Here is a 57,671-nt window from a genome sequence, read left to right as displayed (position 1 = left end):
GCTCCTGTTCCTGATCGGGCTCGAGCTGCGCCCGAAGCGGCTCTGGGCGATGCGCAACGCCATCTTCAGGCTCGGCGGCGCGCAAGTCCTCCTGACCGGGCTCGTCCTGGCGGCCGCGGCGGCGGTCGCGGGCCTTGGCGCGAAAACGGCGCTGTTCGTCGGCCTGGTCCTTGCTCTCTCGTCCACGGCATTCGCGCTGCAACTCATGGAGGAGCAGGGCGACCTCGCTACGCGGCACGGACGGCTGGGCTTCGCGGTCCTCCTGTTTCAGGATCTGGCCGCCATCCCGCTGATCGCCTTCGTGCCCCTGTTCGCGACGACCGTCGCCGAGGCGTCCCGGGGCATGGATCTGGCGGCGACCGCGCGGGGCGTCGGGGCCATCGTATCGGTGGTCCTGATCGGGCATTTCGCGCTCGACAAGATGCTGCGGCTCGTCGCGCGCACTCAGGTCAAGGAAGCCATGACGGCGGCGGGGCTGCTGACCGTCGTCGGCGTGGCCATGCTGATGCAGATGGCGGGGCTCTCGGCGGCGCTTGGGGCTTTCATCGCGGGCGCTCTTCTCGCCGAAAGCTCCTATCGCCATCAGCTCGAAGCGGACCTGCAACCTTTCCAGGGGCTCCTGCTCGGTCTTTTCTTCACGGCCGTCGGCATGTCGATGGATCTGACGATCCTGCTCGCCAACCCCGGCAAGGTGCTCCTTCTGGCGGCGGCGCTCGTCGTCACGAAGACGCTGATCCTCTATGGGCTGGGCCGCCTCTCCGGCCTCGAGCCACGCGCCGCGCGCCGCCTCGGGCTGCTCCTCAGCCAGGGCGGCGAGTTCGCGTTCGTCCTGCTCACGGCCTCCGTGGCGGCCAATGTCCTGTCTGACCCGGTGAGCGATCTCCTGATCCTCGTCGTCACGATCTCGATGGCGGCCACGCCGCTTCTCCTGCAGCTCGAGAAAATCGTGACCGAGCGGCGGCGTCCCGACGGGCTCCCCGCCTACGACGACATGCTTCCGGCCAAGGACGAGCATGTCGTCATCGCCGGCTTCGGCCGCTACGGGCAGATCGTGGCGCGTATTCTGCGCGGCAAGAAAATCCCATTCATCGCGCTCGAGATCTCGTCCGAGCAGGTGCACCTCGTGCAGAAGTTCGGCTCGCGGGCGTTCTACGGCGACGCGAGCCGCCCCGAGATCCTGGAGGCGGCGCAAATCGGCAAGGCGCGCGCGTTCGTCATCGCCATCGACGATATCGAAGCGTCCCTCCGCGCCGCCGAGTATGTCCGCACGCGCCATCCCGAGGTGCCGATCTTCGCCCGTGCCCGCAACCGCAACCATGCCCACCAGTTGCTCGATGTCGGGGTCACGAGCATCCAGCGCGAGACGTTCCTGTCGGCCCTCGAGACGACGCGCGAGATCCTGGTCGGCCTCGGCTACGCCGAGCGCGAGAGCGACCGCGTGATCGAGACCTTCCGCGCGCACGACGAGCGCCGCCTGATGGAGGACTACGCCCATTACAGCGACGTGGAGAAGCTGCAGGCCAAGGCGAGAAGCGATGTGGCGACGCTCGAGCAGTTGTTCGCTGAGGACGCCGAGGAGCAGGCGCGCGAGGCGGCGGATGCCAGGGCCGCCGCACGGCCCGTGAAACCTCTGCCGTCGGCACAAAAGGCGGCCCCGCCCGCGGAGGTGCCCGCGAACGAGCGATCGTCCTGAGAGTGCGGCGATTTTGCGTTGCGCCGCGCCTGTCTCTGCGGGGTGCTCGCCGGGCCAGTGCGAGGTAGACGCCGCCCCGTACCCCCGCTAAATGTGCCCACGGCACAGCGGGAAGGACGAGAATGGGCGAGGCAGCAGATACCAATCCGGCAACCGTGGGCATGCGGGACATGGCGAATGCCATCCGCGCGCTCGCCATGGACGGCGTGCAGAAGGCCAACTCCGGCCATCCCGGCATGCCGATGGGCATGGCCGACGTGGCGACCGTGCTGTTTACCGAAGCGCTGCGCTTCGATCCCAAGGACCCCGCATGGCCGAACAGGGACCGTTTTGTGCTCTCCGCCGGCCACGGCTCGATGCTGCTCTATGCGCTGCTCTACCTCACCGGGTATCCGGAGATGGACATCGGTGACCTCGAGTCCTTCCGCCAGCTCGGAGCGAAGACGGCCGGCCATCCCGAGCACGGCCATGCGCCCGGCATCGAGACCACCACCGGTCCCCTGGGGCAGGGTATCGGCAACGCGGTCGGCATGGCGCTCGCGGAGCGGCTGCTCAACGCGCGCCTCGGCGACGATCTCGTCGATCACCGCACCTATTGCCTCGCTGGCGACGGCTGCCTCATGGAGGGCATCAGCCAGGAGGCGATTTCGCTCGCCGGGCATCTGAAGCTCGGCAAGCTCATCGTGCTGTGGGACGATAACTCGATCTCGATCGACGGGCCGACCAGCCTGTCGGTCTCCGACGACCAGGTCGCGCGCTTCAAGGCTTCGGGGTGGAACACGATCCGCGTCGACGGCCACGACGCCAAGGCCATCGCGGCCGCCATCGCCAAGGCGCGCGGAGATGCGTCCGCGCCCTGGCTCATCGCTTGCAAGACCGTGATCGGTTACGGCGCGCCGACCAAGGCCGGAAAATCCTCCACGCATGGCGAGCCGCTCGGGCCTGAGGAGATCAAGGGCGCGCGCGAAAAGCTCGGCTGGAGCGCGGCGCCGTTCGAGATCCCGCAGCCGATCCTCGCGGCCTGGCGCGCGCTGGGCGCCAGGGGCGCGGCCGAGAATGCCGCCTGGAAGCAGCGCCTCGCCAAGGCGCCCGCCGGGACGAAAGCCGCCTTCGAGACGCCCGTCGCTTGCTCGCGCGAGACGGCCATCGCCGACGCGATCGCCGCCGCCAAAGCGCAGTTCGCCGCCGATACGGCGAAGCGCGCCACCCGCGTCTGGTCGCAGCTCACCCTCGAGCACCTGGTTCCGGCCGTGCCGGAACTGCTCGGCGGCTCGGCGGACTTGACGCCGTCCAACGGTACGCGCACCAAGCATCACACGGCGGTCGGGCCTGGCAGCTTTGCGGGCGACTACATCCATTACGGCGTGCGCGAGCACGGCATGGCAGCGGCCATGAACGGCATCGCGCTGCACGGCGGATTCATCCCTTACGGCGCCACGTTCCTGGTCTTCACGGACTACTGCCGCCCGGCGATCCGCCTCGCGGCGCTGATGCGCCAGCGCGTGATCTACGTCATGACGCACGACAGCATCGGTCTCGGAGAGGACGGCCCGACGCACCAGCCGATCGAGCACCTGGCGGCGTTGCGCGCGATCCCGAACCTGCTCGTCATCCGCCCCGCGGACGCGCTCGAGACGGCGGAAGCCTGGGAGATCGCGCTCGCGCATCCGACGCGGCCGACACTCCTCGCGCTCTCGCGCCAGGCCGTGCCGACCGTGCTGCGCGCGGGCCCGGCGGCAGAGAACGCAACGGCCAAGGGCGGCTACGTCGTGAGCGGCGGCGAGGGGAGGCGCGACGTCACGCTGATCGCCACCGGCTCCGAGGTCGGGCTCGCGGCGGAGGCCGCTGCTCTGCTCGCGAAAGAGGGCCTCCACGCTGCCGTCGTCTCGCTGCCGTCGTTCGAGTTGTTCCGGGAGGAGACGCAGGCCTATCGCGACGCGGTGCTGGGCGAGGCCCCGCGCATCGCCATTGAGGCGGCTGTCGCCCAGGGCTGGCACGAATGGCTGCGTCCCGGCGACCGTTTCATCGGGCTCTCGGACTTCGGCGTCTCGGCGCCGGGCCCGAAGGCGTTCGAGCACTTCGGCCTCACCGTCGGCAAGGTCGCCGAGGCCGCCCGCGCCGTTGTAAAGGGTTAGAGTGCGTTTTGGCCGTGGGACCGTCATGCAGCACTGAAGCGTGTCTGGATCCCGACCTGCGCCGGGATGACGTCATAGTCGCTTTGGCCGTCTACCCTCATTCCCCGTCACTCCGGCGAAGGCCGGAGTCCAGACACGTGTGAACATAACTGCGCGCTCAACTCCACGCGGACACCATGAACCTGGACAAGCTCAAAACCACCGACGGCCTGGACCTCAAAGGCAAGCGCGTGCTGGTGCGCGCAGACCTCAACGTGCCGGCCAAGAACGGCGTGGTGACGGATGCGACGCGGCTCGAGCGTGTCGTGCCGGGGCTCAAGGATCTCGCCAGCCGCGGTGCGCGCGTGATCGTGCTCTCGCACTTCGGTCGCCCCAAGGCCGGCCCGGACAAGGAGAACTCCCTGGCGCCCGTCGCCGCCGCGCTCGGCAAGCTCGCGGGCGAGCCCGTCGCGTTCGCGCCCGATTGCGCGGGCGATGCCGCGGCCGGCGCCATCTCCCGATTGCCCGACGGCGGCATCATCGTGCTCGAGAACACGCGTTTCCATGCCGGTGAGGAGAAGAACGATCCCGCATTCGCGAAGGCGGTCGCCGCGCTCGGCGACATCTTCGTCAACGACGCTTTCTCGGCCGCGCACCGCGCCCACGCCACGACCGAGGGCCTCGCGCACCTGCTGCCCGCTTACGCCGGCCCGCTGATGATGGAGGAGATCAACGCGCTCCGCACCGCGCTCGAGAAACCGAAGCGCCCGGTGGCGGCCGTCGTCGGCGGCGCCAAGGTCTCGACCAAGATCCCCGTCCTCGCCAATCTCTCGGCCAAGGTCGACAAGCTCATCATTGGCGGCGGCATGGCCAATACGTTCCTGCTTGCCGGCGGGATCGAAATCGGCAAGTCGCTTGCCGAGTCCGATCTCGTAGGGACCGCCCACGAGATCATGCAGGCGGCGAAGGCCAGAGGCTGCGAGATCGTGCTGCCGCAGGATCTCGTGGTGGCCGAGCGCTTCGAGGCCGGTGCGCCGTCGCTGACGGTCATCACCATCGACGTGCCGAAGGACGGCATGATCCTGGACGTCGGCCCGAAAACGGTCGGGCACTATGTGGACGTGCTGTCGCGCTGCGAGACGCTGCTCTGGAACGGACCGCTCGGTGCGTTCGAGATCGCGCCGTTCGGGGAGGGCACGTTCGCGCTCGCGCGCGCCGCGGCGGAGCGCACCAAGGCCGGCACGCTGGTCTCCGTCGCCGGCGGCGGCGATACGGTTGCCGCGCTCAACGCGGCCGGCGTGACGGAGGATTTCACCTACGTCTCGGGCGCGGGCGGCGCGTTCCTCGAATGGCTTGAGGGCAGGGAACTGCCCGGCGTCGCGGCGCTGGCGCGGTGAGGCATGAGGTTCGAGACGAACATGGCGCTGAGGCCGCCCTCCCTTCCCCCCCCCCCTTGCGGGGGTGGTGGGGAGGGGGGGAATCCCAGGCGCCAGCGTTCTGGAGTCCCCCCACCCCTAACCCCTCCCCACAAGGGGGAGGGGAATGGGTCGGCGCGTCCGGCGCGGTCTGAGGGGGATTTTGACGCGAGGGGGCACCTCTGAATGTTCGCTGAAGCCCATCTCTATCTCGGCGTGGCGCTGGCCGGTCTCGTGAGCTTCCTCTCGCCTTGCGTGCTGCCGCTCGTGCCGCCCTATCTCGGCTACCTCGGCGGCACGACGTTCGAGGAGATGTCGAACGAGAAGGGGCTCGAGCGCGCGGTCTGGCGCCGCATCGTGCTGGCGTCGATCTTCTTCGTGCTGGGATTCACGACCGTCTTCATCGCGCTCGGCGCCAGCGCGTCGCTCATCGGCCAGTTCATCCAGACCTGGCGCGCCGAGCTCTCCATCGCCGCCGGCATCGTCATCATTCTCTTCGGACTGCACTTTCTCGGCGTGCTTCACATCCCGATCCTGGTGCGCGATACGCGCTATCACCACGCCAACGAAGGCGCGAGCTTCGCCGGCGCCTATGTCATGGGGCTCGCGTTCGCGTTCGGCTGGACACCGTGCATCGGCCCCATTCTCTCCGCGGTGCTGGCGCTCGCCGCCAACGAGGCGAGTCTCGGCGCGGGCGTGCGGCTGCTCGCCGTCTACTCGCTGGGCCTCGGCATCCCGTTCGTGCTGGCAGCCGTCGCCATCCGCCCGTTCCTCTCGTTCATGCAGCGCTTCCGCCGCTACCTGGGCCTCATGGAGAAGATCATGGGCGTGCTGCTGGTGCTGACCGGGATCGCGTTCCTCAACGTGTTTGACTGGTTCTCGATCCAAGCGATCGGCCAGTGGCTGATCGAGACCTTCCCGGGCCTCGCCCGCCTCGAGGAGATGATGACACCCGAGAGGCTGCAGGAGGACCTGCGCAACCTGACGCCCGGAGGGTGAGATGAGCGGCGGACACGGAACGCCCATTGCGCTCACCATCGCCGGATCGGACAGCTCGGGCGGCGCCGGCATCCAGGCCGACCTCAAGACCTTCACCGCTCTCGGCGTCTACGGCGCCTCCGCGATCACCGCGATCACCGCCCAGAACACGATGGGCGTGCAGGGTGTGCTGACGCTGCCGGCGGACATCATCGCGGCGCAGATGGCTTCCGTCGCCGCCGATCTTGCGGTCGGGGCCATCAAGACCGGCATGCTCGCTGACCGTACGACCGTGGAGACCGTCGCCGGCGGCCTTGCGGCCTTTGCCGGCCTTCCGCTCGTCGTTGATCCGGTGATGGTTGCGACCAGCGGCGACGTGCTGCTTGCGCCCGATGCGGTCGACGCCGTGCGCACGCAACTTTTTCCGCGCGCGACCGTCGTGACGCCCAATCTCGGCGAGGCCGCGCGCCTGCTCGAATGTCCCCTTGCATCCTCGCTCGACGAGATGGAGGCGCAAGGGCGCCGCCTGCTGGCGCTCGGCCCGGGCGCGGTGCTGATGAAGGGCGGGCATGACGTGGGGACGGATGCAACCGACATTCTCGTGCTGCCGTCGGGGTCGCTTCGCTTCGCCAGGCCGCGCATCGCGACGCGCAACACCCACGGCACGGGCTGCACGCTCGCTGCCGCCATCGCGGCCCGGCTCGCATGCGGCGACACGCTCGCGAGCGCGGTCGGTGCCGCCAAGGATTTCGTCTGGAACGCGATCCAGGCCGGGCAGGCGCTCGGCGTCGGCAAAGGCAACGGCCCGGTCGATCATCTGCACGCCCTCCGTCGCCCGTAGCGCCGCGCCTTCGCGGTGCCCGCAAAAATCGTATCGCGACTGCATTTTCAACCCCAGCGAGGTCTGTTGCTGCGATGCATCGCCGGGCAGCGAATGCGCTCCACCCGTCTTGTCACCACGGCGCGCTTCTGCAACTCTCCCCCTTGCGCAGCGCCGACGCCGGGGGGCGATCGAGCAGCGCGCAACGTAACTACGGAGCTTTGGCTACGAATGTTACGACGACTCTTGGGGGGAGCCGACCGGCGATCAGGGACGCCGATCAGCTCAGTAAAACCGGTCCGGATCATCCGGACCGGTTTTTTCTTTGCCGGCATCCGGTCCGCTCGCCGTTGCGCCGAACCTCTGTCGGACGCTCCCGTAACCGGACGCCCGTTCGGGATCGGAAACGGACAGGATTGCCATGGGGAGCGGGTCGAAGGACGGTGAGGGGAGCGCCCGTTTCGCGCTGACCGCCCGTCGCTCCTACAGCCTGAGGCTCGCCGCTTTCTACGGCGCCCTGTTCACCGTTTACGGCGTTCATCTGCCCTATCTGCCGGTCTGGCTCGACGTTCGCGGGCTTTCGGCCGAAGAGATCGCCGTCATCGCCGCCGCGCCCTACTTCCTGCGCGTCTTCATCACGCCGACGGCGGCCATGTGGGCAGACGCCACTGGGCAGCATCGGGCGTTGATCAACGGGCTCGCGTGGCTTGCGCTCGCGCTCGCCGTTCTGTTCGCGCAGATGAGCAGCTTCTGGCCGATCCTCTTCCTGGCGGTGCCGTTTGCGATCGCGGTGTCGACCACCGTTCCCCTGGTCGAGACCATCGCGGTTGCGGGCGTGCGCGCGCACGGGCTCGACTACGGCCGCATGCGGCTCTGGGGATCGATCACGTTCGTTGCGGCGGGATTCACCGGCGGCTGGCTGATCGATCATGTGGGCGCCGGCGCCGTCATCGGCTGCATCCTGGCCGGCGTGGTCGCGACCGTCGGCTGCGCCTGGCTCCTGCCGGAGCACGTCGGGACGGCGCGCACCGCAGAGCCTGCGCCCCGCATACGAGCACCGGCGCATGCCTTTCGCGAGGCGAGGAAGCTCGTCGCCTCTCCGCTGTTCCTCGCGTTCCTCCTGGCGTCCGGCGCCGCCCAGGGCGCGCACGGCATGTTCTACACCTTCGGCGCGCTCGCCTGGCACGCGCAGGGGATCTCGACCGCGTGGGTGGGGACGCTGTGGGCCATCGCGATCGCGGGCGAGGTGGCGCTCTTCGCTTATTCGGGCAACGTGATCCGGCGATGGGGGCCCGCGACGCTGCTGCTCGCGGGCACGGCCGCGTCCGTGCTCCGCTGGACGCTGATGAGCTTCTCCCTGCCGCTTGCCGCGCTGATCCCGCTGCAGACGCTGCACACGCTGACCTACGGCGCCTCGCACCTCGCGGCCATGCATTTCATCTCGCGTGCGGTTCCGGAAAGCGCGCAAGGCACGGCACAGGCCCTCTATGCAACGGTCGCCTCGGGGCTCCTGATGGGCGGCGCCACGCTGATGTCGGGATGGCTCTACGCGTCGGCCGGCGAGCGCGCCTACCTGTCGATGGCCGCGCTCGCGGGGCTGGGGCTCGCGGGTGCCCTCGTGATCCGCGCCCGCTGGAACGGCGGCCTCCTGTGGCAGCCTTCGCAACCGCCGTCGTCGTCCTGAGGCGGGAGGGGCAGGGTTGGGCGACGGGGCCTCTACGGTCCCTGCTTCTCCAGCGCCTTGGCCTCGTCCCAGAGCGCGTCCATTTCGGCCAGGGTCGAGTCCGCCGGAGCGCGGTTGCCTTCGGCGAGGCGCCGCTCGATGTGATGGAAGCGGCGCACGAACTTCTGGTTGGCGGCGCGGAGCGCGGCCTCGGGATCGAGCTTCAGGTGGCGGGCAACGTTCGCCATCACGAACAGAAGATCGCCGAACTCCTCCTCGAGTTCCGGCGTGGGGCCCGGGCGGTCCGCCGCCGCGCCGCGCGGGTCGGCCGGGAGGGCCACCTGCTCGAGCTCTGCCAATTCCTCGCGCATCTTGTCGAACACGGGCGCGAGCGAGGGCCAGTCGAAGCCAACCTTCGCCGCTTTGTCCTGCAACTTGATGGCGCGCGTCAGGGCCGGGAGCGCAAGGGAGACGTCCGCGAGCAGCCCGTCGCCCCGGCGTCCGGCGGGCAGGGGGCCGGCTGCCGCCGTTGGCTGCGCCTCATCGCGCGCGGCCGCCTTTGCCGCGCGCTCCTCGGCCTTGATCTTCGCCCAGAAGCCCGGGGCGGCGCCGGCGGCGCGCTCCTCGTTGCTGCCGAACACGTGCGGGTGGCGGCGGATCATCTTGGCGGTGATGGCCTCGACCACGTCGCCGAACGCGAAGGCGTGCTGCTCCTCCGCCATGCGCGCATGATAGACGACCTGCAGCAGGAGATCGCCGAGCTCGTCCTTGAGATCGACGAGATCGCGGCGGGCGATGGCGTCGGCCACCTCGTAGGCTTCCTCAATGGTGTAGGGGGCGATGGTCTCGAAGCTCTGCTCGAGGTCCCACGGGCATCCGGTGCCGGGTGCGCGGAGCGCGGCCATGATCTCGATGAGGCGCGCGATGTCTTGCGAGGGTGTCATGTCTTGCGATGGCGTTAAGGGAATTGGTGCGTTTCTCCGGAGCGGCAAAGTCTCGCTCCGGTCAGGCGCGACCCTAGCGGAGCGTGCACCGGCTGGCGAGGGGAGGTGCGGCTCTTCGCAAGCAAGCGGGTGGCGCTCGGAAAATCGGTTTGCAGCCGGTGGGAAGCGCTTTAGCTTGGGCGGCATCGTCCGCCTGAAGACCGCAAGCGCCCGCCCGCCATGATCGTCCTTCGCATTCTGCTCAACGGCGTGATCATGGCGGCGGAGATGGCTGCCGTCGCCGCCGTCGCCTGGTTCGGCTTCACCTATCCGTTCCTGTTCGCCGCCGTCACGGCCGCGCTGAGCTTTGTGCTCGGGCTCAGGCTCGAGACGCGGCGGCTTTCGTTCGAGCTTCCGTTCTATTTCGAGGGCGCACGCGCCCCGCGCCTGCTGCTCGTGGGCGTGGTCGGTACGGTCGAGGCGCTCATGAAAGGCGTGCTTGCGGGGCTTGCGGCCCTGTTCACGTTCGCCGGCACGGACAGCACGCGGCTCTTGTGGGTCGCCGTCGTATTCGGCCTCACGGTCTACGCCGGGGCGAGCGCGCTTCGCAGTCTCTCGGTCTCGTTCCGCGCCCAGCCCTGGCGCTGGGGCTACTTCCGGCTCGCGCCACCGCTCGGGCTCGCATTCTCGGCCGGCATCGCGGCGCTTGCGGCTGTCGGCATGCTTGGTGCGGCGAGTGTCGGCGAGATCGGTTGGAAGCTCGTCTGGGAGCTGCCGCAGAAGCCGTCCGTGAGCCAGGTGAGCGAGCTCTTCTTCCAGCTCAAGCAGGCGTTCGACGAGTTCATCGTCACGGTGCTGTCCCAGGTTCTGAGCCCGGAGTGGGCGCGGCTCGCCGGCATCGTGGTCAGCGTCAACGTGCTGACGGGCTTCGTGGCGTCGGTCTATGCGACTGTGATCGCCGCCGTGGTGCGGGCGGCCGAAGAGGGACTGCCGTAGGCTGGTGCGGGTTGGATCCTGGAGCTCGGATCGGCATTCGGGATCGCCGCCATATTCTCCACATCTATCATTCGCATAATATATATTATGGAAAATAACATACTATACATATGTAATAACAGAATGTTAAATCTGAGTTTGTTCTGGCGATCCGGCGTCAGCCGAATCGCCATCCGCGGCTCGGCGGCTACTTCTCGGCCTTCTCAAAATTCTCGGCAACGAAGCGGTCCAGGAGCTGGACGCCCCAGCCAGAGCCCCAGCTCGTGTTGATCTCGCTCTTCGGCGCGTCCATGGCGGTGCCCGCAATGTCGAGGTGCGCCCAGGCGACGTCCTCCTTGATGAAGCGCTTCAGGAACGCGGCGGCCGTGCAGGCTCCGCCCCAGCGCCCGCCCATGTTCTTCACGTCGGCGTTCTTGCTGTCCATCATCCGGTCGTAGGACTTGTCGAGCGGCATGCGCCAGACCTTCTCGCCCGTGGCCTTGGATGCGGCGATGAGCTGGTCGGCGAGCTTGTCGTCGTTGGCGAAGAGGCCGGCGAAGTTCTTGCCGAGCGCCACCATGATGGCGCCCGTGAGGGTTGCGAGGTCGATGACGAAGCGCGGCTTGAAGCGGTCCTGCACGTACCAGAGCACGTCGGCGAGCACGAGGCGGCCCTCGGCGTCGGTGTTGAGGTTCTCGACGGTCTGGCCCGAGAGCGAGACGACGATGTCGCCGGGGCGCGTGGCGGTCCCCGACGGCATGTTCTCGACGAGGCCGATGATGCCGATGGCGTTGACGGGCGCCTTGCGCGCGGCCAGCGCGACCATGACGCCGACGACGGCCGCCGCGCCGCCCATGTCGCCCTTCATGTCCTCCATGCCGGCGGCCGGCTTGATCGAGATGCCGCCGGTGTCGAAGACGACGCCCTTGCCGACGAACGCGAGGGGTTTCGCCCGCTTCGACTTGGCGCCGTGCCACTGCATGATGGCGACGCGGGCCGGGCGCGCGCTGCCCTGGGCGACCGAGAGCAGCGTGTTCATGCCGATCTCCTTCAGCGCCGCATCGTCGAGGATCTCGACCTCGAGGCCGGTGTGCTCGAGCGCCTTCACGCGCTCGGCGAACTCGACGGGCCCGAGGATGTTGGCCGGCTCGTTGACGAGGTCGCGGGCGACGTAGATGCCGTCGGCGACGGCGCGCCTCGCCTCGAAGGCGGCTTTCGCCTTCTCCGGATCGGCGCAGTGCACGACGAGCTTCGTCAGGCGGTCGGCGGGGGGCTTCTGCTCGCCGTTGCCGGCGCTGCCGTCATCGCCGTTCTTCTTCGTCAGGTATTTGCGGAATGCGTAGTGGCGCAGGAGCGCGCCGAACGCCAGGTTCGCGGCGATGACCTCGGGTTTGATGCCACCCGCGTTCGCGACCTCGGCGACCAGGCTCGCTTCCGACACCTTGCGGGCCGTGATCTGCCCCAGCGCATAGCCGCCGGTCGTCGCCCAGTCGCTTTCCTCCTGATCGGCCGCCTTGCCGGTGCCCACCAGAACGAGGCGCTGCACGTCGAGCTTCTGCGGCGCGAGGATCTCGATCGAGGTCTTCTGCTTGCCCTTGAACTCGGCGGCCTCGGCCGCCTTGATAAGCTGGCCGCCGCTGCGGCCGTTGAGCGACTGGACAGCCGGCGACAACGCGAGATCGTGTCCGACGAGGACAGCGCAGGCGGGTTCGTGCGCGGCGTCGAGCCGGGCGAAAACGATTTCGAGCGGGGTGGTCATGTCTTGCTGGTGCTCCTCGGGGAACGTGGGACTGGCAGGGTGCCCGTCGTCGGGCCGGGCCGCGGACGCGACGCTGCCGCACGGCGTCTCGGCGCAGGCCGGGCCGTGCTCCAACATGGGCGGGGGTGCTTTTCGATCTTCGTTGTGGAAATTAGCCTCTCGGCGGCGAAGTGCAAGCCATGGCAGTCTAAATCTCGGGGCCGGATCAAAGGGCCGCGGATCTTGTGGCGCGTTGCGCCCCGGGCGCCTTCCGAAGCCGCCCCGGAAATCCGCTAGCGGCTTGGAGAACAGTCGAAATTCCGCCATCGTGACATGGAACGAGACGGCAACTGAACAGGGGGAGTCTGGATTGCGCCGCCGCACAGCCGCACCGTGGCCGCCGCTCGCGCCCCTGCGTCGGGTCCCCGCCCCCGCGGCCCGATCCCTGGTGGTGCGCGGGACCGGTGTCCCATGACGATCTTCTCGCGATACGTCTTCCGGCAGACGGCGGGCGCGCTGATGCTGGTGCTGCTGTCGCTCACCGGCATCGTCTGGATCTCGCTCGCGCTGCGCGAGCTCAACGTCGTCACCAGCGACGGGCAGAGCGCGCTGACGCTGATCAAGATGACCACGCTCGGCATCCCGAGCTTCGTGGCCGTCATCGCGCCGTTCGCGTTGCTGATCACCTCCATCCACACGCTGAACCGCCTCAACAGCGACAGCGAGATCATCGTGCTCACGGCGTCGGGCGCGACGGCGTGGACGATCACCAAGCCGGTCGTGGCGCTGGCGCTGGCGCTGATGGCGTTCGTCTCGTTCGTCAACCACTTCGCCGCGCCGTGGAGCTATCGCCAGCTGCGCGAGATCGTGGTGCAGGTGCGCACCGACCTGCTGACGCAGGTGATCCAGCCGGGCCGCTTCTCCAGCCCCGAGAAGGGGCTCACCTTCCACATCCGCGAGCGCTCGCTCGACGGCACGCTGCACGGCCTCGTCATGCACGACACCCGCAAGGACAACGAGGTCCAGTCCTACCTCGCGGACAAGGGCATCCTGGTCGAGGACAAGGGCGGCACGTACCTGTTCATGATGCAGGGGCACATCCTGCGCCGCAACGGCGGCATGACGGAGCCGACGCAGATCATCGCCTTCGACAAGTACGCGGTCGATCTCGACAGCTTCGAGAAGCGGACGGACGGGGGCGCACCGGAGCTCAGGGCGCGCGAGCGCTATTTCAGCGAGCTCATCGAAGACCCCGGCACGCCGGATGCGGCGGCGGCGGATCCGGGAACGGCGGCGGGCGACGCCGCAAAGCCCGGCAAGAAATCCAAGAGCAAGGACAGCGACGAAGGCCGGCTGCGCTCCGAGTTGCATGAGCGCTTCTCGAGCGCGCTCTATCCCCTCGCCTTCGTGCTGATGGCCGTCGCGATGGTCGGCCAGGCGCAAAGCACGCGCCAGAACCGCCATGCCCGCATGGGCCTCTGCTTCCTGATCGGGGTGGGGCTGCGGCTGGCGGGGCTGGCTGTCAACAACGTCGTGACGCTTTCCGCGGGCGCGGTGCCTTTTCTCTACGCGATCCCCCTCGCCGCCATCGGCGTCTCCCTCGCCCTGATCGCCCGCGGCGCCCGGCCGTCACGAGGGGCAGCCCTCGACGCTGTGCTCGAGGCGATTTCAGGCATGGCGGAGCGGCTCAGGCAGCGGTTCGGCCGGCGCGCCTGGGCGAATGCCGGCGGACCCGGGGGAGCGCCATGATGGGCTTCCGGCCTGGGATCTCGACGCTCTCGATCTACATCGGCACGCGTTTCCTGGTCGCGATCTTTGCCGTGTTCGGCCTCTGCACCGTATTGATTTTCATGATCGATTTCGTGGAGATGCTGCGCCAGGCCGGCAAGTACGGCAGCGTGTCCGGATGGGTGCTCGCCTGGATCACGATGCTGCGGTTGCCGGCCTATACGGAGATGCTGCTGCCGTTCGCCGTGCTGGTCGGGTCGATCGGCGCGCTGCTGATGCTGGCCCGCAAGAGCGAGCTCGCGGTGATGCGCGCGGGCGGCATGTCGGTCTGGCAGTTCCTGCGCCCTGGGATCGCGGTTGCCGTCCTCCTCGGCCTCGCGAGCTCCATGGGGTTCAACCCGCTCGCGGCCTCGGCGCGCGACCGCGCCGAGCGCCTCTATGCCGAGGTGTTCGGCCGGGAGCCGAGCGGCGCTCTCGGCAAGAGCTCGAGCAGCGGGCCCTGGCTCCGCCAGGACGGGCTCGACGGCCAGTCCGTGATCAACGCCGCCTCGGCGCGCCGCCGGGGCACCGAGCTCACCTCCGTGACGGCCTTCGTCTACGACAAGACCGGGACCTTTAGCGAGCGGGTGGACGCCAAGGCGGCAAAGCTCGAGGAAGGCTACTGGGTGCTCCAGGATGCCCTGGTCTCGGGTATCGGCCGCCAGCCCGAATCGTTCGACAGATACCTGCTGTCAACGTACCTCACGCCGGAGCGCGCCGCCGATGCTTTCGGGAGCGTCATCTCGGTCTCCTTCTGGGAGTTGCCGGACCTTATCTACATTGCGGAAAAAGCGGGACTTTCCACAGCTTCCTTGCGCACCCAATACGCGTTGCTGCTGACCCGTCCTCTGCTGTGCATAGCGATGGTCTTTTTGGCGGCAACTGTGTCGTTGCGGTCATTCCGCTCGGGGGGGATCCAGACTATGGTCGTCACCGGAATGGTTGGGGGCTTTGGATTTTTCCTTTTCGCGGAGATTTCCAGGCAAGCCGGGACGGCTGGCCTCGCTCCGGTGTGGGCGGCGGTTTGGGTTCCGGTTCTTCTCGCCATTCTTTGTTCGGTCACGGTGCTATTGCACCAGGAGGACGGCTGAGTGATGCGTGTTGCGCGCACATTGCTGGCGACATGCACCGAAATTTACACCTCGCTTCCCCGTCTCAAGACGGCGGACCGAGGGCGTTTGCGCTTGATTTATCCCAACATTCCGCACCTTGCGCGAACCCCCTTGCGGGCCTGGCTCGCCCTCCTCCTCGTCCCCGCTCTCCTGGCCCTTCCGCTGGCCGCGGGGTCGGCTGAGGCGCAGGGCTCGAAGGAGCCGTCCGCCTTCCCAGAGCAGCCCGGCGGCATGTTCGGCAAGCCGCAGAAGTTCGACAAGACGCTGCCGCTCTACCTGCAGGGCGACGAGCTCATCTACGACAACGCCGGCAATCGCGTGATCGCGCGCGGAAATGTCGAAATCTACTACAACAAGAACGTGTTGACGGCTGATCAGGTCATCTACGACCGCAGCGCCAACACGCTCACCGCATCGGGCAACGTCGAGCTCAAGGAGGCCAACGGCAACATCATCCGTGCCGACAACTACACGCTGACGGACGACTTCCGCGACGGCTTCGTGCAGTCGCTGTCGGTCGTCACGCGCGACAATTCCCGCATCACCGCCTCGCGCGGCGAGCGGCGCGAGGGGAACATCACGGAGTTCTCCGACGCGACGTTCACGGCCTGCAAGAGCGACGGGAACACGCCGCCGCTCTGGTGCGTCGGCGCGCGGCGGATCATCCACGATCAGCAGGCGGGCACGATCTCGTACCAGGACGCGGAGTTCAGGCTGTTCGGCACCACGGTTGCCTACTTGCCGTACTTCGAGCACCCCGACCCGTCGGTGAAGCGCAAGACGGGCTTCCTGGCGCCGGGCTTCGGTAATTCGAACGACCTCGGTTTCTTCACCGAGATCCCCTACTACTTCGCGCTGTCGCCGCAGTTCGATTTCCTGTTCAACCCCCGCTACATGACCGATCAGGGCGTCATGTGGCAGGGCGAGTGGCGCCACAAGCTCGCCAGCGGCGAGTACACGGTGAGCTTCGCCGCCATCGATCAGGACGCCGACAAGCTGCCGAGCGGCAACCAGAACCTGGACGGCTGGCGCGGCAGCCTCGAGACGCACGGCCGGTTCTCGCTCGCGAGCTGGTGGAGCTACGGCTGGAACGCGATCATCGAGAGCGACGATACGTTCCGCCGCTTCTACAAGCTCGACAGCGTGCTGCTCACGGATCGCATCAACGACATCTGGCTGGTCGGCCAGGGCGACCGCAGCTACTTTAGCGCCAAGCTCTATCAGTTCGGCGGGCTCCTGGTGGAGGACAACGACGAGACGGAATCGCTCGTCCATCCCATCATCGATCACAACTACGTCTTCAAGGATCCGATCGTCGGCGGCGAATTGCGCTGGAGGTCGAACGCGCTGAGCTTCTCGCGCTCCGACACCGCGAACCAGAGCAAGGACTTCATCTCGCAGGACATGAACCGGTTCATCACCGAGATCAAATGGCGCCGCCGCTTCACCGACGCGATCGGCATCACCTACACGCCGTTCGGCGAGGTCCGCGGCGACGTCTACCAGATCAACTATGAGGATTTCTCGGCTCCCGGCGTCGATCTCGACGACACGTTCCTGCGCGGTCTGGCGACGGGCGGCGCGACGGTCTCCTATCCGTGGGTCGCCAACGCGGGGGCGACCTCGCACGTCATCGAGCCGATCGGCCAGATCGTTGCCCACAACTCGCACGTCGATCAGGCGCTCTATCCGAACGAGGATGCGCAGAGCCTGATCTTCGACGACACTAACCTGTTCGATACGACCAAGTTCTCGGGCTACGACCGGCTCGAGACGGGCGTGCGGGCCAACGTCGGCGTGCAATACACGTTCCAGGGGCCTGTCGGCTACGCGCGCGTCCTCGCGGGGCAGAGCTACCATCTGTCGGGCGACAACGCCTATAACGAGAACAGCTTGACGTTCAACCCGCAGAGCGGCCTGGAAACGGACACCTCCGACTATGTGCTCGGCGCCTACCTGGCGCCGACGGATGTGTTCCGCGTGATCTCGCAGTCGCGCTTCGACGAGGACGATCTCACGCTCCGGCGCCAGGATCTGTCGGCGGTCTTCAGCTACGGGCCGCTGCTCGCCGGTACGACGTACACCTACGGAAGCGTGTTCCTCAACGACGCGGGCACGCCGACCTATGACGAGCAGGAAGAAATTCTCGGCTACGCGACGCTGCGCCTGACGGACCGCTGGACCCTCTCCGGCTCGCTCCGCTACGATCTCGACAACGACAAGGTGCTGACGGATTCGATCCGGCTCGCCTACCTCGACGAGTGCTTCATGCTGAGCGCGACCTACAGCGAGACGTTCATCACGGACGAGGAGCGCGACATTCGGCCTGACCAGGTCGTCATGCTGCGCTTCGAATTCAAGCATCTCGGCGGCTTCAACTACGAGACGAACGTCGTCAATACGCTGGGCGGAGAGGACGCGACCGGGATCAAGGTCCCATAGCGGCGGGCACCGGCCGATCGCCCAAGGTCATGACCTGGGCCCGGCCTGGGTGGGCCTCGATGCCTTGGCGATGCCACGGTTGATGTGGATAAGGCGCGAGGTCTTTGCGCCCGCGCCGGCCCGGGGTTATGCTCGCGTCCGCTTGCCTGTTGCAGGCTCGGCCGGTCCCCGAAGTCAATCCGATGTCGCGATCGCGGCCTGCTGACGAGACAGCCTTGATGCCCCTTTTGACCCGAACCATAGCCCTCCTCTCCGGCGCTTCCCTGCTCGCCGCCGGATTTTGCGCGCCCGCCGCTTCCGCCGCCGAAACGGGCCGGTCCGCCAATATCGATGCGTCCGATCCCAGGGATGGGGGACTCGCTCCGCGCAAGAAGGGCGGCCAGTCCATCGCCGTGCTCGTCAACGACGAGCCGATCACCGCTTACGAGATCGAGCAGCGGGCGGCGTTCATCGCGCTCCAGGGTGGCGGGGGCGGGGAGGATTTCAAGGCCAAGGCCGAAGCCCGCTGGAAGTCCATCGTTCAGAACCCGAAGACCAACGATCGCTTCAAGGAGATTCTGCAAAAGAACAACGTGCAGACGCAGGAGGAGGCGCGCGCGCTGCAGACGAAGTTCATCAAGCAGTTGCAGGCCGACATGGTGGCCGATCTCAAGCGGGAGGCGCGCTCGAGCGCGCTCGCGGGCTCCAAGGGCAAGGCGAAGGAAGAGCTGATCGAGGAGAAGATCAAGCTGCAGGAGGCGAAGCGCCTCAACGTCACGGCCGACGAGGCCGACGTCACGCGCATCATCTCGGGCATCGCCGAGCGCAACAAGATGACGATCGAGCAGTTCGGACAGCACATGAAGAGCATGGGCGTCGACATCAATACGATGAAGGCGCGCTTCCGCGCCGAGATGTCGTGGCGCGAGGTCGTGCGCCGGCGGTTTGGTCATATGGTCGCCATCTCGGACCGTGAGGTGGACCAGTTCGTCGCCAACGCCCCGGTGGCCGTGCAGAGCGACGTCGAGTTGCAGGTCCAGCGCGTGACGCTGCCGCTGCCGGCGGCGGTCGACCAGTCCATCATCGCGCGGCGCATTGCGGAAGCCGATGCGCTGGCGCGGCAGTACAAGGGGTGCGCATCCCTGCCGGAGCTCGCCCAGTCGGTGGGCGGCAAGTTCGAGGACCTGGGCCCGCGCAAGCCTTCGACGCTTGCGGAGCCGACGCGGAGCCTCCTGCTCAACGCGAGCGAGGGCGACCTCCTGCCGGCGAGCGTCGGCCAGACCGGCGTCGAGCTTTGGGCGCTCTGCGGGCGCAAGTCGAGCGCGGAGAGCTCGGCGCGCGAGTCGGCGCAGAATGAGCTTCGCCAGCGGGAGTTCGAGGTTCTCGCCCAGAAGCACCTCAAGGACCTCAGGCAGGACGCGGCCATCGAGATCCGCTGATGGGTGCGCGCGAGCCAACGGAGGCGGCCTCCGCACCCCTCGCCCTGACGATGGGAGATCCCGCCGGCATCGGCCTCGACATCACGCTTGCGGCGTGGCGCGCGCGGAAAACCGCGGCGCTGGCGCCGTTCGTCGTGCTCGGCGACGCAGCGGCCCTTTCGGCGCGCGCCGAGGCGCTGGGCATCGAGGTTCCGGTTGCCACGGTCGCGGGCCCCGCCGAGGCGCTTCGCGCGTTCGAGACGCATCTCCCGGTCGAGCCAGTCCCCTGCCCTCAGCCCGTGGTGCCAGGCCGGCCCGACGCGCGCAATGCGCCGGCCGTCGTCGATGCCATCACGCGCGCCGTGGACGCCGTGCGATCGGGCGCGGCGCGCGCGGTGGTGACGAACCCGATCGCCAAAAACGTGCTCATGGATCACGGCTTCCCCCATCCCGGCCATACGGAGTTTCTGGGAGCGCTCGCGGAGGATCGCTTCGGGGTCAAGCGCGCGCGCCCCGTGATGCTGCTGGCCTCGGCCGAGCTCAAGGTCGTCCCCCTCACCGTCCACATCCCGCTCAAGGATGTGCCGCAGGCGATCACGACGCAGGCCATCGTGGCGACAGGCAAGATCCTCGGCCGCTCGCTCACGGACGACTTCGGGATCGCGACGCCGCGGATCGCGGTGACGGGGCTCAACCCGCACGCCGGCGAGGAGGGTAAGCTCGGCTCGGAGGATGCTGCCGTCATCTCGCCCGCCATCGCCGCGCTCAGGGACGTGGGGCTCGACGCCACGGGCCCCCATCCCGCCGACACGCTCTTCCATGCTGCCGCGCGCACGACCTACGACGCGGTGCTCGCCATGTATCACGACCAGGCGCTGATCCCGATCAAGACGCTGGCCTTCGATACCGGGGTCAATGTCACCATCGGTCTGCCGTTCGTGCGCACGTCGCCCGATCACGGCACCGCGTTCGCGATCGCCGGCACGGGGCGGGCGCGCGCCGAGAGTCTCATTGAGGCGCTCAAGCTCGCCGACCGGATGGCCCGGCGGCGCGCTGCGGCGGGCTCCGGACCTGCGCGATGAGCCTGCCCGGCGACGAGAACAGCGAACCGGCACCGATCGGAACGCAAGGCGGCGCGAGTCCCGACGGGCTCGATCCGCTGCGCGATGTCATCCGCCGTCACGACCTCGCCGCCAAGAAGAGCCTCGGGCAGAATTTCATCCTCGACCTCAACCTCACGCGCCGCATCGCGCGCGCGGGCGGGCCCGTGGACGGCCGTACCGTGGTCGAGGTGGGGCCCGGCCCGGGCGGACTGACACGCGGGTTGCTGATGGAAGGCGCGGAGCGGGTCGTCGCGGTCGAGCGCGATCACCGCTGCCTGCCGGCGCTTGCCGAGATCAGGGGGCGCTATCCGGGGCGCCTCGAGGTTCATTCCGGTGATGCGCTCGAAACGGACTGGCGCACGCTTCTCGGCACGGGTACGGGTACCGGAAAGGCCGCGGGCAAAGCGGTGATCGCGGCCAACCTGCCCTACAATGCGGCCACGACGCTGCTCGTCGGCTGGCTCGAGACCGAGCCCTGGCCGCCCTGGTGGGACCGCATGGTGCTGATGTTCCAGAAGGAGGTCGCCGAGCGCATCGTCGCGCCGCCGGGCTCCAAGGACTACGGGCGCCTGTCGGTCATCTCACAATGGCGGTGCGAGGCACATATCGCGCTGACGCTCAAGCCCGAGGCCTTCACGCCACCGCCCAAGGTCTCGTCGGCCGTCGTCGTCTTCACGCCCCGGGACGCGCCGCAACCAGCCTGCTCGGTCAAGGCGCTGGGACGGGTGACGGCGGCGGCGTTCGGCCAGCGGCGCAAGATGCTGCGCGCCTCGCTCAAGACGCTGGTGCCCAATCCCGAGGAGCTGTTGGATGCAGCCGGGATCGCGCCGGAGCTGCGGGCGGAGCGGGTGAGCGTGCGCGATTTCGCGAAGCTCGCCCTCGTCTACGAGCGCTCCATCGCGGGGCGGTGATCCTATTTCAGGCGTGTCTGGACCCCGGCCTGCGCCGGGGTGACGTTTGCATGTGTTTGATGCGGGCTGTCCCAACCACTCGGTCATCCGGCGTCACGGCGGAACCATGGTGCGCATGGACGGCCGGGATCCAGGTACGTCAAAGCGGATTGGAAAGCGTCCTACTTCACGCCGAGCTTCTTCTGCAGGCTCGAGGACGAGGTCGTGTACTGGAACATCAGCTTCTTGTCGGGATGCACGTACTTGTGCGCCTGCTGCGCCATCAGCGCCACCTCGTGGAAGCCGGACAGGATCAGCTTCAGTTTGCCGGGATACCAGTTGATGTCGCCCACGGCGAAGATGCCCGTCTCGCTCGTCTCGAACTTCTCGGTATCGACGAGGATGAGGTTCTCGTTGAGGTTCAGGCCCCACTGCGCGACGGGGCCGAGCTTCATCGTGAGGCCGAAGAACGGCAGCATCGCGTTGGTGACGATGCGCTCCTCTGTGCCGTCCGAGGTCTTCACGGTGACGGCTTCCAGGTTGCCGTTCTCACCGTGGAGCTTCGTCACCTGGCCGATGACGAGGCGAATCTTTCCCTCCGCCACGAGCGCGCGCATCTTGTCGACGGAATGGGGAGCGCCGCGGAACTCGTCGCGCCGGTGCAGAAGCGTCAGCGAGTTGGCGACGGGTGCGAGGCTCAGCGTCCAGTCGAGCGCAGAATCGCCGCCGCCGACGATCAGCACGTCCTTGCCGCGGAAACTCTCGATCCGGCGCACGGCATAGAACACCGACGTGCCTTCGTAGGCTTCGATGCCCTCGAGCGGCGGGCGCTTGGGCGTGAACGAGCCGCCGCCCGCGGCGATGACGATGACCTTGGCCGAGACCTCACGGCCGGCATCGGTCTTGAGATGGAAGCGGCCGTCCTCGCCGCGCGCGATCTCGTCCACCCGCTCGCCGAAAACGAACTCGGCTCCGAAGGGCTTGATCTGCTCCAGGAGGCGGTCTGTCAGCTCCTTACCGGTGACGGTCGGCAGCGCCGGTATGTCGTAGATCGGCTTTTCCGGGTAAAGCTCGGCGCACTGCCCGCCCGGCCGGTCCAGGATGTCGATGACGAGCGTCTTGATGTCGACCAGGCCGAGCTCGAAGACCGCGAACAGGCCGACCGGGCCGGCACCGATCACGACGGCGTCGATCTCTGTGGCTCCGGTGTCCGCGGCCGCGATGTCGAGCGCCATGGTCGATCTCCTGAGTTACGGTTGTCCGCTGGGGCGCGCCTGGCGATGACGATACCCCGTTTGCGGTGTCAGAACTGCTTCGCCGGCACGCGGACCGTCAGCCCGTCCAGCTCCGGCGTGACCTTGATCTGGCACGAAAGCCGGCTCTCCTTGCGCACGTCGAACGCGAAGTCGAGCATATCCTCCTCGATCGAGGCAGGCTTTCCTGTCTTCTCGACCCATTCCGGGTTCACGTAGACATGGCACGTGGCGCAGGCGCAGGCTCCGCCGCATTCCGCCTCGATGCCCGGGACATCGTTGAGCTTGGCCGCCTCCATGACCGTGACGCCGGGCTCGGCTTCAACGGTCTGGCTTGCGCCGTCGGGTTGAACGAACGTGAGTTTCACCATCGACGGCTGCTCCAATACCCGTTGTGCCCCAGAGACTGCGGGCACTCGCCTGTCTTCTACGGAGGAATGTGGCGGCAGGATTAATGGGCCCGTCCCGCGAATTCAAGCTTCCGCGTCGCCGCGGGGTGAAGACACGCAGGCACGGGTTGCATCCGCATTCGGACGTGCATCCCGGCGAGCGGGTGCTCCGAGGGCCGCAGCTCGCAAGGCGGGTCCGTCGCGAAAACCCTCGCGTCGGCGCTCGTCCGATCAATGAGGGATATGGCTCAGCCGGCCGGGAAGGTTGCCGTGACGTAGCTCTCGGCCGTTTCGCAAGCCGCTTCCAGGGTGGCGAGGATCCGGTCGCGCTCGACCTCGTTGGCGAGGCCCGGAGACAGCTCGGCCTCACGCGCCAGCGTCGCGATCTGCCAGGCCCCGACGGCGCGCGCCGATCCTTTGATGGTATGGGCCGCGATCTGCCATTCGCGGTCGGTTGCGGCGAACCGCAGTTGCTCGATGCTGAGCGGAAGCTGGGCTAGGAACAGGCCCAGGATCTCACGCTCGAGGGTCGGGCTGCCGAGCGTGTAGCGGGCCAGATGGGCGCGATCGATCGGGTCGGCGCCCGGCACGGCGCCGGCGGGCGGCTCGACGAAGCCGCGAATGTGGCCGTTGCGGCGAACGCGCGCAGTGCGCTCTCTCAAAGGACCCATGGCGTTCAGACCCTGTTACGGGAGGTTGTCGATCTCACCGGAGCCCAGCGGCGGCCCCGGATCGGCGCGTCCCCGTCCATCGGAGGGACGAGCATGCTATAATGAAATCTGAACGCAATACGCTAAGTAACTGTTAAAACGTATTATAAAACGCCACGTTATTCAACGGCTTTTTCACGAGTCGTGGCAGCCGGCCGGGCGGCGCGCGAACTTCATTTAGCCCCAAAAAAAGCCTACTCGCCATGGCGACAGGCCGCTCGGGCCGCCCTGGGAGGCGCTTCGAAAAAGACCGTTGATGGGGCCCTGCGGGGAGGAAATCCCGTTTGAGCAGAAGCCTTGGACTGCGGTAGCATGAATATGTGGGGCGGCCGGCCTATTCCGGCGGAACGGGTGGATGGCTCAGGATCAGAAATCAGGCTCGGCGGCGGCTCAGAAGGCGCTGCCCAAGGCGGCTGCATCGGCGACCGCCAACAAGGCCGTTGGGGGGCCTCCGCCCCTGCCGCTTCCCTCGCCGGCTGCCGCGTCATCCGACCGTAAGGCGGACGGGGCGCCCAAGGCCGAGCCTCCGCTCGCCGCGGCCAAGGCCGAGAGCGCAAAGCCCGAGGGCAAATTCCCCGGCGTGCCTGCCGCTTCCGATTCGCTCTCTCTCATCATCCCGCCGAGCGCCATGACCAACCTCGGCTCTGCCACGGCGGCGGTCGCCCATCCGCTCCCTCCCCCGCTTCCGCAGATGGCGGCGCGGACGGCCGGCGAGCCTACCCTTACGACGGGCAACGAGCGTGCCGCCGATAAGACCCCGGCCGAGCCCGTGCGCCGCATGGCGCGGCGGCGGCCGGCCGGTCCTCCCCGCCAGAAGATCGCGGCCAACGACGACGCCCCTTCGATCGGCGGTCTGATCTACGCGCTCGAGCAGAAACCTGCCACCACGCCCTTCAAGTATGCGGCCATCGCCTCCGCCGGATGGGCCGCCATCTGCCTCGTGTTCTCCTGGATCATCGTGCGTGCCGAGCTCGAAGCGGGCGCGACGCTGGTGTCCCTGCTCGAGAAGCCCGCCACGTTCCTTACGGTGACGGCGATCATCGTGCCGATCGCCGTGCTCTGGGCGCTGGCGCTGCTCGCCTGGCGATCGGACGAGCTGCGCCTGCGATCCTCGACCATGACGGAAGTGGCGATCCGGCTCGCGGAGCCCGACCGCATGGCCGAGCAATCGGTCGCCTCACTCGGGCAGGCCGTGCGGCGGCAGGTGTCGTTCATGAACGATGCCATCTCGCGGGCGCTCGGCCGCGCGGGCGAGCTCGAGGCACTGGTGCACAACGAAGTGACGGCGCTCGAGCGCTCCTACGAGGAGAACGAGCGCAAGATCAAAGGCCTCATCCAGGAGCTCGCGGGCGAGCGCACCTCCCTGCTCTCGACCAGCGAGCGTGTGACCGACACGCTCAGGACGCTCGGCACCGACATCCCGACGCTGATCGACCGCCTCTCCAATCAGCAGGTTAAGCTGGCGCAGATCATCCAGGGCGCGGGCGAGAACCTGACGCAGCTCGAGACGGCCGTGGGCCAGAGCACCGACCGCCTCGAGAACGCGATCGGCGGCAAGACGCAGCAGTTGCAGGTCATGCTCGAAGGCTACACGACCGGGCTCGCCACGGCGCTCGGCGCGCGGACCGAGCAGCTGCAGACGGCCATTGCGGGCTACGTCGATACGCTCGACACGTCGCTCGACCAGCGCACCGAGAAGCTGCAGCGCATTTTCGACGAGTATGCGCGCGCCCTCGATACCTCGATTGCCAACCGGGCGCAGGCGCTCGACGTCCAGCTCGTCGAGCGGACCAAGGCGCTCGACGCGGCCTTCGGACAGCGCCTCAGGACGTTCGACGAGTCCATCATGCGCTCGACGATGACCATCGACTCGGCGGTCTCCGAAAAGGCCCGCGCGCTCACCAGCGCGCTCGACAATCATGCCAAGACGTTCAGCGAGACCATCGCGCGCCAGTCGGTCAATCTCGACGAGAGCCTGATGCACGGCATCAACTCGGTGCGCCGGACGAGCGAGAACATCACCCGCCAGTCGCTGAAGGCGATCGAAGGGCTCGCGGGGCAGTCCGAGATGCTGAAGCGCGTGTCGGAGAACCTGCTGGTGCAGGTCAACGCCGTCACCAACCGTTTCGAGGGCCAGGGGCAGGCCATCATGCGGGCGGCCAGCTCGCTCGAGAACGCGAACTTCAAGATCGAGTCGACGCTGCAGGGCCGCCACGCCGAGCTCACCCAGACGATGGAGCAGCTCTCCGGCAAGGCCGACGAGTTCGGTCGTCTCGTGCAGGGCTTCTCGTCGTCGATGGAAGGCTCGCTGACGAGCGCCGAGCAGCGCGCGCGCGCGGCGGCGGAGCATCTTCGCCTCAGCACGGAAGCGGCCCAGCGCTCGGCGATGGCCGATCTCGAGCGGTTCCGCATGGAGGCAGGTGCGGAAGGCGAGCGCACGCTCGACGAGCTCAAGAACCGCTTCTCGTCGATCTCGAACGTCGTCAGCGAGCAGCTCTCGACGCTGACGAGCCGGTTCGACGAGACCTCGGACGAGGTGCGCCAGCGCGCGAGCCGGGCCGCGGCCGACATCGCCGCAGAGCAGGCCCGCCTCAAGGAGCAGATGGACCGGCTGCCCGTCGCGACGCGCGAGAACGCCGACGCGATGCGGCGCGCGCTGCACGATCAGCTGCGCGCCATCGAGCAGCTTTCGAGCCTCACGACGCGCTCGATCATGGGCCGCGACGTGACGGCGCCGCAGCCGGCGGCCGGCACGCCCTATGCCGCCGGGCCCGGGCCGAGCCAGGGCTCGCTGACGGGCTCCTATGTTGCGGAGACACACGGCGGCTATCGGGCGCCCGCACCGTCGACGCCGTATGCGGCAGCCGCCTTGCCGCGCCCGGGCGGCACGCCCGGTTCTGCCGGCGAAAATCGCGAAGGCTGGTCGCTCGGCGACCTCCTGGCGCGCGCCTCGCGCGACGACGACGGACACGGCAGCGCACATCGGGCGGCACCGCCCGCTCCGCCGGTCAACTTCCATACGCAGATCGACGCCATTGCGCGCGCTCTCGATCCGGCGACGACGGCGGCGCTCTGGCAGCGCATCGCGGCTGGCCAGCGCGGCGTGATGGTGCGCAGCATCTACACGCCCGAGGGCCGGGCGATCTTCGACGACCTGAGCCTGCGCTACCGCAGTGACGGCGACCTTCAACGCACCATCAACCACTACCTGATCGATTTCGAGAACATCCGCCGCGATGCGGAGCAGCGCGATCCTTCGGGGCGCGCGGTCAATGCGCACCTCCTCTCCGACATGGGCCGGGTCTACCTGTTCCTGGCGCACGTGAGCGGGCGGATCACCTGACGGGAGCCGCCGCCCGCGCGGAAGACCGATGCCGGTAGCCCTGTCCGTTTCGATCGAGCGGTTCCCGCTCAAGGTGCCGTTCGTCATCTCGCGCGGCGCGAAGACGGAGGCGGCGGTCGTCGCCGTCACGCTCACCGACGGAGCGGCCGCGGGTCGTGGCGAATGCACCCCTTATGCGCGCTACGGAGAGACGCCCGACAGCGTCGCGGCGGTGATCGAGAGACTTGGCAGCGTACCGGACGCGCTTGCGAGCCGGGAGGCGCTGGCCAATGCGCTGGCCGCGGGGGCAGCGCGCAATGCGCTCGATTGCGCACTGTGGGACCTCGAGGCGAAAGCGAGCGGCGTTCCGGCCGCCTGGCGCGCTGGGCTTGCCCCCGTCGGCGGCGTCGAAACCTGCTTCACGCTGAGCCTCGATGCCCCGGAGGCGATGGCGGCGGCGGCTGGGGCTGCCCGCGCGCACCGGCTTCTCAAGCTCAAGCTCGGTGGCGACGGCGACATCGACCGCATGGCGGCTGTGCGCCAGGCGCGGCCGGACGCGCGCCTCGTGGCGGATGCCAACGAGGCGTGGAGCGACGACATGCTCGGCCCCTTCCTCGCCGCGGCGGCGGAGTCCGGGTTCGAGCTGATCGAGCAGCCGCTGCCGGCGGACGCGGACTGGATGCTCGAAGGGCTCCAGCATTCGGTTCCCGTCTGCGCTGACGAGAGCGTGCACACGCGCGCCGACCTGGCCGAGGTCATGCATCGCTACGATGCCGTCAACATCAAGCTCGACAAGGCCGGCGGATTGACCGAGGCGATAGCCATGGCGGACGCTGCGCGCGCCGCCGGGCTCAAGGTGATGGTCGGCTCGATGGTGGCGACGTCGCTCGCGGTGGCACCGGCCTTTCTGCTCGCGCAGGGGGCGGACTGGGTCGATCTCGACGGTCCGCTGCTGCTCGCGCGCGACCGGGAGCCTTCGGTCACGTTCGAGGCCGGCCTCCTTCATCCGCCGCCAGCGCTGCTGTGGGGTTAGGACCGTTCCGGCTTGGGTGGAAGCATGGCCGTGCGGGCAATCAGCGTGTCTGGACACCGGCCTTCGCCGGAGTGACGAATTATTGGTGGCGATCCAATTGCCCGATTTCAACGTCATCCCGGCATCATGGCGGAGCCATGCTCCGCATTGGCGGCCGGGATCCAGATACGCTTCCGCATACCGAACCCCTGTGTTTCCACCTGAAACGGAAATGCTCTAGCAGGATCGCTTCGGATGATCCGTCCCAAGCGTCGCGCGTCGGTCTCCTCTGGCAACGATCGCGCTGGCCTCAGCGCTTCCGCACCACCCAGCACCTCAATGTGCCGCCCGGATGAACTCCGCCACGTGCTCGCGCCGGACACCGAGGCCGAGCACCCGCGCCGGAAGGCGCTGCAAGACCGGACAGCGCTGCATGAGGCGTAGCGCGCGGGGCGGCGCCGGCTGCTCCTTGAGCTCGAGCACCGGCCCGATGATCCTGTTCTGCGCGATAAGCTGGATTGCTTGCGTGACGCGGGTCGGAAACAGGCGCCGCCTCTGCACCGCCTTGAGATCTTCGACGTCGAGCGTTCCCGCCTTCAACGGCGCTGCGAGCCTGTTCGCCGCCGCCACGGCATCCTGCACCGCAAGGTTCACGCCCACGCCGCCGATCGGGCTCATCGCATGCGCCGCATCCCCGATGCAGAGGAAGCCCTGCCGGTACCATTGCCTGAGACGGTCGACGCGTACCGTGAGCAGGCTCACGTCGTCCCAACTCGCGATTGTGGCCAGGCGCGCGGGATCCCATTTCAGGCCCGCCGCAATCGTCTCGCGGAAGGCCGCGAGCCCGGCCGCCTTGAGGGTCTCGAACGCGCCCTTGGGAATAACGTAGGCGCATTGCCAATAGTCGCCGCGGAAGATCTGGACGAGGATCGAGCCCGCGCCGACGCGGCCCATGGTCTCGCCGGCCTCACCCGGCCGCGCCGGCACGCGGAACCACAGCGCATCCATCGGCGCTCCGAGATCGTCGACCACGAGCCCCGCACGCGCACGCAACACTGAGTTGCGCCCGTCCGCCGCGACCACGAGATCGGCGCGGATCTCGATCGGGCCCTCGGGCGACATCGCCCGGACGCCGACCACCGTATCGCCTTTCTCGATGAGGCCGGTCGCCTCCGTGCTCATGCGGAGCATGAAGGTCTCGTATCCCGCACCCTCGGAGGCGACGAAGTTCAGGAAATCCCACTGCGGCATCATGGCGATGTAGGGTTCGCGCACCGGCAGGTGCGTGAAATCCGCGATCATCACCGGCGTGTCGCCGACCATCGCGCCGAGCTTGCGCACCTTCTGATGGGGAAGGGCGAGAAAGCGATCGATGAGGCCGAGCTCCGCCATCACCTCGAGCGTCGAGGGATGCACGGTATCGCCGCGAAAATCACGCAGGAAGTCGGCGTGCTTCTCGAGCACGATCACGGCGACGCCGGCCCGCGCGAGCAGGTAGCCGAGCATCAGCCCCGCCGGTCCGCCGCCGGCGATGCAGCATTGGGTCTCGAGATTGCCCGCCATCGCGCCTCCGGATCGGCTACCGCACGCCTCTTTCCTCCAACGATCGAGTGCCGTCCGTCGTTCCCGCTGAACGGGCATGCCTCCGGCATGACGTTCGCGACACGCCCTCGGCCGGGCGCCGGGCGACGCTCCGAATGTTCCGAATGCTTTCCTGCGTCCTACGACGGCAGCGAAAGGCCCGCGCGCTCGAGCTGATGGCGAAGACGCATCTTTTTCTCCGACGCGATCCGCACGCGCGCGAGCGTCGCGCCCGTGTCGTCCGTCTCCTGCGAGAGCACGTCCGCATTCTCGTGCAGCCAGGCGAGCAGGCGGCCCTCGTGGGCCGGCAGCGTCAGCATGACGATCTCGTCGGCCACGCCGAGCCGCTCGTCGATCGTGTCGAGCAGGCGGGCCACGCCGTCGCCGGTCACAGCCGACATCGGCACGGCCGGCGGCGTGCGGAACCGTGCCGCCGCCTCGGCCTCGGCGTGGGTGACCGGCGACAGGAGGTCGATCTTGTTCCACACTTCGAGGATGCGTCCGTCGGCGGCCACCGTATCGACGCCGAGGTCGGCGAGCACGCGCTCCACGTCCCGCGCCTGCGCTTCCGTCTCGGCATGCGAGATGTCGCGCACGTGCAGGATCAGGTCCGCCTCGATCACCTCTTCGAGCGTCGCGCGGAACGCGGCGACGAGTTGTGTCGGCAGGTCGGAGATGAAGCCCACCGTATCGGACAGGATGATGCGCCGCCCGGAGGGCAGCCGGACCTCGCGCATGGTGGGATCGAGCGTCGCGAAGACCTGGTCCATGGCGAGCACGCCGGCGCCGGCAACGCGGTTGAACAGCGTCGACTTGCCGGCGTTCGTGTAACCGACGATGGCGACGATCGGATACGGCACCTTGCGCCGGCCCTTGCGATGCAGGTCGCGCGTGCGAACCACGCCCTCGAGCTCGCGCTTGATGGCGACGATGCGCTCGTCGAGCATGCGCCGGTCGAGCTCGATCTGTGCCTCGCCTGGGCCGCCGAGGAAGCCGCGACCGCCGCGCTGGCGCTCGAGATGGGTCCAGGCCCGCACCAGCCGGCCTTTCTGGTAGGAGAGATGGGCCAGCTCCACCTGCAGCCGCCCCTCGCGAGTCTGGGCGCGCCGGCCGAAGATCTCGAGGATGAGGCCGGTGCGGTCGAGCACCTTCGCGTTCCAGGCGCGCTCGAGGTTGCGCTGCTGCACGGGGCTGATGGCGTGATCGACGATCACGAGGCCGATCTCGCTCGTGGCAATGCGCTCCCTGATCTCCTCGACTTTGCCCGAGCCGAACAGCGTGCCGGGCTTCGGGTGCGGCACCGGCACGAGATCGACGCCGACCACGTCGAGGTCGATGGCCTCTGCGAGACCCTTGGCCTCGGCGAGCCGGTCCTCGGGCGAATGCATGGAAACCGGACGTGCGGTCTCGCCGCCCCCGCGGGCGCGCGAGAGCACCGGCACGAGCACGAGCGTGCGCATCGCGCGCGCCCGGGCACTCGCGTCATCGGTCAGAGCTGACGATCTGCTGCCCGGCTTGTCCGGGCTTGTCTTGGCCGGTCCGACGTCCGGCTTGGTGGAGCGGTCGATGGGATCCTACCCTTGCTGACCGTCGACCTCCGCTTCCATGAGATGGACCGGAGCGCCCGGCATGATGGTCGATATGGCATGCTTATAGACCAACTGCGAGTGGCCGTCGCGGCGCAAGAGAACGCAAAAATTGTCGAACCACGTCACGATGCCCTGCAGCTTGACACCGTTGACGAGGAAGATCGTGAGGGGGGTCTTGCTCTTGCGGACGTGGTTGAGAAACGTGTCCTGAAGGTTCTGAGCGCGATCTGCGGCCATCTTTGTTGCCTCTTCTTATTCAGCCTCTTGCTGGACTTTGATCTTGGTCGCCTGCTGGAAGGCCGTTCTGCCAAGCCGGCCGGGGAGCTCATCATTAGGGAGCAGCTAACCTCTCCGGATTGCGGAACAATAAGCGTGACATGCGGGCGGGACAACAACATGCGAGAATCCAGTTCGCCGCACCTTAGGGAGAAAGTTCGGCAGCCTGATGAAAGATTGAGCGCAGACGGCGCGTCAGCTCTCCGGGACGTCCGTCCCCGATGGGAACTTTGTCGATCGCCACGACGGGCATGACGGTGCCGGATGCCGAGGTGATGAAGGCTTCGCGCGCGGCAAGCGCCTCGTCGACGCTGAACGGTCGCTCCGTGAACGGGATTTTTTCCCGATCGAGCACATCGACGAGTGTTCTGCGTGTCACGCCGGGCAGGATTGCGTTCCCGGCTGGTCTCGTGACGATCATGCCGGATCGCTCGACGATCCAGGCGTTGCTCGAGGCGCCTTCGGTGACGAATCCGTCCGGATCGACGAACCAGGCCTCCTGGGCGCCCTCCTTCTCTGCCGCCGCCTTGGCCAGCACCGCAGGCAGCAGCATGACGGTTTTGATGTCGCAGCGGCCCCAGCGGATGTCGGGCAGGGTCTTGATGGCGATGCCGTTCGTCGCCCGCGCATCGCGCCTGGCGTCATCCACGCGCCGCGCGAGACAGACCACCGTCGGCGTGACCTCGCCCGCCGGGAACGGGAAATCCCGCGGCGCGGTCCCGCGCGTCACCTGAAGGTAGACGAGGCCCGTCCGCACGCGGTTGCGCCGGATCACCTCGCGCAGCACCAGCCCGAGCGCACGCCGCGACATCGGCATGGCGATGCGAAGCTCACCCAGCGACCGCTCGAGCCGGTCCATGTGCCGCGTCTCGTCGACGATCCGGCCTCCATTCACCTCGCAGACCTCGTAGATCGCGTCAGCGAACTGGAACCCCCTGTCCTCCACATGCACGCCCGCCTGCGCATAAGGCAGGTAGCGCCCGTTGACGTAGACGACGCGCGTCATGCTCGATCCTGCTGCCTACCGACTTGCCCGTTGCCCGCTGCCTGCCGCCCCTCTCTCACCCCACCTTCTCGCCCACCCGCTGCTCGGAAGAGACCCCGAGCGCGCGCAGCTTCCGGTGCAGCGCCGAGCGCTCCATGCCGACGAACTCCGCCGTGCGCGAGATGTTGCCGCCGAAGCGATTGATCTGCGCGAGCAGGTACTCGCGCTCGAAGATCTCGCGCGCCTCGCGCAACGGCAGGCTCATCAGGTGCTCGGCGCCGCCGTTGACCGGCAGCGGCACGTTGGAGCCGATCTCCTCGGGGAGCATGTCCGCCGTGATCACTGCGCCGGGATCTCCGCCGGCGAGGATCATCAGACGCTCGATGTTGTTCCTGAGCTCGCGCACGTTGCCGGGCCAGTCGTGCGCCTGCAGCACGGCGATCGCGTCCTCGCCGATGTGGCGCGGCGCAAGGCCCGAGGCCTGCGAGAGCTGGCTCACGAAATACTGGATGAGGTCGGGGATATCCTCGCGCCGCTCGGCGAGCCCCGGAACGCGCAGCGGTACCACGTTGAGCCGGTGATAGAGGTCCTCGCGGAAGCGCCCCTCGCTCATCTCGCGCTCGAGGTCGCGGCTCGTCGAGGAGACGATGCGCACGTCGACCGAGACCTTCTGCGCGCCGCCGAGCCTCTGGAACTTCTGCTCGACGAGCACGCGCAGCACCTTGCCCTGCGTCTCGAGCGGCATGTCGGCCACCTCGTCGATGTAGAGCGTGCCGCCGTGGGCTTCCTCGAGGGCACCCACCTTGCGTGGGCCACCAGAGCGGTCCTCGGTGCCGAACAGCTCCTCCTCCACGCGGTCGGGCGCCATCGAGGCGGCGTTGAGCACGATGAACGGCCCGTCGGCGCGCTGCGACTTCTGGTGCAGGATGCGCGCGGCGAGCTCCTTGCCCGCTCCCGACGCGCCGCGGATCAGGATGCGGCTGTTGGTCGGCGCGAGCCTGTCGATGGCGCTCTTCAACTGGTTGATGGCCGGCGACTTGCCGACCATCTCCGCAGAGACAGTCGAGCGCTCCTTGAGCTCGCGCACCTCGCGCTTGAGCTGCGAGGCCTCGAGCGCACGCAGCGTCACGAGCACCAGCCGGTCCGCCTTGAACGGCTTTTCGATGTAGTCGTAGGCGCCCCGCTTGATGGCGGTAACGGCCGTCTCGACGTTTCCGTGCCCGGAGATGATCACCACGGGCAGATCGGGATAGGTGCGCTTGATCACGGACAGAACCTCGAGCCCGTCGAGGCGGCTCCCCTGCAGCCAGATGTCGAGGATGACGAGCTGCGGACGGCGCTCCTCGATGATCCGCAGCGCCTCATCGCTGTCGCGCGCCAGCCGCGTGCGATGCCCTTCGTCCTCGAGAATGCCCGCGACGAGCTCGCGGATATCCGCTTCGTCGTCGACAATCAGGATGTCTGCAGCCATGGCTCAACTCCCTCGTGCTCTCGTCCGTGTTCGTCTCAGATCTCGCGGCCGCCGGCCGCACGTTTGCGCCCGCCATCCTCGCCCGCGGTCTTTTCGGTCGTGGATTTCGGCGCCAGCATGGACAGCGGGAAGGCCAGTGTCACGCGCGCGCCGGTCGGTCGTCCGGGTGCGGGCGGCGCATCGTCGAGCAGAAGCTCGCCGCCGTGCTGCTCGGTGATCTTGGCGACGATGGCGAGACCAAGCCCCGTCCCCTTGCTGCCCTTTGTGGTGACGTAGGGCTCGAGCAGGCGCGACCGGTTCTGCTTCGGCAGCCCGGGCCCGTTGTCGATGACCTCGATGGCGACCGTCGTGTCGCCGACGCGAAGCGCGATGTCGACCTGGGCTGTCCGGCCGGGCTCGGCCTCGGCCGCACCCTCGACGGCTTCGGTGGCGTTCTTGACGAGATTGGTCACCGCCTGCGTGAGAAGCCTGCGGTCGAAGGCGGCCGCCAGCGGAGCGTCCGGCAGCGTGAGCCCGTAGATCACGCCGCCGTGGCTTTCGCGGAACAGGATCACCGAATCCATCACCGCGTCGCGAAGATCGCCGATCTCGATCACGGGCTTCGGGATGCGGGCGAAGGACGCGAACTCGTCGACCATGGTCTTGATGTCGCCGGCCTGCCGCTCGATGGTCGCCGTGAGCTTCTCGAAGGTGTCGCGGTCGTCGACGATCACCTTGCCGTATTTGCGCCGGATCCGCTCGGCGGAGAGGATGATCGGCGTCAGCGGGTTCTTGATCTCGTGGGCGATGCGGCGTGCGACGTCGGCCCAGGCCGACGTGCGCTGCGCCGAGACCAGCTCCGTGATGTCGTCGAACGTCACCACCGAGCCCACGTCTCCGGGACCTGCCTTCTCGCGCGTGACGGAGACGGCGAACGTGCGCTCGTCCTCGCCGATGATGATCGAGATCTCCTGCGAGCCGCGCGACTTGGCGCCCTGCTCCTCGCGCCGATCGAGCGCAGGGGCGAGCATCGGCAGCGCATCGACGAGCTTCTTGCCGACGATTTCCTGCTCGGTCGTCGCCAGAAGCTGGGCTGCGGCGCGGCTGACGAGCGTGATGCGGTCCTGGCTGTCGAGGCCGATGACGCCCGCCGAGACCCCGGACAGCACCGCCTCCATGAAGCGCCGCCGGTCGGTGAGCTGCTCGTTGGCGGTCATCAGAGCGTCGCGCTGGTGCTTGAGCTCCCGCGTCATGGTGTTGAAGGTCGTCGAGAGGCGCCTCAGGTCGCCCTCGCCGCGCCGCTCGGGAAGCTCCACTGAAAGGTTGCCGCGCGAGACGTCCTGCGCCGCCTCGATGAGCCGCCGGATCGGCGCCACGAAGCGGCTCGCGAACCACAGGCCGACCCAGATCGCCGCCAGAAGCGCCGTCATCGAGATCATGAAGTAGATGAGCCCGTGCGCGAGCTTGAGGCCGCCGCGCGCCGCCCGTAGGCGATTGTACTCGTCGACGCTCTGCGCGGTGCGCTGCAGATGCCCCATCACCTTGGGATCGAGGAGCCGCGTCACGTAGAGGAGCCGGTCGGGATAGCGGTTGAGCATCGCCACGGCCGAGACCTGCGACGTGCCCGTCGGCGTGAAGAGCGCCACCTGACCCAGGGCCGCCTGTTTCAGATCGTAGAGCGGCACCGACGTGAACGGCATCTCCTTGTCTTCGAGCGCCGCCACCACCGGATCGCCGCGCCCGTCGATCACGTAGGCGACGGGGATGTCGCGCAGCCCGGCCTGGGCGATGACGTGCTGCTTGAACTCCGGCGTATCGGCGGGAATGTGGTCGGCCGCCGAATCGATATCGCGCACCATGTTGGCCACATCCGTGCGCAGGAGCTGCCCGTGCTCCACCACGTACGCCTGAGCCACCTCGACAGAGTTGTTGATGATCGCGCGCGTGCGCGCGGAGAACCAGCCGTCGAGCGAGCGCGAGAACGTCGTCGTGGCCGCCGCCGCCAGCAGGAGGGCCGGAATGGCGGCGATGATCGAGAACAGGAGCACGATGCGCACATGCAGCCGCGCGCCGGGGAGCCGCGCGCGCCACGCGCGCCACATGCCGAAGCCCCGCCAGGCGATCACCCCGATCATGGCCGCGATCAGCAGCACGTTGATCAAAAGCGCGCCGAGCACGATGTCGTCGCGCGGTGCGATCGGAGTGAGGCCGGTCAGGATGAGATAGGTCGCCAGCGCCGAGACGAGCGACAGCACGACCACCACGAGGCCGATCCAGAACGCCCGATCGCTGAGATCGAGCAGCGGAGCGGCCGCACTCCGCGTCCACCCGGCCGTGCTTGGCGAGCGTGTCTCGCGCATTGACCCTTCCATGCTCAGCCTGTGGAGACCTGTGAGAGTGTAACCTTCCGAGCACGAGTGCTCGCATCGGATATGCGTCTTCGCCACTTCAGCCTGATCACGTGGCGTGCGCTGTGCACAAGTCACACAATAACTGTGACATTCTTGCGACGCAATGCGTGCGACTGATCGACGTTGCGTGCAAGGCGGCAACGGCGCTGTGGCGAAATGTGACGCAAACCCCGCGCAAACCCCGCGCAAACGGCGCGTCAGTCGGTGTCGCGGGAGGCTCGGGGGCGGTCGGCGGTCCCGGTCCGGAAGGGCTGCGGACGCCCGGTCTCGGTTCGAGCGGGCCGCGGACGCGCGGCCTCAGTGGGAACGGACCTCGGCGGACGCGCGGCCCAGGGCCGGTCGCCGCGGCTGCCGGCGACCGTCTCCACGCGCGCGATGCGCGCCACGCCGCCGTCGCCCGCCGTGAGGTAGATCGCATGGGTCCCGTCGCGGCGTAGCGCCCGGCGGTCGATGACGATGAGGGGTGCGGTGCAGTCGCGAGGCGGGCGCGGCACCGTGACGACGATCTCGGACCTCATGCAGTCCTCGGCGATGGTGGCGGGATGGCGTGCCACGGCGATGCCGAGGCCCTGCGCGGTTGCCGTGCAGCCCACGCCGTCGCACCGAAAGGCGCGGGTCTTGAGGACCTCGCTCGCCGGGCGCCCGTCCCCGTCGTGCTGCAGCCACCGCCCGAGCTCGAAGCCGCCGCGGCCCACACCCGTCGCGGCGAGGCGGCCGTCGGCTCCGCGCACCGCGACCAGCTCCCCTCCCCGCCCGGCCAGAATGTCGGGGTGTACGGTGCCGCCTGCGATGAGCACGCCGCCGCCGATGGCGGCGAGGCCGAGCATGCGCCAACGCGTCTGCCAGAGGGTCAGCCACAGGCCACCGGCGATCATCAGGGCAAAACCGGCATCCGAGATCGCGGAAATATTGATGACGGCGCCCGGGAGCGCTGCCACCTGCTCCGCCGTCGCCGTCATGGCGTCGATGCCTTTGGCCATCACGGCGAGCGGCAGGCTCTCGAGGCCGAGAGGCATCAGGACGAGCGTCAGCAGGGCGGCCGGCATGACGATCAGGTTGCATATCGGAATAGCGACGAGGTTGGCGAGGAGCGCGTACTGCTGGCTGCGCTGGAAATGAAACACGCCGATGGGCGCAACGGAGAGGCTCGCGATCACGGTCGAAGCGACGATGCCGCCGAGGAAGAGGGCAACGGTGCGAACCCATTCGCCGCGCTCCCGCTCCCTCGCGCGTTCCCGGGCGGCCTCGTAGGCGGCGATCAGTGACACGACGGCCGCGAACGACATCTGGAAGCCCGGATCGAGCAGGCTCTCCGGCATGAGCAGCAGCACGACGAGCGCGGCGATGGCGACGTTGCGCATCGCGAGCGCCTGCCGGTCGAGCATGACGGCGACGAACATGATGGCGATCATCAGGAAGGCGCGGACGGCCGGGATCGAGCTCCCGGAGATGAGGAGATAGGCGATGGCGCCGGCGAGCGCGGCCGCCGCTGCCCACTTCTTGGTGGGGTATCGGAGGGCGATCGACGGGACGGCGGCGAGGAGGCTTCGGATCGCGGCGTAGACGAAGCCGGCCATGATGGCCATGTGGAGGCCCGAGATCGAGAGGATGTGCACGAGCCCGGAGTCGCGATAGGCGGCGTTGGTGCGCTCCGTGATGGCGCCGCGCTCGCCGGTGATCAGGGACACGGCGATGGCGCCCGTCTCGCCGGGAACCGCAGCGCGGATCCTTTCGCCGATGTCCTGGCGCAGGCGCTCGAGCGCATCCTTGGCGCGCTGGGGCAGACCCTGCCCCTCCCCATCCACATCCGCGCGCACGATCCGGTCCGGAGGCCGGACCGCGAAACCGGTCGCGCCCAGCCCCTGGAACCAGGCCCAGCGCGCGAAATCGAAACCGCCGGGAAGGGCCGGGATGGAGGGCGGACGCAGTGTCGCCCGGAGGCGGACCCGATCGCCGGGCTTCAACGCCTCGCGCAGGCTCATCACGCGCACGCGGATGCGGGCCGGCCGCTGCTCTGCGGCGAGGCCCCGGATCGCGGTGACGCGGATCGTGAGCCGCGCGCCGCGCGTCGGGCGCAGCTCGATCAGCTCGACGACGCCGTCGATATCGGCGCGGCGCATCTCGAAGGCGAGCACCGGCGCGCGCGTCCACTCCGTGCGGAGCTTGGCTGCGGCGAAGCCCGCCGAAGCCGCGAGCACGCCCAAGGCCGCCACATAGAGGAGGCCGGCGCCCCGGCTCGCGACCGCCACGCCGAGGCCGACGAGGGGAAGCGTGAGCGCGGTCCAGAGGCCGGGCTCGGTTGCGAGCGCGAAATAGAGGGCGATGCCCACGCCGACGGCCACGGGCAGCCAGACGAACCAGCGCGCACGCTCCTCTTCGAAACGCCGGGCGAGACCGCCCTCGCCCGCCCGACGCGCGAGGCGCCGCGCGGCTTCCCGCACGGGCGCCGCCACGCGCCCTCGTCCTCCGTTGCGGCCGTGCGCGCCCTCCATCCCCGTCCCCGCACCTCGACCGGGAGTGCTGGTCTCTCCCGCGCGGCCTATGCTACATGGCGGGCCAACCAGCAGAAACCCGAGCCTGATCACACATGACGGACTCCCAACGGACAGAGAGCGGCGCTCCCGTCGTGCGCTTCGCGCCCTCGCCCACCGGCTATCTCCATATCGGCGGCGCGCGTACGGCGCTTTTCAACTGGCTCTACGCGCGCGGGCGCGGCGGCAAATATCTCCTGCGCATCGAGGACACGGACCGGGAGCGCAACAATCCCGACGCCGTGGCGGCGATCCTCGACGGTCTTGCCTGGCTCGGCCTCGACTGGGACGGCGAGCCGGTCTCGCAGTTCTCGCGCGCCGACCGGCACCGCGAGGTGGCCATGGCGCTGCTCGAGACGGGGAATGCCTACCGCTGCTACATGACGCCCGCCGAGATCGACGCCGAGCGGCGGCGCGCGGAGGCCGAGAAGCGGCCGCTCACGATCCTGTCGCCGTGGCGAGACCGCGATCCCGCCGAGGCGCCAGCCGACGCGCCGTTCGCCGTTCGCCTCCGGGCGCCGCGCGAGGGCGAGACCGTGATCGAGGATCACGTCCAGGGGCGCGTCGTGTTCCAGAACAAGGAGCTCGACGACCTCATCATCCTCAGAAGCGACGGCAACCCGACCTATAACCTCGCCGTGGTGGTCGACGACCACGACATGGGTGTCACGCACGTCATCCGCGGCGTCGATCATCTGACGAATGCGGCGCGGCAGACGCAGATCTATCGCGGCATGGGATGGGCCGTGCCCGATTGGGCGCACGTGCCGCTCATCCACGGCGCCGACGGGGCCAAGCTCTCCAAGCGCCACGGCGCGCAGGGCGTCGAGGAGTATCGCGCCATGGGCTACCTGCCGGCGGCGCTCCGGAACTACCTCGTGCGGCTCGGCTGGAGCCACGGCGACGACGAGATCATGTCGACGGACCAGCTCGTCCAATGGTTCGACATCGACGGCATCAACAAGAGCGCGGCGCGCTTCGACTTCAAGAAGCTCGACGACCTGAACGGCCATTATCTGCGCCAGGCGCGCGACGAGGACCTGCTGGCCGGCGTCAAGAGCCTTCTGCCGCGTCTCGACTTCGCCGCGCTCAAGGCGCTTCCCGTGGATCCCAAAGCGCCGGCGCGTGCGGACATCGCGCTCGCCCGCGAGGTCGAGGACCGGGTGCCCGGCGCCGCGACCGGCGCCGATCTCGCGCAGCTCTTCGAGGCCAGAGGCTGGGAGGCGCTCGCCGCCGCCCTCCCCGCGCTCAAGGAGCGCGCGAAGACGCTTGCGGAGCTCGTCGGGCAGGCGCTGTTCCTCGTCGCGTCCCGTCCTATCCGCCTGGATGACAAGGCCCAAAAGCTGATGGATGCTGAGGCCAGGGCGATTCTGAAGGCGATCGTGCCGCGCCTCGAAACCTCTGCGGACTGGAACCCGACGGCGCTCGAGGCGCTTGTGCGAGGATATGCCGAGGAGACCGGAACGAAGCTCGGTAAGGTTGCGCAACCCCTGCGGTCCGCCCTGACCGGCAGAACCGTGTCGCCGCCGGTCTTCGACGTGATGGGAGTTCTGGGACGGGATGAGACATTGGCCCGGCTTTCGGATCAGGCGCACTGAACCCGCTTCGATGTGCGACGTTCGGGCGGTTGCCAGCGCAAATTACCGCCTGATTTGGCTTTCCGGATTGCGAGTCGGCTGGGTATACTGCAGCGCAACATCCGCCCGGTCCGCAACCCCGGACGGTCGTCTGCGCAAAGATCAATCAGGGTCCAGACCCAGGAGACGTACATGAGCATTCATCAGCGCTCGAAGCCGGAGTGCAAGGCCGAGCTCAGCCTCAAGGGCCAGACGGTGTCGCTCGATGTGCGCAGCGGAACGATCGGGCCGGACGTGATCGATATCGGCCACGTGTACCGCGATACCGGCTGCTTCACCTACGATCCAGGCTTCACCTCGACGGCCAACTGCTCGTCGGCGATCACCTTCATCGACGGCGAGAAGGGGGAGCTGCTCTATCGCGGCTACGCGATCGACGAGCTCGCCGAGAACTCGAACTTCCTCGCGACCTGCTATCTGCTGCTGCACGGGGAGCTGCCGAGCAACGAAGAGTTCAAGGCGTTCCGGCACACGATCACGCGCCACACCATGGTGCATGAGCAGATGACGCGCTTCTTCAGCGGTTTCCGCCGCGACGCGCATCCGATGTCGGTCATGGTCGCCGTGGTCGGCGCGCTGTCGTCATTCTATCACGACTCGACCGACATCAACGATACGAGGCAGCGCGAGACGGCGAGCCATCGCATGATCGCCAAGATGCCGACGATCGCGGCCATGGCCTACAAATATTCCATGGGTCAGCCGTTCATCTATCCGCGCAACGACCTCGACTACACGTCGAACTTCCTGCAGATGTGCTTCTCGGTGCCGTGCGAGCCCTACATCGTCAACCCCGTGGTGGCGCGCGCGCTCGACCGCATTTTCATCCTGCATGCCGACCACGAGCAGAACGCATCGACCTCGACGGTCCGGCTCGCCGGCTCGTCGGGAGCCAACCCGTTCGCCTGCATCGCCGCCGGCATCGCGTGCCTCTGGGGCCCGGCGCATGGCGGCGCGAACGAAGCCGCCCTCAACATGCTCGAGGAGATCGGCACCGTCGACCGCATCCCCGAGTACATCAAGAAGGCCAAGGACAAGTCGTCCGGCTTCCGTCTCATGGGCTTCGGGCACCGCGTGTACAAGAACTACGACCCGCGCGCCAAGGTGATGCAGAAGACCTGCCACCAGGTGCTGGATGCGCTCGACAAGCGCGAGACACCGCTCCTCAAGGTGGCGCTGGAGCTCGAGCGGATCGCGCTCGAGGACGACTACTTCATCGAGAAGAAGCTCTATCCGAACATCGATTTCTATTCGGGCATCACGCTGCGCGCGATGGGCTTCCCGGTGTCGATGTTCACGGTGCTGTTCGCGGTCGCCCGCACGGTGGGCTGGATCGCCCAGTGGAAAGAGATGATCGAGGATCCGGAGCAGCGCATCGGCCGCCCCCGCCAGCTCTACATCGGCCCGGCGCGCCGTCCCTTCCCGAAGCCCGGTGAGTAGCCGGCCTTCGCCGCCTCGCCGCCTCCCCGAAGGCACGTCTTCAACTCGGCGGTCCCCTCTCCTGACCTCGGCCCCAACGGGGGAGAAACAGGGCGGCGGCGTTGCGAGCGCAGGCATTCAGGTCGTGCGCTTTTTGTGTCCCAGGGCGTAATCGAGCACGATGTCGGCGGCCGCCTCGCTCGGGCTGCCGCTCTCGATGCGCATGAGATCGGGGATGCGCGCAAGGGCGGCGAGCTGGGCGCGCCGCTCCGGCGTATCGGAGAGCAGCGGGCGCAGCGCGGCGACAAGGTTCTCCGGCGTGCTCTGCTCCTGGTGCAGCTCCGGAAACGCGTTCTCTCCGAGCACGAGGTTGGCGAGAACCGTGGTCGGGGCCTTGATCATGCGGCGCAGGAACGGGGCGGCCAGCGGATCGACACGATAGGCGACCACCATGGGTGTGCCGGCGAGCGCCAGCTCGAGCGTGACGGTGCCTGAGGCCGCGAGCGCGGCGCTGGCGAGCTTGAAGGCGCGGACCTTGTCCTCCTCGCCCTCGACGATATGCACCGGCAGCGGCCAGGTGCGGCGTCCGCGCTCTATGAGAGCGCGGACGTGCGGCACGCAGGGTATGATGACCTCGGGCTCCGTTCCGCCCTCGAGCAGCAGGTGCAGGGCCTGGCCAAAGGGCGGCAGCAAGCGGCCGACCTCCGACGCCCGGCTGCCGGGAAGCACGACGACGACAGGCTTTTCCGGATCGAGGCCGAGGCGCGTCGCGAGCGGCTCGGGATCGAGCGCGCGCATGGCGTCGAGACGCTCGATCAGGGAGTGGCCGACGTAGGAGCAGGGTGGCCCGCCCAGACGAACGTGCGTCTCCGGCTCAAAGGGCAGGATGCCGAGGATATGGTCCACATAGGGGCGCATCCGGTGCGCCCGGCCCGGCCGCCAGGCCCAGACGCTCGGGCTCACGTAATCGATGATCGGGATGTCGGGGCGGCGCTTGCGGATGCGCCTGGCGATCGGGTGGGTGAACTCGGGGCTGTCGATGATGACGACGGCGTGGGGGTCGAAGCGCACGGCGCTTTCGACGGTGGCATGGACGCGCCGCACGATGCGCGGCAGGCGGCGCAGGATCGCGAGCGGTCCCATGACGGCAACGTCGGACATGGGGAAATCCGAGACGAACCCCTCGCGCGCCATATGCGCATCGCCAACGCCGGCGAGCTTCAGGCGGGTCCCGAGGCGCTGTCTCAGCGCCGCCACCAGCTTGCCGCCCAACGCGTCTCCGGAATGCTCGCCGGCGACGAGAAAGAGGCGAATGTCGTCCGTGGCGGCAGGCGGCGGGCAGCGCGTGTTGGCGGATGCCGCCTCCTCCGCCACGAGGAGGCACAGGCCCGCGGCCTCGGCGGTGTCCGTCACCGACCGCAGCGCGTCCTCACCCGCCCGCCCGCAGCGGATCGCGATGCCGGCATATCCCGCCGCAGCCACTGCCGTCACGACCGCGGACGTCACGTCGCCCGCGTCCCGCACGCCGGCGATGCCGCGGCGGCGATGCGTGAGGCTCGCCCACTGGCGCAGCCCCGCCGCCCGCGTCAACGTCGCATCGACCCCCTCGCCTCCCGCTTCCACGGACAGCACATGATTGCGCACGACCACCGCCGCGCGGCCGGCCTCGAAGGGGGCGAGCGCATCGATGACCGCCATGGCCTTGGTTGCATCGTCGCGCGCGTGCGCCTCGGGCGTCACGCGGCCGAGCGTCCGGAAACGCACCGGGGACGACCTCGGATCGAAGCGCCGTACGGCGGCGGAGGCGCCGCCGTCGTCGACGCCTTCGATGAAGAGGCGTGCGGCATTGGCGCGCCGCAGCGTCTCTCTGCGGTCGGCAACCAGCACCTTGCCGGCTTCGACGGCAAGGCCCGCGAGCCCCGCCGCCCGCGCCGCATCGACCGTTGCGGGCCCGATCGCCGGCATGTCGACGCGCAGATCCTGGCTGGGCTTCGAGCGCTTGACCAGCACGCCTAAGGGCGCTGGGCCGGCCGCGCGACGCCGCCCCGCGGCGCGCGCGATCATGCGATCGGTTCCCTCCGCGCCCTCGATGGCTTCGACGCGCCCGGCCGAGACGATCACGCTCTGGCCGATGTCGTAAGCGCCGAGCGCGCGCTCCAGCGCGAAGCCCCTGGCGATGTCGGAGCGGTCATCCGGCGAGGACCGGGCTTCGCCGAGCGCGCCGTCGCCGATCAGGATCTCGGGGGCCGCCTCGCCCGGCCCGATCACGCTCAGGCCCTGCCGCTCGAAGAAGCGCACCACGCGGCGCAAAACGCTGTCGTCACCTCCGGCGGCGACGATCCGCACGATCTGCGGCAGGTAGCGGAAGAGGCCGAGATCCGGCTTCAAGCCCTTGAGCTCCGGACGATGGACGTGTCCGACGATGACGAGCTCGGTCGCGCGCGCCTCCTTGAGGGCGCGCACCATGGCGCCGATCTGGCCCCAGTTAACGACGGTGACGGGATGCGAGCCGAAGTCGGTGTCGGCCTCGCCGTCGATGGCGACGATGGCGACGGGCCACCCACGTGCGGCCGCGCTGTCGGCGATCTCGCGCGGCAGGGTGCCACCTCCGGCCAGAATTCCGAGCCGCCGCTCCGTCGCGCTCATGGTGTCCCCTGCCGCCATGTTCCGGGTTGGCTATAGGGCATGCCGCGCCGCCGAGGCAACGGGAAGCGCTGCAAGCAAAAAAAAACCGGCAGTGATGAGCTGCCGGCTCAGGAGGTTTGGGGGTACGCCTCGCTCTAGCAGTCGATGGCGTTGTCACGCTCCCACTGGGAGAAGTGCGTGGCGTAGCTGTTCCATTCCTTCATCTTCATATTGATGTAGGCCTGGGAGAATTCCGCGCCGAGGGAGTTCTTGAGCTCGGTGTCGGCATCGAACGCGCGGATGGCGTCGAGCAGGTTCAGCGGAAGGCGGGGCGCGTCCTTGATCGTGTGCCCATCCTGATACATGTCGATATCAAGCGACGGGCCGGGATCGGCTTTGCGCTCGATACCGCTGACGCCGGCTGCGATGATCGCCGCCTGCAACAGATAGGGGTTCACGGCCGTATCGGGCAGGCGATACTCGAAGCGGCCCTTGCCCGGCACGCGCACCATGTGCGTGCGGTTGTTGCCGGACCAGGTGACGCTGTTCGGCGCCCAGGTCGAGCCGGAAGCCGTCCGCGGCGCGTTGATGCGCTTGTAGGAGTTGACCACCGGGTTGGTGAGGGCCGTCAGCGCCGACGCGTGCTTGATGACGCCGCCCATGAAGTTGTAGGCGACCTTCGACAGGCCCATCGGGTCGTTCTTGTCGTAGAACGTGCTGGTCTTGCCGGTCGCGACGTCCCAGCCGGAAATATGGGCGTGGCATCCGTTGCCGGTGAGCGTGGCGAACGGCTTCGGCATGAAGGTTGCCCGCATGCCGTGCTTTTCCGCGATCGTCCGCAGCATGTACTTGAAGAATGCATGGCGATCCGCCGTCGGCACGGCGTCGTCGAAGAGCCAGTTCATCTCGAACTGACCGTTGGCGTCCTCGTGGTCGTTCTGATACGGCTCCCATCCGAGGTCGTTCATGTAGTCGCAGACCTCGGAGATGAGGTCATAGCGGCGCATGATCGCGAGTTGGTCGTAGCAAGGCTTGGGGGCGGTATCGTAGGAATCCGAAACCTGCGTGCCGTCGGGATTGATCAGGAAGAACTCGATCTCGACGCCGGTCTTGACGCGAACGCCAAGCTCGGCGGCGCGGGCGACGACGTTCTTGAGGACGACGCGCGGCGCCTGGCCGACGGGCTTGTCATCCATGATGCAATCGGCGGGAACCCAGGCCACCTCGGGCTTCCACGGCAATTGGATGAGGCCCGAGGGGTCGGGGATGCCCAGCGTGTCGGGATGCGCCGGCGTCATGTCGAAGCCGCCCGCAAAACCGGCAAAGCCTGCGCCGCCCTTCTGGATGTCGGCGATCGCCGTTGCCGGCACCAGCTTTGCGCGTTGGTAGCCGAAAAGATCGGTATAGGAGATCAGAAAGTAGCGAATGCCCCGATCTTTTGCGATCAGGGAGAGATCCTGTGCAGCGCGAATTTCGTTCTCTTTGTCGATGGTGGCGAGATCGTGTGTCATGGTTTTCCCCATGCTTGGGTTAACGTTTCCCCTGGAAGCCGCCGCTTTTTTTAGCTTTTACGACGTGCTCCCCGGATCTGGGATCCGAGGAGCAGTGCTTTGGAGCCGTGTTTAAAAGTTGCCTTGTCCCGGGATCCAGCTCGTTCCCGCTAGCGGCACCCGCGCCATGGCGGCTGCCTCAATGTTGAGCGCGCAGAGATCCTCCGGCTCGAGGTTGTGGACGTGATTGTGGCCGGCTGCGCGTGCGATGGTCTGAAGCTCGAGCGTCATCACCTTGAGGTAGTTCGCCAGGCGACGGCCCGACTTCACAGGATCAAGGCGCATCGCAAGGTTCGGATCCTGCGTCGTGATGCCGGCCGGATCGCGTCCCTCGTGCCAGTCGTCGTAGGAGCCGGCCGTGGTGTTCAGCTTCCGGTACTCCTCCTCGAGGGTCGGGTCGTTATCGCCAAGCGCGACCAGAGCCGCCGTACCGATGGCAACCGCGTCCGCACCGAGCGCCAGCGCCTTGGCACAATCCGCGCCGTTGCGGATGCCGCCGGAGACGATGAGCTGCACCTTGCGGTGCATGTTGAGATCCTGCAACGCCTGAACGGCGGGCCGGATGCACGCCAGCGTCGGCTGGCCAACGTGCTCGATGAACACCTCCTGCGTGGCAGCCGTGCCGCCCTGCATGCCGTCCACCACGACCACGTCGGCGCCCGCCTTCACGGCCAGAGCGACGTCATAGTAGGGGCGCGCGCCACCGACCTTGATGTAGATCGGCTTCTCCCAGTCGGTGATCTCGCGCAATTCGAGGATCTTGATCTCGAGATCGTCCGGGCCGGTCCAGTCAGGATGGCGGCAGGACGAGCGCTGATCGATGCCCTTGGGCAGCGTGCGCATCTCAGCAACGCGATCGGAGATCTTCTGGCCGAGCAGCATGCCGCCGCCGCCGGGCTTGGCGCCCTGGCCGACCACGACCTCGATGGCGTCCGCCCGGCGCAGATCGTCCGGGTTCATGCCGTAGCGCGAGGGCAGGTACTGATAGACGAGCTTCTCCGAATGGCCGCGCTCTTCCGGCGTCATGCCACCGTCGCCGGTGGTGGTCGACGTGCCGGCGATCGTGGCGCCGCGTCCGAGCGCTTCCTTGGCGTTGCCGGACAGTGCGCCGAAGCTCATGCCAGCGATGGTGATCGGGGTCTTGAGCTCGATCGGCTTCTTGGCGAAGCGCGTGCCGAGCGTCACTGCCGTCGAGCAACGCTCGCGGTAGCCCTCGAGCGGGTAGCGCGACATGGAGGCGCCGAGGAACACGAGGTCATCGAAGTGCGGGACCTTGCGCTTCGAGCCGCCACCGCGGATGTCGTAGATGCCCGTCTGGGCAGCACGGCGAATTTCGGAGAGCGTATAGTCGTCGAAAAGCGCTGACTTACGCGGCGTGGTCGGGGGGTTATGATAGCTCATATCAATATGCGTCCGCGTTGTCGATGTTGAAGTTGTAGAGCTTGCGTGCCGAGCCATAACGCTTGAACTCGGACGTCTTCACTCCGTTGACGCCGGCTTTCTCGAGGAGCGCCTTCAGGGCATCGTGATGCTCGGGGCGCATCTCCTTCTCGATACAGTCGGCGCCGAGGCTCTTCACCTTGCCGCGGACGAACAGGCGAGCCTCGTAGATCGAGTCTCCGAGCGCGTCACCGGCGTCGCCGAGCACAACGAGGTTGCCGGTCTGGGCCATGAAAGCAGACATGTGCCCGATGTTGCCTTTGACGACGATGTCAATGCCCTTCATCGAGATGCCGCACCGCGACGATGCGTTGCCCTCGATGAGAAGCAGACCGCCGCGACCCGTCGCGCCGGCGTACTGGCTCGCGTCGCCCTTCACCACCACGCGGCCGGACATCATGTTCTCCGCGGCGCCAGGGCCGGCGGATCCATGCACGACAACGGTCGCCTGCTTGTTCATGCCGGCGCAGTAATAGCCGACGGAACCGCGGATGTTCACCGTGACCGGCGCGTCGAGACCAACGGCCATCGCATGCTGACCACGCGGGTTCAGCACATCCCACTCGGTCTCGTTGGTGCCATCCTTGAGCTGGTGCAGATTATTATTCAGCTCGCGGAGCGGCGTTTTCTCCAGATCAATCGATCGCATCGTAATCAGCGCTCCCAGAAATAAACAGTGGCGGGCTCAGGCTCCCAAATTTTTGCGTTCTCGATGCCGGGCAATCCGGCAAGGGCGCGGTATTCGGATCCGAAGGCGACATACTGATCGGTCTCGGCCAGCACGGCGGGCTTGCAGGCGATCGGATCGCGCACAACGCCAAAACCGTTCTTGGTGCCGACAACGAACGTGAAGAAGCCGTCGAGATCCTCAAGGCTCTTCTCGAGCGCCTGGCCGAGGTTGAGGCCCTGATTCATGCGCCACGTCAGATAGGCGGCAGCCACCTCGCTGTCGTTGGCGGTCTCGAAAGTCATGCCGTCGTGCTTGAGCTCGCGGCGCAGGTTATTGTGGTTGGAGAGCGATCCATTGTGGACGAGGCACTGGTCCGGGCCCGTCGAGAAGGGATGCGCGCCGAGCGTCGTGACGGCGCTCTCGGTCGCCATGCGCGTATGACCGATGGCATGCGTGCCGGTCATCTTGGCGAGATCGAACTGCTTGGCGACCTCGGTGGGATAGCCGACCTCTTTGTAGATCTCGATCGCCTCGCCGCGGCCCATGAGGCGCACGTTCGGGAACTGCTCGCGGATCGCAGAGCGCGCTGCTTCGATCTTACCTTCGTCGCAGGTCAGCACGGCGTGGGTGGACTTCACGTCCAACGTCACCTTGCTGCCAATCGCGCTCTCAATGGCTTTGGCAAGTCCCTTGAAATCCACGTCCGGCGTCGGGGACTGCAGCGTGACCTTGCCCTTGCCCGCTTCCGGCGCTCCGTAAATGGCAAACCCGGCCGAATCCGGCCCGCGTTCACACATGGTGGCCAGCATGCCGGCCGTCAGCTCTCCGAGCCGGGGCTCGAGCGCCTTGTCCTTTATAAAAAGTCCAACAATTCCACACATCGGCCGGGTACCCCCACGCTCGCGTTGTTTCAATCAAAACACAATAGCAGTGACTTTCCGTGAATTCAACTCCCACGAAAGAAATATTCCCACGAGAATACTCGCGGCACGTGACGCCAGACGTCCTCCCCCCTTCGGTTCATTCAATTGGCGTCGAAAATTGAAAGCATTGAGACGAGAAAGACCCGCTGCCGTACGACTGACGAGCGGATGATCGAGCGGCATCGCATGGCGGGAAACAAACGCCAGCGGTGTTGAAAGACATGCGATACCGAAAGCGGCTGCCTCATGGCCGCGCATCGAGACGGAGCACTCGGTGTGCCCTCCGACGCGCAAGGGCTCGGTTGCATGAGCGCGAGCCATGACGCTCGCCGCGGACGTGCGTCCGAAGGACATCGAGGGGGTGAGGCGCGTCCTCATCGAAGTGCGCGATTGGCGCGGACGGTGTTTGCGCACTCCTCGGGAGCAGGCCGGGCACGTCATCAAGCGGCTGGCGCTCAAGCTCGAGGGGATCGGGGCGACAGCGGGTGACGGGCGCGCCTTGAGAGACGGAGACCCCAGCCGCGCCCGATCGCCGGGGTGAGCACCGTGAACGTGTGCGGTCTTGACGGGATACGTCACGGCTTCACCCTGGCGACGATGGCCTGCACTCTGATCGGGATGCCGAAGCTGATCGGATGGACGGCGGCGTTGGTCCGGATCCCGTGACCGGTGTTCCGACCCAATTGCGCCAACCGTCCATCGATCCCTCGAAACGAGATGCCGGCCATCACGGCCCTTCTGTCAGCGGCCTGCTAGCGAACGATGACAACCGAAACCGGGCTGTGGCTCACCACCGCGGCGGTCTGGCTTCCGAGCAGCAGTCGACGCACTCCACGCCGCCCGTGCGAGGACATCATGATCAGATCGCAGCCTTGCTGCTCGGCGGCCTCCACGATGGCGTCGGCCGGCGATTCGTTGACACTGGTGATCGTCGACACCTCGATGCCTGATGCCTTGGCCATGTCCTTGATCGTCTTGAAGGCGGCTTCGGCGGCGTCGTGCTGGCTCTTGCGCCACGTTTCACCGGGCGCCGGATGCATCAGCGGATATGGCAAGGCAACCATGATGACCGTGACCTTGCTGTTGAGGGCCTTGGCCAATGCCATTCCTTGCTCCACACCCTGCATGGACAATTCAGAGCCGTCAGTCGGAAGCAGAATATGTTTGTACACGTCATTTCTCCAGGTTCGGTGAGCAGTCAAACACGTCAGCCACAAATCCAGCATCGTCGCAGGACGAAGCTGAAGGGCTGACGGAAACGCCACAACGCATGTCGGTCATGCGGTGCAGCAGGCATGTTTCAGGAGCCTGTCGGCGCCGCGCGGCCGATCGGCTTCTTGCGAGCCGACCGCTTGCGATCGGGTTTGGGCGTTGGGAGCGCCTTGGTGTCCGGACAGGATAGATAGACAGGAACGCGTAACGCCCGTTGGACACGGTACGGCTCCTGACTCCACATCAGAGAGGACACGAGAGCAGAGCGACGTGGATCTGCTCCCATGACAACGGCATCGCACCCGCTCTCGTCCACAATCTTGCGGATGCTTCTCGCTGGCTGTCGCGTCGTGACGATGTGCCCCCTCGTTTCGATGCCCATCTTCTCCAGACGGGCAATGGCCGAGTCCAGATTGCTGCGCTGCTCATCCATCTCTCGGGGAGTTGGGCGCAGGCCGCGATGGGGAAGGCCCCAACTTGTTCCCCACAGACGGGCAACAGTCAGAACCAGGATGCGGCCGCCTTCGGCTGGAAGGAGGGCGGCCGCCATCTTGAGGGTCTCGTCACTGAAGCTTCGGCCTTCGGATGCAACCATGATGTGGTGCATAGAGGCAGCGCGGTCGCGCTGCCCCTTGCTGAAAAGCCTGTGCCCGATCAGTTCGTGCAACACGCTATTCACACTCCTCACGGCGAAGCATAGCTGACGACGCCATCACGGCGATCTTCCCACTTCCGATACCAGTAGAGCGGCAGGTAAAGGAAGATCGCGAAGACGCCGATGAAGTAGTATATCGCCTGTCCACCGTAGTACGAGTACACAACCCCGCCGACCAGCCAGACGAAGAAGTAGAGCGCGGCGATCGCCAGAGAGATGTACATGAAGTAGTTCGGAAGGCTGAACGGACGCTTGAGGTTAGGACGGTTCTTCTTCAGCAGATAGTAACCGATCAGCACCGGCACGAACGAGCCAAGATAACCGACGTTCGAGAACGAGTAGATCTCGATAGCGCCGCCCATGAAGGCAATCGCCAGACTGGCGATCACGTTGGTGAGCATGGCGCGATCGGGCACGTGATGTGAGTTGAGGTGCTGGTAGAAACGCGGGAACTGCCCGTCGATCGACATCTGATAGAGCGAGCGTGAGCACCCCATCAGCGAGTTCAGAGCCGAGAGAACGAGCGCGATGATAAGCATGACGCCCATCGCCCATTCCATGACCGTTCCCGCCACGCCCGGGAAGATCTTCGAAGCGAAGGTCACGAACATGGTCTTCGGATCGACCAGCTCGGGGTTCGAAAGCGCGGTGGCCCCAAGGATGACGACAAACGAGATCGGCAGCATGGTGTAAACGAAGACGCCGTACCCGCCTTCGAGCGTCATGGCGATCTTCGCGTCGCGCCCGGGGTTGTGGCATTCTCCGATGTAGCAGGCCGCCGCCTCGAAGGCGATCACCGTCCACAGAAGCGGGAAGGCATAGGCGATATACATGATCCATGGCGACACCATCTCGCCATTGGTGGCCAGCATGGGATCCCAGAAGCTGCTTCCATCAAGATGTCTGAAGCCCCACAGCTCATTCCAGTTGGCGGCATCCATGTTGAAGATGAAGCCGACCGACAGGAACGTCAGCGGTATCATCGACAGAACGGCGAGAAACGTTGCCATGCCCGTGCCGAAGCGGATGCCCAGATAGGCCAGGATCGACAGCAGCAGCAGACCGATAGCGGTGATGGCCAGCGTCCAGTAGGAAATGAACGTGCTGACCGGCGTGATACCGCTCGTCGCGTCCAGGCCCAGAAGGTGGGTGATGTAGAAGGAGGCCAGAATCATATTGAGAGGCGCCACCGGCATCCAGCCCACCCAGTACATCCAGGCGGTGATGCCGTTCACATGAGGCGCGAGGCGCGGGAAGCGATCCTTATAGGCCGGATAGGCATAGGAGGGCGACCCTCCGGTGCGCCCTGGCATCATGGCCGAGAGTTCGGCCAGCAGCAGACAGAGTATCACGCCGGTCAGCGTGAAGAAGGTGATGAAGGGGATGTAGGAGGCGCCGAAGACGGTCAGGAACGCGGGCGCGGCGCCTGTGACCAGAATGGTTCCGGCAAGGCCGATGACGAAGGCACCCCACCAGTTGGTGCCCGACTGGAGACCGCCTTCTGCGTAGTCGAGGGTATCGTTGTGCATTTCGCTCATTTCAGCGCGCTCCCACTGATGTCATGTACGGTCCGGGGACGCGCCGGGAGGGACCTGCCGGTTGAGCAGGCTCGAAGATGGATATTCCGCGGGTCATCTGTTGTTTTGCTTCCCATGTTCGTTTTCCTCGCTTCGTATTTTGTAATTGTGCAACTTGGTTTCGCAGGCTTTTGCAGGTCGGAAGACGTCTCTCCGGTTCGTACGCCGGGCGTGTGCACCTTAAGCGGAGATACCTCCGTTCTTGGCACACGGTGAATCTCCCTACCTGTCGCGACATTCTGACGCCTTCGCACACCTTCACAAGAATTATTTTTGAATAGGAGGAAGCAAACGGCGCTTGCACACTAAGAATTTTGGTGGCGTAGTTACCGGTTCGGTCGGGGGAGACAGGCGCGCAGACGTCAACGTTGCCAGATCGACGCCAATCGTGGTTGAATGGGCGTGTCGGTGGCACTTTTTGAGCGGTAACCAGCTTCGGTTGCTCGTTTTTGTCCCTGGCCATTCCTGCCCTTGGGCGGTTTTTTTTGGATAGAGACGTTTGGGGGCGACGGACGCATGAGCCAGAAAACGGCAAGCCATGAGAAGGCCGCCCCGAACGACCCGCGCGCGACGGACGATCCGTACCGCCCAGGCATTCGAAAACTGCGCTCCGACGAGTTCACGGCGGTTCTGGCCACCGTCGATCCCAAGGATCAGGATCCGCACGCGCTCACCGGCTCGCGTGACAATATGCTGGAGGTCGCCATCGGCCGTGAGGTGCGCGCGTTCCGCAACAAGCTCGGCATCACGGCATCCGATCTCGCGAAGGCGGCGGGTCTGTCTCTCGGCATGCTGTCGAAGATCGAAAACGGCGTCACCAGCGCGTCGCTGACGACGCTGCAGCGACTTTCAAAAGCGCTGGGCGTACCGGTGACTGCCCTCTTCCGTCGCTTCGAGGAGCGGCGCGATGCTGTGTTCGTGTCCGCGGGCCAAGGGCTGCTGATCGAGCGGCGCGGCACGCGCGCGGGCCACCAGTACCAGCTTCTCGGGCATACGGGCGGCGTGTCCGGCGCCGTCGTCGTCGAGCCGTATCTCATCACGCTGACCGAGGAATCGGACGTGTTCCCGCTGTTCCAGCACGGCGGCCTCGAGCTGATCTACGTTCTCGAGGGTGAGGTGGTCTATCGCCATGCCGACAAGCTCTATCCGATGAAACCCGGCGACAGCCTGTTCTTCGATGCGGATGCGCCGCATGGACCGGAGGAGCTCATCACGCTTCCGATCCGCTTTCTGTCCGTCATCAGCTATGGGCGCGAGCTCCCGTAGAGACGCGAGCCGGCAGCGCCGCCTCTGACGGGATGCGAAGCGCCCTCTTTGCTTGTTCGACGCGATGACCTCGCGTGGTGCGGACGGCGTTTTGCTCGAAACCGCGTCAGGTCAGCGCCGCCTGCAATCCGCGCACGAATGACGAAAGCCCGGTCATGCGCTCGCGGCGCAAGCGCTCGGCGGCGAGGATCGCGCGTAGCGCGGCACTGCTCTCGGTGAGATCCGCATTGACGATCACGTAATCGTACTCGGCCCAGTGGCTGATCTCGGAGGAGGCTTCGGCCATGCGCTTGGCCACCACCTCGGCGGGGTCCTGCGCGCGGGTTCTGAGCCGCTGCTCGAGCGCGTCCGCCGACGGCGGCAGCACGAAGACGCGCACAAGCTCGCCGGCCGTGCGCTCCGACAGCTGCTGGGTGCCTTGCCAGTCGATGTCGAACAGCACGTCGCGCCCCTCCGCGACCGCCTGCTCGATGGGTGCGCGCGGCGTGCCGTAGGAGTTGCCGAAGACGGTGGCCCACTCGAGGAGCTGATCGCTCTCGGCCATGGACTTGAAGGTTTTCTCGTCCACGAAGATATAGTCGCGGCCGTCCACCTCGCCGGGGCGCGGCTTGCGCGTGGTGACGGAGACCGAGAGCGCGATGTGGGGGTCGGCATCGAGGAGCGCGCGCGACAGGGATGTCTTGCCGGCGCCCGACGGAGAGGACAGCACCAGCAGCAGGCCGCGCCGCTCGATCTTTGGCTTTTCGCTGGTCATTCCCCCTGCTCCTCGCGTCTCTCCGACCCGCGGGGTTAGACCACGTTTTCCATCAATGGAAAACCAGCATGCGTCTGCTTCCGATTTCGGGCGGCCGGGCCCGACGCCAGCTTCAGCCAACGCAGCGGCTATCTGGCTACTCGATGTTCTGGACCTGCTCGCGCATCTGGTCGATCACGACTTTGAGCGCGAGGCCCGCCCGCGCCACCTCCTGGTCGGCCGCCTTCGAGGTCAGGGTGTTGGCCTCGCGGTTGAACTCCTGCGCCAGGAAGTCGAGCCGGCGGCCGATGGCGCCGCCCTCGACAAGGAGGGCACGGGCGGCCTCCACATGCGCGCGCAGGCGCTTCAGCTCCTCCTCGACGTCGGCGCGTGTCGCAAGCAGAACCGCCTCCTGGTGCAGGCGCACGGGATCGAGCGCCTGGCCCGTCTCCATGAGCCGCGCCACCTGCTCGGCCAGCCGGCCACGGACGGCTTCGACGGAGCGCGAGGGTGCGGCCTCGACGGCCTGGGCGAGGCGCGCGATATCGTCCACCTGGCGCAGGACCACGTCCCTCAGCCGCATCCCCTCCTCGCCGCGCGAGGCCACGAGCGCGGCGATCGCCACCTCAAGCCCCGCGAGGATGGCGGCCTGCTCGGCGGCCTGGACGCCCTCGTCCTCCGCCTCGTCGGCGATGTCGAGCACGCCCTTGAGGCCGAGCAGCGTCTCGACGCGCGGCGTCTCGGCCCCGATCGCCTCGCTCAAGCGCGTGGCGATGGCGACGACGCGGTCGAGGGCTGCCTGATTGACGCGCACCTCGCCGGTGCGCGTGCGCCGCGAAACGCTGAGACTCGCGTTGACGCTGCCGCGGGCCACGGACTTGGCGATGCGGTCGCGGATCTTCGGCTCCAGCGCCTCGAATCCGGGCGGCAGGCGCAGGCGCAGGTCCAGGCCGCGATTATTGACGCTGCGCAGCTCCCAATGCCACGCCGTGCCGTCGAGCGCGCCGTCGCTGCGGCCAAACCCGGTCATGCTCTGCAGGGTCATGGGAACTGTCGGGCCTTCTGTCGGGAGATCTCGCGGGAGGCCAAATCTCAGCGCGACAGAGGTACGCGGGCCGGGCGCGGGTCGCAAGGGGATCGGGCGATCGGGAGGATGGCCCGCCGGCGGCTAGAGCGTCTCGCGATCCGATGGAATCGGATCGGACGTTCCAGGTTGGTGATTGGTCGCATGGTCTTGCGACGAACCCCTCACCCGCGCAGCTTCGCTGCGCGACCTCTCCCCATCATGGCTGAGCCATGCTCCGCATGGACATAGTGGAGCCATGCTCCGCATGGTCATGGCGGAGCCATGCTCCGCATTGACGATCGCTTCCCGGTGAGGAGGGACAATTCCATCCGAAACCGAAAAACCCTAAGGCCTCTTCGGCTTGCGCACCGGGGGCGGAACGGTCGAGGCGGTGGCCGGCGCGGACGCGGCCTCGCCCTTGGCGGCGACCGGCTGCGCCTTGGCCCCGGTGGTGCCTGCCGGCGGTGCCTCGGCCGGCGGGTTGGGAAGCTCGGTGACCGGGTTTTCGGCAGGCTGAGCCACGCCAGCGGTCTCGCGGGCTCCCTGGCGGGCCCGGATCTCCTTCTCCGTCTTGCGCCAGTTGGCGACGGCGGCGTTGTGCTCCTTGAGCGTCGCCGAGAAGATGTGGCCGCCGCTGCCGTCGGCGACGAAGAACAGCTCGCCGTGCTCGGACGGGTTGAGGGCCGCCTCCAGCGCGGGCCGTCCGGGGTTGCAGATCGGCGTCGCCGGCAATCCCTTCATCTGATAGGTGTTGTGGTCGTTCTTCGTCTCCTTCTCGGTCTGCATGATGGGCTTGCCCCACTGCACGCCGCCGCCGTAGATGCCGTAGAGGATGGTGGGATCGGACTGCAGCGGCATCCCCTTGCTCAGGCGGTTGACGAACACGCCGGCGATGCGGTCGCGCTCGTCGGCGCGGCCGGTTTCCTTCTCGATGATGGAGGCCATGACCACGGCCTCCTCCGGCGTCCGGAAGGGAAGGTCCTTGCGCCGGCGCTCCCAGGCGCGCTCGACGACCTGCTTCTGCTTCAGCTGCATGCGCTCGAGGAGCTCCTGGCGCGGCATGCCCTTCTCGATGCTGTAAGTCTCGGGGAGGAGCGCGCCCTCGGGAGGAACCTCGGTGATGTCACCCGACAGGTTCTCCTCGCTCTTGAGACGCTCGACGATCTGCTGGCTGGTCAGGCCCTCGGGGATCGTGACCTTGTACTGGACGGCCTTGCCTTCGGAGAGAACCTCGATCACCTCGCGGATGCTGGCGCCCGGCTTGAACAGATACTCGCCGTGCTTCAGCGAAACCGTGTCGGGGTGCAGGCGGCTCTGCACCAGGTAGTTGATCATGAAGGCCCAACGGCTCGAAACGACGCCCTCCTGCTCGAGCTCGTCTGCGATCTTGTTCGAGCTCGTCCCCTTGGGGACCACGACCGTCTGGCTGACGGTGAGCGGTCCGGGGCGGGTGTAGAGGTGGCCGACCAGCAGCGTCAGCGCGCCGGCGGAGACCATGACGAAAAGAAGCACCGTCAGGATGCTGCTCACGACGCGGGCGAGACCGGTCACGAGGCGGGAGTCTCCGCGCTGGCGAACGCCATGCGGGCGCGGCGGGGCGCGTCCCGGCTCGAGCGCCTCGGCCGGGCTTCTCGGACGGACGCCATCACGCCGTGACAGCGTAGGCGGACCATCCCGGCGCGTTCTGCTCATCGACCCTTCCCGTCTCGCATTTTCAGGCAGATTGCGCGTCCCCACACGCGGGCCGGATAGTCCGAGCTTATTGTGGCAAAACCCCGGACGCCGGCTGACTGACCCACGGTGGATCCGACGCCGGACGGGGATTCACGCCGCTCGAAAACGCTCTAAGCGACCTTACGCAGGACGAGGGAGGCATTGGTGCCGCCGAAGCCGAACGAGTTCGACAGAACCGTGTTGATCTCGCGTTTCCTCGGCGTGTTCGGCACGAGATCGATCGCCGTCTCGACCGAGGGGTTCTCGAGGTTCAGCGTCGCGGGCGCGATCTGGTCGCGGATGGCGAGCACGGAGAACACGGCCTCGACCGCGCCGGCCGCGCCGAGCAGATGGCCGACCGACGACTTGGTCGACGACATGGAAACCTTGGCCTGCGTATTGCCGAACAGGCGCTCGACCGCGGCGAGCTCGATCTCGTCGCCCATCGGCGTCGAGGTGCCATGGGCGTTGATGTAGTCGATGTCGGAGGGCGCGAGGCCGGCGCTCTTCAAGGCCGCGCGCATGCAGCGGAAGGCGCCGTCGCCCGTCTCGGAGGGCGCCGTGATATGATAGGCGTCGCCCGACATGCCATAGCCGATCACCTCGGCGTAGATCTTCGCGCCGCGCGCCTCGGCGTGCTCGAGGC

The 57,671-nt window shown here is 67.3% G+C and carries 43 protein-coding genes and 1 pseudogene (1 of these 44 running past the window's edge); 19 read left to right on the top strand and 25 right to left on the bottom strand.

The window, feature by feature from the left end:
- From V7082_RS03895 to V7082_RS03870, 6 genes are all read left to right on the top strand, one after another.
- Positions 1–1,693, top strand: the 3' portion of a protein-coding gene (locus V7082_RS03895; protein ID WP_334146310.1) for a monovalent cation:proton antiporter-2 (CPA2) family protein. It extends 203 nt beyond the left edge of the window; 1,693 of the gene's 1,896 nt are visible here — the last part of the coding sequence; its start codon lies beyond the left edge, outside the window; the stop codon is at positions 1,691–1,693.
- A 122-nt stretch (positions 1,694–1,815) separates the two neighbouring features.
- Positions 1,816–3,828 carry a transketolase gene (gene tkt / locus V7082_RS03890; RefSeq protein ID WP_334146309.1) on the top strand — a complete coding sequence of 671 codons (2,013 nt, stop codon included), beginning with the start codon at positions 1,816–1,818 and terminating at the stop codon, positions 3,826–3,828.
- A 176-nt stretch (positions 3,829–4,004) separates the two neighbouring features.
- Complete coding sequence (locus V7082_RS03885; protein ID WP_334146308.1) at positions 4,005–5,204, top strand: phosphoglycerate kinase; 1,200 nt, start codon at positions 4,005–4,007, stop codon at positions 5,202–5,204.
- Between the two features lie 204 nt (positions 5,205–5,408).
- Positions 5,409–6,221 carry a cytochrome c biogenesis CcdA family protein gene (locus V7082_RS03880; RefSeq protein WP_334146307.1) on the top strand — a complete coding sequence of 271 codons (813 nt, stop codon included), beginning with the start codon at positions 5,409–5,411 and terminating at the stop codon, positions 6,219–6,221.
- Between the two features lies 1 nt (position 6,222).
- Positions 6,223–7,041: a bifunctional hydroxymethylpyrimidine kinase/phosphomethylpyrimidine kinase gene (gene thiD, locus V7082_RS03875; RefSeq protein WP_334146306.1), complete on the top strand. Its 819-nt coding sequence runs from the start codon at positions 6,223–6,225 to the stop codon at positions 7,039–7,041.
- A gap of 400 nt (positions 7,042–7,441) precedes the next feature.
- Positions 7,442–8,704, top strand: a complete 1,263-nt coding sequence (locus V7082_RS03870; protein ID WP_334146305.1) for an MFS transporter — start codon at positions 7,442–7,444, stop codon at positions 8,702–8,704.
- Between the two features lie 32 nt (positions 8,705–8,736).
- Here the strand turns inward: V7082_RS03870 and mazG are convergent, their stop codons facing one another.
- The gene (mazG, locus tag V7082_RS03865) at positions 8,737–9,627 is read right to left on the bottom strand and encodes a nucleoside triphosphate pyrophosphohydrolase (protein WP_334146304.1); all 891 of its coding nucleotides are present in this window, start codon (positions 9,625–9,627) and stop codon (positions 8,737–8,739) included.
- 219 nt (positions 9,628–9,846) lie between these two features.
- On the opposite strand from mazG, the gene V7082_RS03860 reads away from it, so the two are divergent.
- Positions 9,847–10,602 carry a hypothetical protein gene (locus tag V7082_RS03860; protein ID WP_334146303.1) on the top strand — a complete coding sequence of 252 codons (756 nt, stop codon included), beginning with the start codon at positions 9,847–9,849 and terminating at the stop codon, positions 10,600–10,602.
- 187 nt (positions 10,603–10,789) lie between these two features.
- On the opposite strand, the gene V7082_RS03855 is transcribed toward V7082_RS03860, so the two are convergent.
- The gene (locus V7082_RS03855) at positions 10,790–12,340 is read right to left on the bottom strand and encodes a leucyl aminopeptidase (RefSeq protein WP_334146302.1); all 1,551 of its coding nucleotides are present in this window, start codon (positions 12,338–12,340) and stop codon (positions 10,790–10,792) included.
- Between the two features lie 450 nt (positions 12,341–12,790).
- Between V7082_RS03855 and lptF the strand changes: the two genes are divergently transcribed.
- From lptF to rsmA, 6 genes are all read left to right on the top strand, one after another.
- Positions 12,791–14,068, top strand: a complete 1,278-nt coding sequence (gene lptF, locus V7082_RS03850) for an LPS export ABC transporter permease LptF (RefSeq protein WP_334146301.1) — start codon at positions 12,791–12,793, stop codon at positions 14,066–14,068.
- Positions 14,068–15,177, top strand: coding sequence for an LPS export ABC transporter permease LptG (lptG, locus tag V7082_RS03845; protein WP_334146300.1), 1,110 nt, complete (start codon positions 14,068–14,070; stop codon positions 15,175–15,177). Before lptF ends, lptG begins: the two co-directional genes overlap by 1 nt.
- A gap of 93 nt (positions 15,178–15,270) precedes the next feature.
- Positions 15,271–17,640, top strand: a complete 2,370-nt coding sequence (locus V7082_RS03840) for an LPS-assembly protein LptD (RefSeq protein ID WP_334146299.1) — start codon at positions 15,271–15,273, stop codon at positions 17,638–17,640.
- Between the two features lie 218 nt (positions 17,641–17,858).
- Complete coding sequence (locus V7082_RS03835) at positions 17,859–19,058, top strand: peptidylprolyl isomerase (protein WP_334146298.1); 1,200 nt, start codon at positions 17,859–17,861, stop codon at positions 19,056–19,058.
- On the top strand, positions 19,058–20,119 hold the full coding sequence (pdxA, locus tag V7082_RS03830) for a 4-hydroxythreonine-4-phosphate dehydrogenase PdxA (protein WP_334146297.1): 1,062 nt from the start codon (positions 19,058–19,060) through the stop codon (positions 20,117–20,119). The genes V7082_RS03835 and pdxA overlap by 1 nt, the downstream gene beginning before the upstream one ends.
- Positions 20,116–21,051: a 16S rRNA (adenine(1518)-N(6)/adenine(1519)-N(6))-dimethyltransferase RsmA gene (rsmA, locus tag V7082_RS03825; protein ID WP_334146296.1), complete on the top strand. Its 936-nt coding sequence runs from the start codon at positions 20,116–20,118 to the stop codon at positions 21,049–21,051. Before pdxA ends, rsmA begins: the two co-directional genes overlap by 4 nt.
- A 161-nt stretch (positions 21,052–21,212) precedes the next feature.
- On the opposite strand, the gene V7082_RS03820 is transcribed toward rsmA, so the two are convergent.
- From V7082_RS03820 to V7082_RS03810, 3 genes are all read right to left on the bottom strand, one after another.
- The gene (locus V7082_RS03820; RefSeq protein WP_334146295.1) at positions 21,213–22,265 is read right to left on the bottom strand and encodes an NAD(P)/FAD-dependent oxidoreductase; all 1,053 of its coding nucleotides are present in this window, start codon (positions 22,263–22,265) and stop codon (positions 21,213–21,215) included.
- A 68-nt stretch (positions 22,266–22,333) separates the two neighbouring features.
- Positions 22,334–22,654, bottom strand: coding sequence for a 2Fe-2S iron-sulfur cluster-binding protein (locus V7082_RS03815; RefSeq protein WP_334146294.1), 321 nt, complete (start codon positions 22,652–22,654; stop codon positions 22,334–22,336).
- Positions 22,655–22,920: 266 nt separating this feature from the next.
- Positions 22,921–23,343, bottom strand: coding sequence for an Hpt domain-containing protein (locus V7082_RS03810; RefSeq protein WP_334146293.1), 423 nt, complete (start codon positions 23,341–23,343; stop codon positions 22,921–22,923).
- 394 nt (positions 23,344–23,737) lie between these two features.
- On the opposite strand from V7082_RS03810, the gene V7082_RS03805 reads away from it, so the two are divergent.
- Both V7082_RS03805 and dgcA read left to right on the top strand, forming a co-directional pair.
- Complete coding sequence (locus tag V7082_RS03805; RefSeq protein WP_334146292.1) at positions 23,738–26,725, top strand: apolipoprotein A1/A4/E domain-containing protein; 2,988 nt, start codon at positions 23,738–23,740, stop codon at positions 26,723–26,725.
- A 28-nt stretch (positions 26,726–26,753) separates the two neighbouring features.
- Positions 26,754–27,737, top strand: a complete 984-nt coding sequence (gene dgcA / locus V7082_RS03800; RefSeq protein WP_334146291.1) for an N-acetyl-D-Glu racemase DgcA — start codon at positions 26,754–26,756, stop codon at positions 27,735–27,737.
- Between the two features lie 315 nt (positions 27,738–28,052).
- On the opposite strand, the gene V7082_RS03795 is transcribed toward dgcA, so the two are convergent.
- The 7 genes from V7082_RS03795 to V7082_RS03765 form a co-directional block, all read right to left on the bottom strand.
- Positions 28,053–29,279 (bottom strand): FAD-dependent oxidoreductase, encoded by a 1,227-nt coding sequence (locus V7082_RS03795; RefSeq protein WP_334146290.1) that lies wholly within the window; start codon positions 29,277–29,279, stop codon positions 28,053–28,055.
- A 158-nt stretch (positions 29,280–29,437) separates the two neighbouring features.
- A complete protein-coding gene (gene hflX, locus V7082_RS03790; protein ID WP_334146289.1) occupies positions 29,438–30,757 on the bottom strand; it encodes a GTPase HflX in 1,320 nt (439 codons plus the stop codon).
- A gap of 114 nt (positions 30,758–30,871) precedes the next feature.
- A complete protein-coding gene (hfq, locus tag V7082_RS03785) occupies positions 30,872–31,123 on the bottom strand; it encodes an RNA chaperone Hfq (protein WP_291181099.1) in 252 nt (83 codons plus the stop codon).
- A 184-nt stretch (positions 31,124–31,307) separates the two neighbouring features.
- On the bottom strand, positions 31,308–32,168 hold the full coding sequence (locus V7082_RS03780) for a D-amino-acid transaminase (RefSeq protein WP_334146288.1): 861 nt from the start codon (positions 32,166–32,168) through the stop codon (positions 31,308–31,310).
- Between the two features lie 55 nt (positions 32,169–32,223).
- Positions 32,224–33,618 (bottom strand): nitrogen assimilation response regulator NtrX, encoded by a 1,395-nt coding sequence (gene ntrX / locus V7082_RS03775; protein ID WP_334146287.1) that lies wholly within the window; start codon positions 33,616–33,618, stop codon positions 32,224–32,226.
- Positions 33,619–33,653: 35 nt separating this feature from the next.
- On the bottom strand, positions 33,654–35,957 hold the full coding sequence (locus tag V7082_RS03770) for a sensor histidine kinase NtrY-like (RefSeq protein ID WP_334146286.1): 2,304 nt from the start codon (positions 35,955–35,957) through the stop codon (positions 33,654–33,656).
- A gap of 248 nt (positions 35,958–36,205) precedes the next feature.
- Positions 36,206–38,461, bottom strand: a complete 2,256-nt coding sequence (locus tag V7082_RS03765; RefSeq protein ID WP_334146285.1) for a ComEC/Rec2 family competence protein — start codon at positions 38,459–38,461, stop codon at positions 36,206–36,208.
- 134 nt (positions 38,462–38,595) lie between these two features.
- Between V7082_RS03765 and gltX the strand changes: the two genes are divergently transcribed.
- Positions 38,596–40,137: a glutamate--tRNA ligase gene (gene gltX / locus V7082_RS03760; RefSeq protein ID WP_334146284.1), complete on the top strand. Its 1,542-nt coding sequence runs from the start codon at positions 38,596–38,598 to the stop codon at positions 40,135–40,137.
- 171 nt (positions 40,138–40,308) lie between these two features.
- Positions 40,309–41,616, top strand: a complete 1,308-nt coding sequence (gltA, locus tag V7082_RS03755; protein WP_334146283.1) for a citrate synthase — start codon at positions 40,309–40,311, stop codon at positions 41,614–41,616.
- 117 nt (positions 41,617–41,733) lie between these two features.
- Here the strand turns inward: gltA and lpxB are convergent, their stop codons facing one another.
- The 5 genes from lpxB to V7082_RS03730 all read right to left on the bottom strand — a co-directional run bounded on the left by lpxB (position 41,734) and on the right by V7082_RS03730 (position 48,761).
- On the bottom strand, positions 41,734–44,241 hold the full coding sequence (gene lpxB / locus V7082_RS03750; protein WP_334146282.1) for a lipid-A-disaccharide synthase: 2,508 nt from the start codon (positions 44,239–44,241) through the stop codon (positions 41,734–41,736).
- A gap of 134 nt (positions 44,242–44,375) precedes the next feature.
- Positions 44,376–45,731 (bottom strand): type III glutamate--ammonia ligase, encoded by a 1,356-nt coding sequence (gene glnT, locus V7082_RS03745; RefSeq protein WP_334146281.1) that lies wholly within the window; start codon positions 45,729–45,731, stop codon positions 44,376–44,378.
- A gap of 111 nt (positions 45,732–45,842) precedes the next feature.
- Positions 45,843–47,171, bottom strand: a complete 1,329-nt coding sequence (locus tag V7082_RS03740) for an FMN-binding glutamate synthase family protein (RefSeq protein ID WP_334146280.1) — start codon at positions 47,169–47,171, stop codon at positions 45,843–45,845.
- Position 47,172: 1 nt separating this feature from the next.
- The gene (locus V7082_RS03735; RefSeq protein ID WP_334146279.1) at positions 47,173–47,859 is read right to left on the bottom strand and encodes a GXGXG domain-containing protein; all 687 of its coding nucleotides are present in this window, start codon (positions 47,857–47,859) and stop codon (positions 47,173–47,175) included.
- A gap of 5 nt (positions 47,860–47,864) precedes the next feature.
- Positions 47,865–48,761 carry a class II glutamine amidotransferase gene (locus V7082_RS03730; RefSeq protein ID WP_334146278.1) on the bottom strand — a complete coding sequence of 299 codons (897 nt, stop codon included), beginning with the start codon at positions 48,759–48,761 and terminating at the stop codon, positions 47,865–47,867.
- Positions 48,762–49,122: 361 nt separating this feature from the next.
- On the opposite strand from V7082_RS03730, the gene V7082_RS03725 reads away from it, so the two are divergent.
- The gene (locus tag V7082_RS03725) at positions 49,123–49,344 is read left to right on the top strand and encodes a hypothetical protein (RefSeq protein WP_334146277.1); all 222 of its coding nucleotides are present in this window, start codon (positions 49,123–49,125) and stop codon (positions 49,342–49,344) included.
- Positions 49,345–49,378: 34 nt separating this feature from the next.
- Here V7082_RS03725 and V7082_RS03720 read toward each other — a convergent pair whose 3' ends face one another.
- The 4 genes from V7082_RS03720 to V7082_RS03705 form a co-directional block, all read right to left on the bottom strand.
- On the bottom strand, positions 49,379–49,531 hold the full coding sequence (locus tag V7082_RS03720; RefSeq protein WP_334146276.1) for a hypothetical protein: 153 nt from the start codon (positions 49,529–49,531) through the stop codon (positions 49,379–49,381).
- Positions 49,532–49,555: 24 nt separating this feature from the next.
- A complete protein-coding gene (locus tag V7082_RS03715) occupies positions 49,556–49,930 on the bottom strand; it encodes a universal stress protein (RefSeq protein WP_442909749.1) in 375 nt (124 codons plus the stop codon).
- 173 nt (positions 49,931–50,103) lie between these two features.
- Complete coding sequence (locus V7082_RS03710) at positions 50,104–50,685, bottom strand: universal stress protein (RefSeq protein ID WP_334146274.1); 582 nt, start codon at positions 50,683–50,685, stop codon at positions 50,104–50,106.
- 14 nt (positions 50,686–50,699) lie between these two features.
- Positions 50,700–52,208, bottom strand: a complete 1,509-nt coding sequence (locus tag V7082_RS03705; protein WP_334146273.1) for an APC family permease — start codon at positions 52,206–52,208, stop codon at positions 50,700–50,702.
- A gap of 555 nt (positions 52,209–52,763) precedes the next feature.
- On the opposite strand from V7082_RS03705, the gene V7082_RS03700 reads away from it, so the two are divergent.
- Positions 52,764–53,513, top strand: a complete 750-nt coding sequence (locus V7082_RS03700) for a helix-turn-helix domain-containing protein (RefSeq protein ID WP_334146272.1) — start codon at positions 52,764–52,766, stop codon at positions 53,511–53,513.
- A 106-nt stretch (positions 53,514–53,619) separates the two neighbouring features.
- On the opposite strand, the gene gmk is transcribed toward V7082_RS03700, so the two are convergent.
- The 4 genes and pseudogenes from gmk to V7082_RS03680 form a co-directional block, all read right to left on the bottom strand.
- On the bottom strand, positions 53,620–54,267 hold the full coding sequence (gene gmk / locus V7082_RS03695) for a guanylate kinase (RefSeq protein ID WP_334146271.1): 648 nt from the start codon (positions 54,265–54,267) through the stop codon (positions 53,620–53,622).
- Positions 54,268–54,403: 136 nt separating this feature from the next.
- Positions 54,404–55,291, bottom strand: coding sequence for a YicC/YloC family endoribonuclease (locus V7082_RS03690; protein WP_334146270.1), 888 nt, complete (start codon positions 55,289–55,291; stop codon positions 54,404–54,406).
- 366 nt (positions 55,292–55,657) lie between these two features.
- Positions 55,658–57,004, bottom strand: coding sequence for an endolytic transglycosylase MltG (mltG, locus tag V7082_RS03685; protein ID WP_334146269.1), 1,347 nt, complete (start codon positions 57,002–57,004; stop codon positions 55,658–55,660).
- 152 nt (positions 57,005–57,156) lie between these two features.
- A pseudogene (locus V7082_RS03680) lies at positions 57,157–57,671 on the bottom strand (beta-ketoacyl-ACP synthase II); the annotation flags it as partial.

The sequence above is a fragment of the Hyphomicrobium sp. genome, assembly GCF_036833075.1.
In the GTDB taxonomy this organism is placed as follows: domain Bacteria; phylum Pseudomonadota; class Alphaproteobacteria; order Rhizobiales; family Hyphomicrobiaceae; genus Hyphomicrobium_C.
This window is presented reverse-complemented; position numbering and strand designations above follow the sequence as displayed.

Coding starts and splice junctions, on each gene's coding strand:
- V7082_RS03805 (WP_334146292.1), top strand. CDS start 23,738: ATGGCTCAGGATCAGAAATCAGGCTCGGCGGCGGCTCAGAAGGCGCTG.
- hfq (WP_291181099.1), bottom strand. CDS start 31,123: ATGGCCGCAGATCGCGCTCAGAACCTTCAGGACACGTTTCTCAACCAC.
- V7082_RS03705 (WP_334146273.1), bottom strand. CDS start 52,208: ATGAGCGAAATGCACAACGATACCCTCGACTACGCAGAAGGCGGTCTC.
- V7082_RS03870 (WP_334146305.1), top strand. CDS start 7,442: ATGGGGAGCGGGTCGAAGGACGGTGAGGGGAGCGCCCGTTTCGCGCTG.
- V7082_RS03720 (WP_334146276.1), bottom strand. CDS start 49,531: ATGGCCGGCATCTCGTTTCGAGGGATCGATGGACGGTTGGCGCAATTG.
- gmk (WP_334146271.1), bottom strand. CDS start 54,267: ATGACCAGCGAAAAGCCAAAGATCGAGCGGCGCGGCCTGCTGCTGGTG.
- V7082_RS03795 (WP_334146290.1), bottom strand. CDS start 29,279: ATGGCGGGCAATCTCGAGACCCAATGCTGCATCGCCGGCGGCGGACCG.
- tkt (WP_334146309.1), top strand. CDS start 1,816: ATGGGCGAGGCAGCAGATACCAATCCGGCAACCGTGGGCATGCGGGAC.
- V7082_RS03885 (WP_334146308.1), top strand. CDS start 4,005: ATGAACCTGGACAAGCTCAAAACCACCGACGGCCTGGACCTCAAAGGC.
- V7082_RS03715 (WP_442909749.1), bottom strand. CDS start 49,930: ATGCAGGGTGTGGAGCAAGGAATGGCATTGGCCAAGGCCCTCAACAGC.
- V7082_RS03815 (WP_334146294.1), bottom strand. CDS start 22,654: ATGGTGAAACTCACGTTCGTTCAACCCGACGGCGCAAGCCAGACCGTT.
- V7082_RS03700 (WP_334146272.1), top strand. CDS start 52,764: ATGAGCCAGAAAACGGCAAGCCATGAGAAGGCCGCCCCGAACGACCCG.
- V7082_RS03730 (WP_334146278.1), bottom strand. CDS start 48,761: ATGTGTGGAATTGTTGGACTTTTTATAAAGGACAAGGCGCTCGAGCCC.
- glnT (WP_334146281.1), bottom strand. CDS start 45,731: ATGACACACGATCTCGCCACCATCGACAAAGAGAACGAAATTCGCGCT.
- V7082_RS03810 (WP_334146293.1), bottom strand. CDS start 23,343: ATGGGTCCTTTGAGAGAGCGCACTGCGCGCGTTCGCCGCAACGGCCAC.
- V7082_RS03860 (WP_334146303.1), top strand. CDS start 9,847: ATGATCGTCCTTCGCATTCTGCTCAACGGCGTGATCATGGCGGCGGAG.
- V7082_RS03835 (WP_334146298.1), top strand. CDS start 17,859: ATGCCCCTTTTGACCCGAACCATAGCCCTCCTCTCCGGCGCTTCCCTG.
- pdxA (WP_334146297.1), top strand. CDS start 19,058: ATGGGTGCGCGCGAGCCAACGGAGGCGGCCTCCGCACCCCTCGCCCTG.
- V7082_RS03780 (WP_334146288.1), bottom strand. CDS start 32,168: ATGACGCGCGTCGTCTACGTCAACGGGCGCTACCTGCCTTATGCGCAG.
- lpxB (WP_334146282.1), bottom strand. CDS start 44,241: ATGAGCGCGACGGAGCGGCGGCTCGGAATTCTGGCCGGAGGTGGCACC.
- rsmA (WP_334146296.1), top strand. CDS start 20,116: ATGAGCCTGCCCGGCGACGAGAACAGCGAACCGGCACCGATCGGAACG.
- V7082_RS03855 (WP_334146302.1), bottom strand. CDS start 12,340: ATGACCACCCCGCTCGAAATCGTTTTCGCCCGGCTCGACGCCGCGCAC.
- V7082_RS03770 (WP_334146286.1), bottom strand. CDS start 35,957: ATGCGCGAGACACGCTCGCCAAGCACGGCCGGGTGGACGCGGAGTGCG.
- mazG (WP_334146304.1), bottom strand. CDS start 9,627: ATGACACCCTCGCAAGACATCGCGCGCCTCATCGAGATCATGGCCGCG.
- V7082_RS03880 (WP_334146307.1), top strand. CDS start 5,409: ATGTTCGCTGAAGCCCATCTCTATCTCGGCGTGGCGCTGGCCGGTCTC.
- thiD (WP_334146306.1), top strand. CDS start 6,223: ATGAGCGGCGGACACGGAACGCCCATTGCGCTCACCATCGCCGGATCG.
- V7082_RS03820 (WP_334146295.1), bottom strand. CDS start 22,265: ATGGCGCTCGACATCGCGGCCGCGGACACCGGAGCCACAGAGATCGAC.
- V7082_RS03690 (WP_334146270.1), bottom strand. CDS start 55,291: ATGACCCTGCAGAGCATGACCGGGTTTGGCCGCAGCGACGGCGCGCTC.
- hflX (WP_334146289.1), bottom strand. CDS start 30,757: ATGCGCACGCTCGTGCTCGTGCCGGTGCTCTCGCGCGCCCGCGGGGGC.
- lptF (WP_334146301.1), top strand. CDS start 12,791: ATGACGATCTTCTCGCGATACGTCTTCCGGCAGACGGCGGGCGCGCTG.
- V7082_RS03725 (WP_334146277.1), top strand. CDS start 49,123: ATGACGCTCGCCGCGGACGTGCGTCCGAAGGACATCGAGGGGGTGAGG.
- gltA (WP_334146283.1), top strand. CDS start 40,309: ATGAGCATTCATCAGCGCTCGAAGCCGGAGTGCAAGGCCGAGCTCAGC.
- V7082_RS03735 (WP_334146279.1), bottom strand. CDS start 47,859: ATGCGATCGATTGATCTGGAGAAAACGCCGCTCCGCGAGCTGAATAAT.
- V7082_RS03740 (WP_334146280.1), bottom strand. CDS start 47,171: ATGAGCTATCATAACCCCCCGACCACGCCGCGTAAGTCAGCGCTTTTC.
- gltX (WP_334146284.1), top strand. CDS start 38,596: ATGACGGACTCCCAACGGACAGAGAGCGGCGCTCCCGTCGTGCGCTTC.
- dgcA (WP_334146291.1), top strand. CDS start 26,754: ATGCCGGTAGCCCTGTCCGTTTCGATCGAGCGGTTCCCGCTCAAGGTG.
- ntrX (WP_334146287.1), bottom strand. CDS start 33,618: ATGGCTGCAGACATCCTGATTGTCGACGACGAAGCGGATATCCGCGAG.
- lptG (WP_334146300.1), top strand. CDS start 14,068: ATGGGCTTCCGGCCTGGGATCTCGACGCTCTCGATCTACATCGGCACG.
- mltG (WP_334146269.1), bottom strand. CDS start 57,004: ATGAGCAGAACGCGCCGGGATGGTCCGCCTACGCTGTCACGGCGTGAT.